General features: G+C 45.2%; 51 protein-coding genes, 1 tRNA gene and 2 pseudogenes (2 of these 54 running past the window's edge). 15 read left to right on the top strand and 39 right to left on the bottom strand.

The window, feature by feature from the left end:
- Both ACHUFW_RS05855 and cutA read right to left on the bottom strand, forming a co-directional pair.
- A protein-coding gene (locus ACHUFW_RS05855; RefSeq protein ID WP_394201384.1) for a protein-disulfide reductase DsbD crosses the window boundary here: on the bottom strand, window positions 1-716 show its beginning. It extends 1084 nt beyond the left edge of the window; only the first 716 of its 1800 coding nucleotides appear in the window; it begins with the start codon at window positions 714-716; the stop codon falls past the left edge of the window.
- Entirely contained in the window at window positions 713-1036 is a 324-nt protein-coding gene (cutA, locus tag ACHUFW_RS05850; RefSeq protein WP_394201382.1) for a divalent-cation tolerance protein CutA, read from the bottom strand. Before cutA ends, ACHUFW_RS05855 begins: the two co-directional genes overlap by 4 nt.
- Before the next feature lie 259 nt (window positions 1037-1295).
- Here cutA and ACHUFW_RS05845 point away from each other — a divergent pair, with 259 nt between their 5' ends.
- Complete coding sequence (locus tag ACHUFW_RS05845; protein WP_394201381.1) at window positions 1296-1847, top strand: FxsA family protein; 552 nt, start codon at window positions 1296-1298, stop codon at window positions 1845-1847.
- On the opposite strand, the gene ACHUFW_RS05840 is transcribed toward ACHUFW_RS05845, so the two are convergent.
- Window positions 1840-3645 carry a serine/threonine protein kinase gene (locus ACHUFW_RS05840; protein WP_394201714.1) on the bottom strand — a complete coding sequence of 602 codons (1806 nt, stop codon included), beginning with the start codon at window positions 3643-3645 and terminating at the stop codon, window positions 1840-1842. The two genes, ACHUFW_RS05845 and ACHUFW_RS05840, sit on opposite strands and share 8 nt — an antisense overlap.
- 256 nt (window positions 3646-3901) lie before the next feature.
- Here ACHUFW_RS05840 and ACHUFW_RS05835 point away from each other — a divergent pair, with 256 nt between their 5' ends.
- On the top strand, window positions 3902-4246 hold the full coding sequence (locus ACHUFW_RS05835; protein ID WP_394201380.1) for a hypothetical protein: 345 nt from the start codon (window positions 3902-3904) through the stop codon (window positions 4244-4246).
- Between the two features lie 125 nt (window positions 4247-4371).
- Window positions 4372-5031 (top strand): thiopurine S-methyltransferase, encoded by a 660-nt coding sequence (locus ACHUFW_RS05830; protein WP_394201378.1) that lies wholly within the window; start codon window positions 4372-4374, stop codon window positions 5029-5031.
- A gap of 58 nt (window positions 5032-5089) precedes the next feature.
- Here the strand turns inward: ACHUFW_RS05830 and ACHUFW_RS05825 are convergent, their stop codons facing one another.
- Together ACHUFW_RS05825 and ACHUFW_RS05820 are read right to left on the bottom strand one after the other, a co-directional pair.
- Entirely contained in the window at window positions 5090-6097 is a 1008-nt protein-coding gene (locus ACHUFW_RS05825; protein ID WP_394201377.1) for a porin, read from the bottom strand.
- 570 nt (window positions 6098-6667) lie between these two features.
- Entirely contained in the window at window positions 6668-7726 is a 1059-nt protein-coding gene (locus tag ACHUFW_RS05820) for a porin (protein ID WP_394201376.1), read from the bottom strand.
- Between the two features lie 411 nt (window positions 7727-8137).
- On the opposite strand from ACHUFW_RS05820, the gene tcdA reads away from it, so the two are divergent.
- Window positions 8138-8944, top strand: a complete 807-nt coding sequence (gene tcdA, locus ACHUFW_RS05815) for a tRNA cyclic N6-threonylcarbamoyladenosine(37) synthase TcdA (RefSeq protein WP_394201713.1) — start codon at window positions 8138-8140, stop codon at window positions 8942-8944.
- A gap of 125 nt (window positions 8945-9069) precedes the next feature.
- Window positions 9070-10302 (top strand): peptidase T, encoded by a 1233-nt coding sequence (gene pepT / locus ACHUFW_RS05810; protein WP_394201374.1) that lies wholly within the window; start codon window positions 9070-9072, stop codon window positions 10300-10302.
- A 43-nt stretch (window positions 10303-10345) separates the two neighbouring features.
- On the opposite strand, the gene ACHUFW_RS05805 is transcribed toward pepT, so the two are convergent.
- Window positions 10346-11971, bottom strand: coding sequence for a sensor histidine kinase (locus ACHUFW_RS05805; protein ID WP_394201372.1), 1626 nt, complete (start codon window positions 11969-11971; stop codon window positions 10346-10348).
- Window positions 11972-12208: 237 nt separating this feature from the next.
- Between ACHUFW_RS05805 and ACHUFW_RS05800 the strand changes: the two genes are divergently transcribed.
- Window positions 12209-12820: a superinfection exclusion B family protein gene (locus tag ACHUFW_RS05800; protein ID WP_394201712.1), complete on the top strand. Its 612-nt coding sequence runs from the start codon at window positions 12209-12211 to the stop codon at window positions 12818-12820.
- Window positions 12821-12903: 83 nt separating this feature from the next.
- On the opposite strand, the gene ACHUFW_RS05795 is transcribed toward ACHUFW_RS05800, so the two are convergent.
- Window positions 12904-13032 carry a DUF3149 domain-containing protein gene (locus ACHUFW_RS05795; protein WP_179023395.1) on the bottom strand — a complete coding sequence of 43 codons (129 nt, stop codon included), beginning with the start codon at window positions 13030-13032 and terminating at the stop codon, window positions 12904-12906.
- Between the two features lie 306 nt (window positions 13033-13338).
- Here ACHUFW_RS05795 and ACHUFW_RS05790 point away from each other — a divergent pair.
- Window positions 13339-13423: transfer RNA gene (locus ACHUFW_RS05790), tRNA-Leu, on the top strand.
- A 155-nt stretch (window positions 13424-13578) separates the two neighbouring features.
- Here ACHUFW_RS05790 and ACHUFW_RS05785 read toward each other — a convergent pair.
- Entirely contained in the window at window positions 13579-14145 is a 567-nt protein-coding gene (locus tag ACHUFW_RS05785; protein WP_394201370.1) for a MarR family winged helix-turn-helix transcriptional regulator, read from the bottom strand.
- Between the two features lie 90 nt (window positions 14146-14235).
- Here ACHUFW_RS05785 and ACHUFW_RS05780 point away from each other — a divergent pair, with 90 nt between their 5' ends.
- The 4 genes and pseudogenes from ACHUFW_RS05780 to ACHUFW_RS05765 form a co-directional block, all read left to right on the top strand.
- Window positions 14236-15687 carry a hypothetical protein gene (locus ACHUFW_RS05780; protein ID WP_394201368.1) on the top strand — a complete coding sequence of 484 codons (1452 nt, stop codon included), beginning with the start codon at window positions 14236-14238 and terminating at the stop codon, window positions 15685-15687.
- A gap of 30 nt (window positions 15688-15717) precedes the next feature.
- Window positions 15718-15951, top strand: a complete 234-nt coding sequence (locus tag ACHUFW_RS05775) for a hexameric tyrosine-coordinated heme protein (RefSeq protein WP_394201366.1) — start codon at window positions 15718-15720, stop codon at window positions 15949-15951.
- Between the two features lie 14 nt (window positions 15952-15965).
- The gene (locus tag ACHUFW_RS05770) at window positions 15966-16220 is read left to right on the top strand and encodes a DUF2024 family protein (protein WP_394201364.1); all 255 of its coding nucleotides are present in this window, start codon (window positions 15966-15968) and stop codon (window positions 16218-16220) included.
- 92 nt (window positions 16221-16312) lie between these two features.
- Window positions 16313-16620, top strand: a pseudogene (locus ACHUFW_RS05765) (alkaline phosphatase PhoX); the annotation flags it as partial.
- 99 nt (window positions 16621-16719) lie between these two features.
- Here the strand turns inward: ACHUFW_RS05765 and ACHUFW_RS05760 are convergent.
- The 9 genes and pseudogenes from ACHUFW_RS05760 to ACHUFW_RS05720 all read right to left on the bottom strand — a co-directional run bounded on the left by ACHUFW_RS05760 (window position 16720) and on the right by ACHUFW_RS05720 (window position 27283).
- On the bottom strand, window positions 16720-17865 hold the full coding sequence (locus tag ACHUFW_RS05760; RefSeq protein ID WP_394201362.1) for a site-2 protease family protein: 1146 nt from the start codon (window positions 17863-17865) through the stop codon (window positions 16720-16722).
- 130 nt (window positions 17866-17995) lie between these two features.
- Window positions 17996-19663 carry a DUF342 domain-containing protein gene (locus ACHUFW_RS05755; protein ID WP_394201361.1) on the bottom strand — a complete coding sequence of 556 codons (1668 nt, stop codon included), beginning with the start codon at window positions 19661-19663 and terminating at the stop codon, window positions 17996-17998.
- Window positions 19664-19875: 212 nt separating this feature from the next.
- The gene (locus ACHUFW_RS05750) at window positions 19876-20907 is read right to left on the bottom strand and encodes a methyltransferase (RefSeq protein ID WP_394201360.1); all 1032 of its coding nucleotides are present in this window, start codon (window positions 20905-20907) and stop codon (window positions 19876-19878) included.
- Window positions 20908-21535: 628 nt separating this feature from the next.
- A pseudogene (locus ACHUFW_RS05745) lies at window positions 21536-22813 on the bottom strand (alkaline phosphatase); the annotation flags it as partial.
- Window positions 22814-22857: 44 nt separating this feature from the next.
- Window positions 22858-23805: a glutathione synthase gene (gshB, locus tag ACHUFW_RS05740; protein WP_394201359.1), complete on the bottom strand. Its 948-nt coding sequence runs from the start codon at window positions 23803-23805 to the stop codon at window positions 22858-22860.
- Between the two features lie 28 nt (window positions 23806-23833).
- Entirely contained in the window at window positions 23834-24565 is a 732-nt protein-coding gene (rsmE, locus tag ACHUFW_RS05735; protein WP_394201357.1) for a 16S rRNA (uracil(1498)-N(3))-methyltransferase, read from the bottom strand.
- A gap of 4 nt (window positions 24566-24569) precedes the next feature.
- Window positions 24570-25313 (bottom strand): endonuclease, encoded by a 744-nt coding sequence (locus ACHUFW_RS05730; RefSeq protein WP_394201355.1) that lies wholly within the window; start codon window positions 25311-25313, stop codon window positions 24570-24572.
- Between the two features lie 197 nt (window positions 25314-25510).
- Entirely contained in the window at window positions 25511-26062 is a 552-nt protein-coding gene (locus tag ACHUFW_RS05725) for a SprT family zinc-dependent metalloprotease (protein WP_394201353.1), read from the bottom strand.
- Between the two features lie 57 nt (window positions 26063-26119).
- On the bottom strand, window positions 26120-27283 hold the full coding sequence (locus ACHUFW_RS05720; RefSeq protein ID WP_394201711.1) for a hypothetical protein: 1164 nt from the start codon (window positions 27281-27283) through the stop codon (window positions 26120-26122).
- Window positions 27284-27447: 164 nt separating this feature from the next.
- Between ACHUFW_RS05720 and blaOXA the strand changes: the two genes are divergently transcribed.
- Window positions 27448-28245 carry a class D beta-lactamase gene (gene blaOXA / locus ACHUFW_RS05715; RefSeq protein ID WP_394201351.1) on the top strand — a complete coding sequence of 266 codons (798 nt, stop codon included), beginning with the start codon at window positions 27448-27450 and terminating at the stop codon, window positions 28243-28245.
- A gap of 9 nt (window positions 28246-28254) precedes the next feature.
- Here the strand turns inward: blaOXA and ACHUFW_RS05710 are convergent, their stop codons facing one another.
- The gene (locus ACHUFW_RS05710; protein ID WP_394201349.1) at window positions 28255-29166 is read right to left on the bottom strand and encodes a LysR family transcriptional regulator; all 912 of its coding nucleotides are present in this window, start codon (window positions 29164-29166) and stop codon (window positions 28255-28257) included.
- Window positions 29167-29287: 121 nt separating this feature from the next.
- Between ACHUFW_RS05710 and ACHUFW_RS05705 the strand changes: the two genes are divergently transcribed.
- A complete protein-coding gene (locus tag ACHUFW_RS05705; RefSeq protein ID WP_394201347.1) occupies window positions 29288-33838 on the top strand; it encodes an ATP-binding protein in 4551 nt (1516 codons plus the stop codon).
- Between the two features lie 103 nt (window positions 33839-33941).
- Here ACHUFW_RS05705 and ACHUFW_RS05700 read toward each other — a convergent pair whose 3' ends face one another.
- The 4 genes from ACHUFW_RS05700 to ACHUFW_RS05685 all read right to left on the bottom strand — a co-directional run bounded on the left by ACHUFW_RS05700 (window position 33942) and on the right by ACHUFW_RS05685 (window position 36426).
- On the bottom strand, window positions 33942-34532 hold the full coding sequence (locus ACHUFW_RS05700) for a hypothetical protein (protein WP_394201346.1): 591 nt from the start codon (window positions 34530-34532) through the stop codon (window positions 33942-33944).
- Between the two features lie 146 nt (window positions 34533-34678).
- A complete protein-coding gene (locus ACHUFW_RS05695; protein ID WP_394201344.1) occupies window positions 34679-34960 on the bottom strand; it encodes a helix-turn-helix transcriptional regulator in 282 nt (93 codons plus the stop codon).
- 193 nt (window positions 34961-35153) lie between these two features.
- Entirely contained in the window at window positions 35154-36071 is a 918-nt protein-coding gene (locus tag ACHUFW_RS05690; protein WP_394201342.1) for a hypothetical protein, read from the bottom strand.
- Between the two features lie 94 nt (window positions 36072-36165).
- Complete coding sequence (locus ACHUFW_RS05685; RefSeq protein ID WP_394201341.1) at window positions 36166-36426, bottom strand: DUF5062 family protein; 261 nt, start codon at window positions 36424-36426, stop codon at window positions 36166-36168.
- Between the two features lie 498 nt (window positions 36427-36924).
- Between ACHUFW_RS05685 and ACHUFW_RS05680 the strand changes: the two genes are divergently transcribed.
- Complete coding sequence (locus ACHUFW_RS05680) at window positions 36925-37230, top strand: hypothetical protein (protein ID WP_394201339.1); 306 nt, start codon at window positions 36925-36927, stop codon at window positions 37228-37230.
- 67 nt (window positions 37231-37297) lie between these two features.
- Here ACHUFW_RS05680 and ACHUFW_RS05675 read toward each other — a convergent pair whose 3' ends face one another.
- The 9 genes from ACHUFW_RS05675 to ygfZ all read right to left on the bottom strand — a co-directional run bounded on the left by ACHUFW_RS05675 (window position 37298) and on the right by ygfZ (window position 48392).
- Window positions 37298-37723: a nitrate reductase cytochrome c-type subunit gene (locus ACHUFW_RS05675; protein ID WP_394201338.1), complete on the bottom strand. Its 426-nt coding sequence runs from the start codon at window positions 37721-37723 to the stop codon at window positions 37298-37300.
- Window positions 37720-38577: a quinol dehydrogenase ferredoxin subunit NapH gene (gene napH / locus ACHUFW_RS05670; RefSeq protein ID WP_394201336.1), complete on the bottom strand. Its 858-nt coding sequence runs from the start codon at window positions 38575-38577 to the stop codon at window positions 37720-37722. Before napH ends, ACHUFW_RS05675 begins: the two co-directional genes overlap by 4 nt.
- Window positions 38574-39302 carry a ferredoxin-type protein NapG gene (gene napG / locus ACHUFW_RS05665; protein ID WP_394201334.1) on the bottom strand — a complete coding sequence of 243 codons (729 nt, stop codon included), beginning with the start codon at window positions 39300-39302 and terminating at the stop codon, window positions 38574-38576. The genes napH and napG overlap by 4 nt, the downstream gene beginning before the upstream one ends.
- A gap of 31 nt (window positions 39303-39333) precedes the next feature.
- On the bottom strand, window positions 39334-41814 hold the full coding sequence (gene napA / locus ACHUFW_RS05660; protein ID WP_394201332.1) for a nitrate reductase catalytic subunit NapA: 2481 nt from the start codon (window positions 41812-41814) through the stop codon (window positions 39334-39336).
- On the bottom strand, window positions 41811-42080 hold the full coding sequence (locus ACHUFW_RS05655) for a chaperone NapD (protein ID WP_394201330.1): 270 nt from the start codon (window positions 42078-42080) through the stop codon (window positions 41811-41813). Before ACHUFW_RS05655 ends, napA begins: the two co-directional genes overlap by 4 nt.
- Before the next feature lie 599 nt (window positions 42081-42679).
- Window positions 42680-43786, bottom strand: a complete 1107-nt coding sequence (locus tag ACHUFW_RS05650) for a lipocalin-like domain-containing protein (protein ID WP_394201328.1) — start codon at window positions 43784-43786, stop codon at window positions 42680-42682.
- Window positions 43783-46275: an ABC transporter permease gene (locus ACHUFW_RS05645; protein WP_394201326.1), complete on the bottom strand. Its 2493-nt coding sequence runs from the start codon at window positions 46273-46275 to the stop codon at window positions 43783-43785. Before ACHUFW_RS05645 ends, ACHUFW_RS05650 begins: the two co-directional genes overlap by 4 nt.
- Window positions 46268-46936, bottom strand: coding sequence for an ABC transporter ATP-binding protein (locus ACHUFW_RS05640; RefSeq protein WP_394201324.1), 669 nt, complete (start codon window positions 46934-46936; stop codon window positions 46268-46270). The genes ACHUFW_RS05645 and ACHUFW_RS05640 overlap by 8 nt, the downstream gene beginning before the upstream one ends.
- A 493-nt stretch (window positions 46937-47429) precedes the next feature.
- A complete protein-coding gene (gene ygfZ / locus ACHUFW_RS05635) occupies window positions 47430-48392 on the bottom strand; it encodes a tRNA-modifying protein YgfZ (RefSeq protein WP_394201322.1) in 963 nt (320 codons plus the stop codon).
- A gap of 144 nt (window positions 48393-48536) precedes the next feature.
- Here ygfZ and ACHUFW_RS05630 point away from each other — a divergent pair, with 144 nt between their 5' ends.
- Window positions 48537-48965 (top strand): GNAT family N-acetyltransferase, encoded by a 429-nt coding sequence (locus ACHUFW_RS05630; protein ID WP_394201320.1) that lies wholly within the window; start codon window positions 48537-48539, stop codon window positions 48963-48965.
- A gap of 41 nt (window positions 48966-49006) precedes the next feature.
- Here ACHUFW_RS05630 and ACHUFW_RS05625 read toward each other — a convergent pair whose 3' ends face one another.
- The 8 genes in view from ACHUFW_RS05625 to ACHUFW_RS05590 are tightly spaced (at most 19 nt apart) and all read right to left on the bottom strand, a layout consistent with a single transcriptional unit that may run on beyond the window.
- Window positions 49007-50170, bottom strand: a complete 1164-nt coding sequence (locus ACHUFW_RS05625) for a methyl-accepting chemotaxis protein (protein WP_394201318.1) — start codon at window positions 50168-50170, stop codon at window positions 49007-49009.
- A 16-nt stretch (window positions 50171-50186) separates the two neighbouring features.
- Window positions 50187-51224, bottom strand: a complete 1038-nt coding sequence (locus tag ACHUFW_RS05620; protein WP_394201316.1) for a protein-glutamate methylesterase/protein-glutamine glutaminase — start codon at window positions 51222-51224, stop codon at window positions 50187-50189.
- 19 nt (window positions 51225-51243) lie between these two features.
- Window positions 51244-51825 carry a chemoreceptor glutamine deamidase CheD gene (locus ACHUFW_RS05615; protein ID WP_394201315.1) on the bottom strand — a complete coding sequence of 194 codons (582 nt, stop codon included), beginning with the start codon at window positions 51823-51825 and terminating at the stop codon, window positions 51244-51246.
- A gap of 3 nt (window positions 51826-51828) precedes the next feature.
- Window positions 51829-52680: a CheR family methyltransferase gene (locus tag ACHUFW_RS05610; protein ID WP_394201313.1), complete on the bottom strand. Its 852-nt coding sequence runs from the start codon at window positions 52678-52680 to the stop codon at window positions 51829-51831.
- A complete protein-coding gene (aer2, locus tag ACHUFW_RS05605) occupies window positions 52665-55046 on the bottom strand; it encodes an aerotaxis transducer Aer2 (protein WP_394201312.1) in 2382 nt (793 codons plus the stop codon). The genes ACHUFW_RS05610 and aer2 overlap by 16 nt, the downstream gene beginning before the upstream one ends.
- Before the next feature lie 9 nt (window positions 55047-55055).
- Window positions 55056-55517, bottom strand: a complete 462-nt coding sequence (locus ACHUFW_RS05600; RefSeq protein ID WP_394201310.1) for a chemotaxis protein CheW — start codon at window positions 55515-55517, stop codon at window positions 55056-55058.
- Window positions 55504-56019: a chemotaxis protein CheW gene (locus ACHUFW_RS05595; protein WP_394201309.1), complete on the bottom strand. Its 516-nt coding sequence runs from the start codon at window positions 56017-56019 to the stop codon at window positions 55504-55506. The genes ACHUFW_RS05600 and ACHUFW_RS05595 overlap by 14 nt, the downstream gene beginning before the upstream one ends.
- A 12-nt stretch (window positions 56020-56031) precedes the next feature.
- Window positions 56032-57671, bottom strand: partial view of a chemotaxis protein CheA gene (locus ACHUFW_RS05590; protein ID WP_394201308.1) — the 3' portion only. 466 nt of this gene lie beyond the right edge of the window; only the last 1640 of its 2106 coding nucleotides appear in the window; its start codon lies off the right edge, out of view; its stop codon occupies window positions 56032-56034.

Below are 57671 nucleotides of genomic sequence, written 5' to 3'. Positions count from 1 at the left end.
TGCACGTATACCATCGAAAGGCTGAAGGCTTTTGCGGTAGACAGTTTCTCACCTTGACCAACAATGATACCCGATAAAATGGGGTACATTGGGAATACACAAGGGGTTAAGGCTAAACCGATACCTAAACCAAAGAAAATCACTAAGGTCCATAGTAGGTTATCACCAGACAACATGGCACTAAGGCTGTCTTGTTGAGTGATAGGCGCACTGCTGGTGGGCTCTGCGACTTCGGCTTGCTGAGGCAGTTTACCCTCGTTGGGGGCGACTTCAGCTAAAATTGCGCTGCGCTTGGTGGGTGGGAAACACAATTTGCCTTCTGCACACCCCATAAAAGTGACATTTAATGTGGCTTCACTGCTGGCTTCTTTAAGTGCGATGGGGATATCAACATAGGTGTAGTACACCTCTTGCTCACCGAAATACTCATCAGTGTGTTCTTTACCGCGAGGAAGCTGGATCTCACCTATTTTGGCACCGTCTGCTTCAAACTCCAGTTTGTCTCGGTACATGTAGTAGCCATCAGCAATGACCCAGCTGACTTTGACTTGATTCCCTTGTTGCTCGAAGTCGAACACAAAGGCTTCATCAACGGGCATGAGCTTAGGTTCATCTTTTAGAAAGCTGAATTTATTACTGCTAAAAATGCCATTGGCATCAGCCGTTGGCGCTAAGAGCAACAAAGCGGAGAGAAAAACAAACAGGATTTTTTTCATGAGAGTGTCGTTTCTTTTATCCAATCTAAATAGGCGGCAGAGCCGTGAGTGATTTCGGTTGCAATTAGCTCAGGTACATCAAAAGGATGCAACTGGGTAATTAAGGCTTCGATATCGGCATAATGGCTTTCGAGGCATTTAATTTGTAATTGAAATTCTTGATCGTTACACATTTCACCTTGCCACATGTACAGCGAAGTGATGGGACCATTGATATGGACACATGCGCCAAGCTTTGCTTGGATTAACGCTGTTGCAATGGTTTCTGCCGTAGCCATATCGGGGCAACTGGTACAGACAACTAAGCAAGTTTGTTTCATGGTGATATGTAGTTTCTCACGGTCATTAAAACTGAGTTAAGCCATAGGGCTTATGCTAGCCTGACTAACGCCAATAAATGGTTTAGTGGGCTCTACTTTACGTGTTTTACGCTATCCTTGCATTAAGGGTTCACTAAAATAGTGAGACAGTCGATATTTCTGTTACGCTTGTTGTGATCTTATCGACTTGAAAATAGACCTATCAACCCCCATTTATGTTACAAGCAGCTAGCGAAAAAATTGAAATTGTGAGGTCAGTGTGTTTTTTATCTTGTTGATAATTTTTGTTTTGGTTCCGGTGTTGGAGCTCAATGTACTGATCCGCGTTGGTGAGTCACTTGGTAGCTGGAATACCGTCGGTTTAGTGATTTTTACTGCTGTGGTGGGCGTTTCTCTGGTACGTAGCCAAGGAATTAGCACACTAATGCAGGTGCAAAAAAAGTTAGCTGAAGGTCAGGCTCCTGGGCAAGAGATTGTTGAAGGAATGATGCTGGCAATGGCGGGCTTGCTGCTGCTAATTCCTGGTTTTGTTACCGATTTCATTGGGTTGCTTCTGTTAACACCGTTTACCCGCAAGCCCATTGCTAAGGTGTTGTATAAGCGCATGCAAATCAAAGTGGCCAATCAAAGTCACTTTCAAGCCGGTCTTGGCCAGGGGCCATTTGGTCAAGGTCCTTTTGGACAAGATCCACGTTCACCCTTTGATCAGAATCAGGGTAACACCTTTGATGGTGATTTTGAGCATAAGCCAGACCCGAGCGATAAACGTCCTGAGTCCCATCAAATCGATGATAAACAAGATCCTAAGTAACCACTTTAGGGTTTTTGGGATAGAAGTTATCCGCTAGCTTGTCGATGACGGTGAATTTTCTGGTGTTTTTATAGGGTAGCTTCATAAAACCTGCGACGCCTTTTCCCTGAATTTTGCCAACATGACTTAAGATGCGGTCTAAACTGCCACGAAAAGCGGCCTGTTTACGCGGGTTGAGCAAACGTAAATAGCTGTGAACTTTCATATGCTGCGGCAAGACTTCGAAAATAATGCAGCCGGTATGGTGTATTTGGTTTATCCACGCAAGCTCAGTCATGATCTCTTCGGGAAGCTCGAGGTTTTCGTCGGGGTCGCGGCCATCTTCAAAATAACTGTGTAACCGAGATCTATCCTCTAGCGATGGTACATCGCCAACCTCAAACGGCAGTTGTTGGTCGGCTGCTATTTCAAATGGCTCATTGGTGTCTTTGCGCTCTAAATGTAAGGTATCGCGTGCGTTAAAGAAGCAGGCCTTAAAAACCCCGATTCGGCGAATTCCCCGAGCCAGTGTCACCATATTATTAACAGCTAATATCAATGCCGATTTCTGCTCACGGTTATACAGCGCCAGATTCGAGTCGATGTAAACACCTGACTCTCGCCAGTGGATAGCTAAGCCGCCAACGATCGCATATTGGCCGAGTCGGCTGACGGCAGCTATAAAGCCTTTTTCAGTGTCTCCCATGCCTGCCATAAAGTTACGGTAGTACTTTTCTAATTGCAGATCGTCCATTTTAGCAATGGGATCGTCGGGGTTATTTTCCCGTAAAAAAGATTTACGTGAGCTGTAGGTAACCGTTTCAACTTCGGCCTTATCAGACAGTTCCCACACGGGAATAATGGCTTGTCTGGGTGCTTGAGGTAAAGCGGGTAAGTGCATGCGATGAGTGTGGAGCATGCTTTTTAAAAAGTAATCACCGGCGCGGTTGCGGATATCAGCATCATCACTGAGCATGCCATCTAGTGTGCGGGCTAACTCCACCGGCAGGCCGATACTGGTTGCGGGAATCACTTTGCTACCAAAACGGCTTGCTTGACCCGAAGCGAGTGCATAAAGGGTGGCAGCAACGCCTTGCTCATCAAATCGTGGGCTCGATAGCGCGCCGTTAAGCTGCTCTTCACCAATAAAATACACATCTCCCATGCGAGCATTGGTATGTTGTTGATCGTTGGACATGACATCCATGACATTACCATTAACCGGATTACCATGGGCATCGCGCTGGGCAAATACCGCCGAGCCCCAATCAATCAGTGATAAATGGCCAGTTTCGCTATCATACACTAGGTTAGAGGGTTTAATATCGCCATGGACTAAGGGGCGGCCATGATGCAGGTATTGCAATATATTGGCTAACTGTCTCGCGATACTCATCACAGTGGCGACGGGCAAGGCGCCAACGCGTAGGCACAGTTGCTCTAGATCTTCGCCTGGGGCTCTGGCCATGACCAAGATCCCCTGCTTGCCGACATGTTCAAATTTGATAACAGGTGGCACGTTAGGGTGTTTGACTTGTGACAGCATGAACGCTTCTTCTTCCAGCCTATCTTGCACATGCTGCGGCAATGTCATGCGTGAAAATTTAAATACATGCGATTGCTGGTGGTTATCGATGCCTGCGAAAACAAAACCGTAGGCTCCTTTACCGATTAACTCGATCTGTTGGTAGCCCAACTTAGTTAATTGCTGCTTACAAAGGCGCATCCACGCTTTATGCTTGCGGGCGTCATCAGCCTTAAGCAGGTAGATAGACTGTTCTTCAGAGATATAAAAGTGCTGCAGCTGTGGGGCATTGATAGCGGCGGTTGTCATGCTGACCTTAACCTGAAAACGTTAGTTAATTTCTACCTTAAAGTGCATGGTTGAGCAAGCAGATTTAATTGAGTTTGCCTGAGTTTCAAACTTGGGCGATGAGCGATGATATCTGTGAGCCCTAGCGGATATTTTCGGAACAGATGTTGACCTACATCAATTCTGTTACAGACACATGCAGGTAGTCTGATACTTAGTAAATCAGTATTCAATAATGGAATTAAATAGGGTAGGAGGGCATATGACATCACTAGATAAAGCCCAGTTAATTGAATTATTAGCATATCCAAGAAAACGTATTGTACAGTCGATGGAGTTGAAGTTTTGCCCCCATGCTGGTTTTTTTAATACCAGTGATGAGCAATGCTTAAACTGTCATCAAGGGATGGAATGCATCTGGATGAATCATAACGATGAACTGGTTGCCGTTGAGAAAAAGTCAGTACAGGAGCTCAAGCAGCAATTGTTGATAGCCGTTGATTTTATTGATTCTAGCCTGACACCTCACCATCTATCACGGCGCAATTGTGAATGTGAAAATTGTGTTTGGCTGCGCCGAGTGCAAAAAGTATTGGATGTACAATAACCGCTTACCTTCCTGTTTATAGCGACGCTAATCAGATAGCAGCCTTTGCACTTTAACGTGCTTGCCTTTAAAGTGGGCTGCTTTACCACAGTTTTATGGTTGGATTATTTGTTAGGAGTCGCTTCATGCAACCCAGTTTTTGGCATGAGAAATGGGCCGCTGCTCAAATTGGTTTTCATCTTGATGCAGTCAATCCCTTATTAATTACATACTGGCCTAAATTGGGCCTTTCTCCATCGAGTCAGGTGTTCGTGCCCCTGTGTGGTAAAACCAAAGACATGTGCTTTTTAGCTGAAAAAGGCCATGAGGTGGTTGGTTGTGAGCTAAATGAGCAGGCGGTGAGCCAGTTTTTTAGTGACAATCAGTTAGCGGTTAGTCAAGTTGCGAGTGGTGAGCATCAGAGTTTTTCAGCGCCGCAAATCACCCTATATCAAGGAGATATTTTTACCTTGCCCACTGAGGCAACAGCCAGTGTGAATGGGTTTTATGATCGAGCAGCGTTAATCGCTTGGCCTGAATCTATGCGTGTAGATTATGCCAAAAAGTTGGCTGAACTGATCCCTCCTAAAAGTATCGGCTTATTGATTACTTTAGATTACCCGCAAGAAACCATTAAAGGCCCACCTTTCGCGGTATCCGATGATTGGGTGAAGACTCATTTAGCGGCTGACTTTACTATTGAGTTATTGCACAGTGAAGATGTACTGGATGACAATCCAAGGTTTGTCAACAAAGGCGTGCCTTGGTTAACTGAATCGGTATATCGATTGGTGAAAAAAGCTTAGCCAATAAAAAAGGCGACCTTAGGTCGCCTTTTTTGTTTATGCCCTAGGCATAAACAGATTAGAAGTTGTAACGAACACCAACAGTGAATACGTTGTCATCTTCTAGGTCAACTTTGTTGCCAAGCACTTTATGGCTACCTTCGTACATTGCATAGTGACCGTAAATCATAGTTGATTTAGCCACTTTGTAGTCAGCACCAACAGTGATAACTTGTACGTCAACATCAGTGCCTTCTACGTCAGTGATGTTTTTGTAGTACTTACCGAAACCGCCTTCGTCTTTACCGTATTCAGCTTTTAGGTTAACGCCGCCTAGGTTATAAGCGATGTTTACGAAGTAAGAATCACCTTCTTGATCAGTAGTTTGGCTTTCAGTGCTTTGGTATAGACCACCTAGCTTGAAGTTACCTAGTTTAACTTGTGCAACACCACGGTATGCATCGATACCACCAATAGTGTTGTATGCAGCAGCAACGTAGAAGTTTTGTGCTTTGAACTTCTTGTCACCGATAGTTGCGCTTACTGCGTACTGATCTTCAGTAGAGTTCTCGTAGTTATCATCCATTAGGTAGGTAGCGTTAATTGTGACTAGGTCAGCAATTTTTGGTGAGTAGTACCAGATACCGTCACCAGAACGAGTTTGACCACCAACTAAACGGTCGATATCAGCGTTAGTGTTACCAAATAAATCGATGCCACCTTCTGATTGCTTGAACACAGTGTCGTTACGACCAACTAATACAGTACCTGCATTAGTTTTTAGACCTAGGTATGTGTTACGCGCTTTGAAAGTATCACCAGAGTTCGTTGTGTTTTCAACTTGGAACTCCATTTGGTAGATAACATCGATGTTCTTAGATAGGCTTTCGCTACCTTTAACACCAATGTGTGAGAAGTTGTTTTCAAAAACAGTACCGTCTTTACCGTTTTGAGTGGTTGCGCCATTGTCTGAGTTAGTTACAGCTAGATCTAGGCGACCGTAGAAGCTTGGACCTTCAGCTAGCGCGCTGAAAGAAGTCATAGCAATTACTGAAGCCACTGAGGCAGAGATTAGTGTCTTTTTCATGTGTTGTGCTCCCAAGAACCGAGGTTCTTCTCCATTTTTTTAATGGTTATTTAGATAGTTTCCATTTTTTGTTGCAAGCGTCCGTTCTTGTAACAAACATAGGGCCGAATTTTACAGTTTTGTGGGTTAAAGAGTGTGGGCTAGATCAAAGTTCTGCTTTCCCATCACGGTTTTGGTTCATTTTTGTGACAAGTTTGTCCTTATTGAGTGTTATTTGCTCAAGTCTTGTAAAAATCTAGCTTTTTTCTATTCCAAAAGGGGTATAAATCATGAACTTTTTCAATATTGCTCTCGCCTTTATAAGGGATTGCTAAAATTGTAGTCTAATTGCTAAAATTTGCTCATTGATGTTGAATCAGGATTGCTGGTTTTTACCGCAGTTTGTTAGTTGAGGGGCCATTTAGCCACTATATGGACGAGCAATTGACAGAGTAGGGGCAAGACGATTTAAAGCTCATTTGCAAGGTTGTTTGTTGGATTAGCCGTAAGTCATCAGGGCATAAAAAAGCACCCATGTGGGTGCATTTTTGTCGCAGTTGAGCCTCAGGTTTAGCGGCTCATTAACGGCGATTAGAAGTCGAAACGCATACCTAGGGTAAAGATATCGTCACTTAAATCTGTGGTAACACCGCCTAGTTTCATGTCGCCATCGTACTTAGTATAGTGGCCATAGAATAGGGTGTTTTTGCTAACACGGTAGTCAGCACCGATGCTGAACTGCTGTAGGTCTACATCAGTAACAGTTTCCATGCCAGTACCTTCAGTGTTACCCACAAAACGGCTTACATATTTGCCTAGACCTGAGTCATCGCTACCGTACATGGCTTTTAGCTTCACATTGCCCATCACGTAGGCGGCGTTGACGAAATAAGTATCACCTTCTAGGTTGGCGTACTTGTCGTCTTTGTGCTCAGTATTTTGATAGAAACCACCAACAATGACGTTGCCAAGTTTAACCTGAGCGACACCGCGATACGCTTTAACATCATCAATACCGTCATTGTATGCAGCGGCAATATAGTAGTTTTGTGCTTTAAGGGCTTTATCACCTAACGTCGCACTTAGAGCATACATGTTACCGGCGTCAATGCGCTCGTCACCGCTGTAATCAACGTAGTTATCTTCGATAAGATAAGTTGCGTTTAGGGTGACTAGATCAGCAATCTTTGGCGAGTAGTAGCTAATGCCATCAGCGGTACGAGATTGACCGGCAGCGAGTAGATCAATATCTGAGTTGGTGTTACCAAATAGGTCAAATCCACCTTCTGATGCTTTGAATACGGTATCGTTACGACCAACTAGTGCAGTACCAGCAACGGTTTTTAAACCTAGGTAGGTGTTACGTGCTGAGAATGTGTCACCAGAGTTATCAAAGTTAGAAACACCGAACTCCATTTGGTAGATCACTTCTAGATCATCATTGATCTTTTCAGTGCCTTTAACACCTAACCAAGAGAAGTTGTTCTCAATGATAGTGCCATCTTTTTGATTTTGTGTGGCAACACCCAGATCTGAGTTGGTGAATGCAAGATCTGCGCGGCCATAGAAGTTTGGACCATCAGCCAAAGCGGTAAAAGAGGTTGCTGCTAAAGCTGAGATAATTGTTGCGGACAGAACAGTTTTTTTCATTTTCATCTTCCTGTAGCGATAAGCATGCACAACTGCACTATGCAGCGGCACGACATTGCTGGACTAAATCGAATCTGGATATGGCTTGTTATTGCCATATTCCTTATGTGTGAGAGCCTGTGTTTGTCGCCTCGCAGTCTGCATAAAACCGCCAATAATTTTTGTGACGATGATCATAAAAACTACTTATAGTGTGATGGTTTTCATGCTTTTTTACATTATGATTCAATAAGTTGCGGGTATTATTAACATGCTTTTTTGATGCGGTTTATTCTGGCTACTTTTGCTAACCTCTATTAACAAATGTCGATGGCTTGCCGGGGATTGTGAAGATTAGCTGTGGGGTTTAGCGGTTGTTTGCGATAAAATTACTCGATAGCGAAATTTGTTGGAGCGTGTTAGTTGAGTGCACTGAGTGAGTCTTATTTAAATCGTTTTGCCGGTATTGGCCGTCTATATGGTCAGGCAGCTTTGCAACAGTTTTCCCAATCACATGTTGCGGTGGTGGGGATCGGTGGTGTAGGCACCTGGGTTGCTGAAGCCCTAGCAAGAAGCGGTATTGCTGAGATTACATTAATTGATTTAGATGACATTTGTGTGACCAATACCAACCGACAACTTCATGCGCTGAAGGACACCATTGGTGACTCAAAGGTTGCCGTAATGGCTGAGCGCATCAAAGCGATTAATCCTGAATGTATTGTCCATGAGGTTGAGGATTTTATTACTACGACCAATTTGAATGAGTATTTTGTCGGTCGTAAACAGCAAGGAACATTGGATTATGTGGTTGATTGCATTGATGCAGTTAAGCCTAAAGCAGCGTTAATTGCTTGGTGTAAGCGACAAAAGTTGCCTATTGTGACTGTGGGTGGCGCTGGCGGTCAGGTTGATCCTACTCAGGTGCAGGTAGCTGATCTTGCCAAAACCCACCAAGATCCACTACTGGCAAAAGTTCGTAACCTGCTTAGGCGTGAGTACAATTTTTCTAAGAACCTGTCTCGACGTTTTAGCATTGAAGCTGTGTATTCCACGGAGCAACTTGTCTATCCTCAAGCCGATGGCAGTGTATGTCACGCTAAAGCAACGGCAGAGGGCAGTATGCGCATGGACTGTGCTTCGGGTTTTGGCGCAGTCACAGTAGTAACGGGTACCTTTGGCTTTGTTGCTGTGAGTCGGGTATTAACCAAACTTGCTCAGCGAGCGAATAAAGCTTGATAGGTCTTTGTTCATCAGTTCGTTAGCACTGAGTTAATCAATCGCAGCAAAATTGATCGATATCTAAGTTTTCTAGTGAGTGGTCTTGATAGACTCGGGCCACTTTTAGCTATCGGTACTCAGTTATGAGCAAACCACTTTTACAACGATTTTTACGTTACGTCACCTTTAATACCCAGTCTGATGCGAGTGTTTCAACCTGCCCAAGTACAAGCGGACAAACTGAATTTGTCCAAGCTTTGGCGGCAGAGCTTAATGAACTTGGGTTTAGTGATGTCAGTTTAAATGAGCACGCTTACCTAACTGCACGGGTTCCTGCGACTGTTGAGAATGTGCCTGCCATTGGCTTTATTGCCCACTTAGACACAGCCCCTGATTATAGCGGTGAGCACGTTAAGCCCCAGATCGTAGAGAACTATGCTGGAGGCGATATCGCGTTGACTGATGGCGTGAGTTTGTCTGTTAGCCAGTACCCAAGTTTAAATCAGTATCTTGGCCAAACCTTGATTACTACCGATGGTCAAACCTTGCTTGGCGGCGATGACAAAGCCGGCATCGCAGAAATCATTACCGCCTTAAAACACCTTATTGATAATCCGCAATTAGCCCACGGAGAGATATTATTGTGTTTTACACCGGATGAGGAGATAGGTCGCGGTGCAGATCGTTTTGATGTAGACGCCTTTGGCGCCGAGTGGGCGTACACGGTAGATGGTGGCGAACTGGGTGAGCTGGAGTATGAGAATTTTAACGCCGCGACGGCAGTGGTTACCGCGACAGGTAACAATTGCCATCCAGGCACAGCCTATGGGGTGATGATCAATGCGCAAACTATGGCGGCACGTTTTCATGCCACCATGCCAATGGCCGACACACCAGAAGGCAGCCAAGGTTACGACGGCTTTTTCCATTTAATTGGCATGCAAGGCGTAACGGAGTCAGCGCAGCTAACTTATTTGATTCGCGACTTTGATCGCGACCAGTTTGAGCAACGTAAGCAGTGGTTACAATCACGGGTAGAGAAGTATGATGCGCAGTTAACTGTTGGCCAGTTGTCGATAACGATGACTGATAGCTACTACAACATGCGAGAGCAAGTAGAGTGCCATCCGCATATTATTGATATCGCAAAATCTGCTATGCACGCTTGTGGTGTTGAGCCCATTGTCAAACCCATTCGTGGTGGCACCGACGGCAGTCGTCTGTCGTTTATGGGCTTACCTTGTCCGAATATTTTTACCGGTGGTCATAATTTCCATGGCAAACATGAATATATCTGTCTTGAATCAATGGAAAAGGCAGTTGAAGTCATTATTGCCATCAGTTGTTTGACCGCCGAGCAGTGCCAAAAGCCCTAATCGCTGATAGCGCTAGAAGCGAGTTAGCAGTATTGCCACTCGCTTAGGGCAGGGGAATAGTGGGCACCTCAATGGGCTCACTACTGGCTGGAAAGCTAATGATAAAGCAAGCACCACCTAGGATAGCTGCCTTGTCTAATTTGATGCTGCCTTTCAGTAACGTTGCGGCATTAAATGCTGCTGATAACCCTAAGCCAGTACCGCCTTTATTGCGGGTTGTGGTGTAAAAAGGCTCGAAAATGTGGGTGGCAGCCTCATCGGATATACCACACCCGTTATCTTGAATTGATATGTTGATAAGCTCATCGTCGAATTCACTTTCTATATAGATGCGTGGCTGTGTTTGCTGGTTAAACGCATGGGCATAGGCATTGGATAATATGTTGGTGACGATCTGTTTGAGTAATTTCTGGTTGGTGGAGATCACTAACTCAGGGTCGACATTAATATCGATATCAACATGTTGATCCGGGTAGATCAGCTTCATGGAATCACAATGGTCTTGTAATGTCTGTTTTAGGTTTAATTGACGTTTCTCTTCTAAACTTTGCTCGGCGGCGACGGTTTTAAACTTTTGAATTAGGCTACTGGCGCGGGTGATGTTACTAATGATCAACTCGCAGCTTTGTTGGTACTCTTCCAAGATGCTGTTGATCTCTTCCAGTGTGGCATTTTCGCTATGAATTAATTCAATTAGCTCTTTAATGTGGACTAATTGCGTGCTGGCAGCCGTCAAACAGATACCTATAGGCGTGTTGATTTCATGGGCCACACCGGACACTAAGCCTCCTAATGCCGCCATTTTTTCTTGCTCTACTAACACCTCTTGGGCTTTTTTCAGCACCAATAAAGATTGCTCCAGTTCTTGGGTACGCTCTTTAACTTGTCTGGCGAGCTCTTCTTTATAGCTGCGCTCTAACTCTAGTAGGCGCTCACGATCGGCCAGGGCATCCTGGAGTTCCTGTTTGGACTTTTTAATGTCATCAAATGATATTCGCAGTTGCTGTTGCATGGTGTTAATGGCGTGGGCAACCTGAGTAAACTCATCCTCTCGATGGTGTTTATCAGTGAAGGTGAGTGGTTCATAGTCGGTATCAATACGGATGTTTTGGCTGTATAGGCTGAGTTTTAATAGGTGGCGGGTAATTTGAAACCACACTAAAAACAGAATAAATCCGGCGACAATAAAGGTTTTAACGGCATTAGATATTAGGATAACAATCGCGCGGTCCAGTAGCTTTTCATAAACCGCACGTAGGTCGGCTTGTACCAACAGTGTACCTACGGGTATCACGTCGTTACCTGAGTTGTATGTTAACGGAAATGACTGCTCGATGGTGTTTTCTGGCATGGGGGTGCCCGCTTCCCATTCTTGGCCACTGTCATCGTTGATGGCGATAAAAGTAATATCCGGCAGTTGGATCAAGCCATCAATTTGAGTGTTGATTAGGCGTTCATCTATGACCCAAATACTTGCTGCTAACACTTCGAGATTGACTTTCTCAATACTCTCAAACTGTTCGGCAATTCGATTTACGTCGCTGTTGTAATCTTTAAACAGCTGAAAGCCGGTCGTCAAAATGGTGATCAACGAGCTAAACAAAATGATCGACAGGGTGAGCTTTCGCCCTATCGGACTTTTGATTAGTTGGCTATTCAATATATGCATGGTGTATTCAGCTTTTCCCTTTGTTAACTGGAATATACCTAGTCTTGGCCAGGTCACCGATTGATATAGTGTTAAGCATAGACGGCTTATGATTTTCTGCTTACCTATCGCGGCAATTTTAACCCCTAGCGGGGTGATGAATGTGTTTGTATTCCTATGGAGACTGTCAAAAATATTTTGGCACTTATTTTGCATTTATCTGACTCAGTACAGATCTTTGACACTGGGTATTTAACGATGGAAAAAGTGGACATCAAAAAGATAAAACAGATCACCCCTAAACAAGTGGTGTTTAATGCCATGTTATGGCTTGCTCTCGTTAGCGCAACCTTGTTGTTTGCTCCCCGCGCTGTGATGGAAACCCTACAACTTGATGGTGTTGTACAAAGTTATGCGCACTATCTGGGATTGGGACTGATTATTGGCGTGGCGTATTTGTTGACCCAAGTTGCTAGCTATTTTTTGGATGAAGCCATTCAATACTTGAAAGCGAAGCGTAATATCGAAGTGATTGAGAAAAAGGTACGTTTACTTGATCCAACTGAACGTGCGCTATTACGTGAGTTCTTTTTGCAAGGCGAAACTATTTTGACCTTGCCAGAAGCAGAACCTGCGGTAATGAGTTTAGTTGAGACCAATATCCTACAATTTATGGGCAATCAACGTCACTACGCTATTCAGGGTTCAACAGCAGATTTTAAGATTTCAATGCAAGCAAGAAGCTATCTAAACCGCCAAGTGTTGCGTTTGCCGGCCGGCGAGCCGAGCCAAGAAGAGATGCAGTTATTGATAAAGGCGCGACCAACATTTGCCAATAGCATCGTGCCACAACGTAAACATGCGGCATAATTAACAGGCAAAAAAATGGGGGCTTATCGAGCCCCCTGCATTAGAACATTATTATTGTTAAATGCGCGCTTTATGATTGCGGCTTATTGTGGTTTGGATTTGCTAATGAACATCCACATGATGTAAGACATGATCCCTATTGTGGCGAAAATCACAATCATCGACAGTAAACCAATGGCGTTACCAAACATTAAATCTAACCAAAATGCCATAGTGAAATCCTCTTTCGCAGATGTGTCAAAATTTGATATCCCTAAATTACCGCGATTGTTATCAAGTTTTGCTGATCTTGATCAATGATTGCTACGCAAATGGAGATTTTTGTGATTTTTGCCTTGTGAAGCAGCCGATACACTGGCAGGTTGGCGCGATCTAAACGTATTAGTTAATGATATGTCGCTGGAAAAATGCACGTTTGACACTAAAGCTAAGGTAAAAGGCTTGCGATATAAAAATCCAAAGGTATAATTCCGTTCACTTACTTAGCAGCGCATGCAAGTAAGGTCTATATGATTAAAGCCGGTGTGGTGGAATTGGTAGACACGACGGATTCAAAATCCGTTGCTTTCGAGCGTGACGGTTCAAGTCCGTCCACCGGTACCAATCAAAAAATACTCTTGATTAAGAGATGCGTTCAGAGTGAAACTCATCAAGAGATAATAACCTGCCTTTGAGCAGGTTTTTTTATGCCTTAATTTTGTCAACAAGGCTTCCGTTGTGCTAATACCCGCTAGATAGCCGTTGAGCGTTATACAGAGTTATGAGCCGTTAACAGTATGCTCTTTGCAGATCTTGTTTGTCTCATCTTCAGCCAGATCAATATTAAGTAAGCGACAAAAATAGCTATCGGTACGTTTTTGGTTATAAATACATGTCCGACATACGCCAAACGTATCCATGTTATTGGTTTTCAGCAGCGCACTGTTCAATGTGCTTAACGACTTTGATAGCGAAGATTGACTGTCTTTATCTAAACTCTCCAAAGCAGCAGTGAATGGTATTCCTGGTAACTCTTGTTTTATGAGTTTCTTGCCTTTTTGCGTCACCCATAATCTGACCGTACGTTTGTCGTTCTTGTCGGGAATTTTCTCAATAAAGCCTTTTGCTTCCAGCGATTTAATCGTTTGCGACACAGTACCTTTTGTTTGACCAAGGTAATCCACTACTGACATCAAGGTGTTAGAAAACTGGTTGCATGAAACAAGGTAATGAAGCACTTCAACCTGAACCGGTTGAAGACCGCATTTAGTCGCCACTTTTCTCAGGTGGGCTCGGGTAATTTCGCCCAATCTTTCGATGAGTTTGTATGTTTCGTATATATCCATAACAGAATGGTATCGACTAAAAACAATATTGACAAGGAAAATGTTTTGATCAAATATTTGTTTCGATTCGAAACTAAATGGTGATTTTAAATGATTAATTCAAGAAAACTTGTCATTCCTTGTTGGGTGACTGCGACATTCCTAGTTGGATGTGGCTCAGATAGTACAAAACAAACCGAGGTTGAAGTCCCTAACTCCGCTGATACAGTGTTGCCTGGAGAGGCATACGATGTGGGGGCATTTGAAATTAGCAATGCGCAGGTGAAATACGAAGCGGTTTTAGATGCCTATGTTTTTACCATTGAAACTAGCGAAGATGCCGGTTCAGTTGCACCAACTCCTGCAGGTCAAGTTGATGGTGCGCCAGTACTAGGGTACGTATTTGTCACTGATCTGCAGCCCGAAGATATTGGTTATGTTGGTGTTGAAGGGACTGTGGCCCTTGGTATAACAAGCCATCCTGACTTTGATGATACGCCGTTATGGGATGAAGATAATAACAGCGCCTATGATGACGATGGCATCGTGTATCACTCTCATTGGGTGGTACTTGAAGAAAATTCCTTAGCAGGTGAGGGGCTGGCTGTGGTGCAGGCTGGCGTTGATGATGTTTTGACGCCAACTTCCCCTATGGCAATGTATCTCGATTCACCGGGGTTCACCATTGTAGAGAAGGGGCGTGAAATCAGTGTGGTTGTGCCTGCCAATGCCGTCAAACGCAAGGCCAGTTTTATCTCAAGCGCCGTTACCGCATACCTTGAGGTGGCGATCATCGATCAAGCGCCGTTACTCAAAGTTGAACGTTTTTACAGTGAGCTAGACGCTCAGCTTGTGGTACAAAATAGCACCTTAGTACCGCCATCAAATTGGCCAAGTTTATCCACTGAAATGACAGCTGAGTCATTTCAACTTATGAATACTAGCGTTGATTATGTTGAAGAAATTGATTCCTTAGTGTTTTCAATGCAAACACTGGCACCTGCGGCCACCAGTACCGCTAAAGCAATTGGTGAAGTTAATGGTGCGCCAGTACTCGGTTATGTTTTCCCGACAAGTCTGGCACCGAGTGCAGTCGGGTTTAAAAACATTGATGACGGCATTCTAGCGCTTGCCGTGACTACCCATCCAGATTTTGATGACACCCCGCTATGGGATGAAAATGCTAATGGCGATTTCTTGGATGACGGCATGGTATACCACACTCACTGGGTTGCTTTAGTGCCTGATGCAGCATCAAAAGCCGGTCTATCCGTACCTTATATGTTGGATAAGGCCAACTTACCGCCAACCGCACCGATGCCAATGTACCTTGACTCGCCCAATTTCCATGCGTATGCAGCGGACAATACGCTGAGAGTCATTGTACCTACACAACGGGTAAACAATATCACTGCGTTTAACTTTGATGGTGTCACCGCTACGATGAATGTCGATGCCACAGGTGAAGGGCCGGTACTGAGAGTCAATGGTGTCATTGATGTACAGTCTGGCGATCTGAGTCTGCCATACACAGTGACTGATAAATTACTTGTCGACTTTTAATCATTGGTGTCAGTAACAGGAGAGCAAGATATGTCAGGGTTTAACGAAGTTATGCCGAGTTTAATCACCGCAACACCAGCGCAAGGTCGCGAGCTTGCAATTGTGATTGCACGAAAAACCATTGCAACGATGCAGCCTGATAGTGATGTCAGGCAACGCCTGAGACCCGCATATGCGGAGAATGTGGAAATACTCATTCATGCCGGACAAGTGGTTGCTACAGAATTTCAAACCATCGCACTGGCCAATAACTTTTGGAAATAACGAGGAGTGACACCATGCAAATTCATGTATACGACACCCATGTGAAAACAGCAGAGGGAAAGTACCTCCACTTTGATGTACTCGTGGATGACAAAAATGTATCCGATGTGGGCCACTTTGTTGAGCGCTATTTGCAAACCAAAGGGATCGTGGCGGCCAGCGTGGCTTCAGCTTCCTGTCAGTTTTGTCATAGCGAAGCGGCCAACTCGGAAGTTCAACAGTCTATTCAAACTCATGGTCATTATATTTTGCCCATAAGCGGATGCTAAAGAGGGAAGAATAATGAACATTTTAACCAAATCAAGGTTAGTCGCGGCGTATGCGCTAAGCGTATCGCTAATTCTTAACTTGGCTGTCGCACATGACGGCACATTGGGGGGAGCCAATGCTGGCGATTGTGCCGTCACCGATGACAATGGTCAGCAGCAGGTTGTTAGCGCTGACAATCAAGCAGAATTAAAGCGCTTCTTTGTTGGCCCTAATGGTTGTGAGGTGACAGGCTTTGCCATTACACCGGACTACACGACGGTATTTGCTAACATTCAACATCCTAAAAACTGGCCTTATTCTGCACTAGCGACAGAGCAGACTCCTGAGGGGATGTCAGTGCGCCCTCGTGCAGCGACGGTGGTGATTCGTAAAGATGATGGTGCCGAAGTCGGAGTTTAACTTACTGTTGTAAGCATGTATTAACAATCCCCTTGCTCTGTTGAGCAAGGGGATTTTTTATAACCATTAATCATGCTGTTGTATGGCAGTGCTTTACCCTTAACTTTGCAATATTTTTAACGGTAAGCCCAACATGTCGTCACCGGTGCCGGCAAAGTACCAGATGATCCCCACAAGTGCGCCAACTGTCAGTAGATACCATACAGCAGAAAATAGCTGGCCATAGCGATCCAGTGGTAACAGGTGGCTTTGGTGGCGAGTCTTCCATTCGAACATGATCTCTAAGCTACCGATAAGTAATAGGAAGCCCAGCAGCGCAAGACCAAGAGTGTAGCTAATGAACACCCCAATTGCGGCACCCGCTATACAAGCGACGAGTCCGAGCATGCTGTTCATCGAAAAGCTAATGCTCTTTAAGATATGGCCACCGTCTAATGGCAAAATAGGTAGCAGGTTAAACAGGTTGAGCAGTGCGTTAAACGTCGCTAATCCTGCGAAAAAGATATTGCCAGTGAACCAATAGGCAAATAGGGCGGCGATTGACATGAACAAGCCAAATGTTGGCCCCATGATGGAAATAACCACATCTTGCCAACGTGTATTAATTTTCTCATCGCTGAGCGCTAGGCCGCCCATAAATGGAATAAGATAAATGCCTTTGGTTTTCATGCCGAAGTACTTCATGGCTCGAATATGGCCATACTCGTGAAAAACCAGACAAGCGATCAACGCCAATGCAAATTGAAAAGAAAACAACCATGAATACGCTGCAACGCTGGCTCCAGCTAACACGACTTTAATGACTTTCGCACTTTTGAATAGTTTAAGCCCTAATGAGGCTAAACCAATGAGGCTAAATTGACGCTTAGCTTCAACTGGTTTTACCGGGATTTGGCGTTCAATGTCCTTAGTGTCACGTTGACCTTGAGTCAGCAGATTATCGTTTTGCAGCAATTGATATTTCAGTAAGAAGGGTTGCCATTGCAAATCTATCTCTAAACGTATGGTGATGGATTGAGGCTGCATAGCGGGGATTGGTGAGTCCGCGAGCTGGTTTGCTGCTTGCTCGTGATCCACTTGGGGTTGGACGCTGAGAGTAAACTCATGCATGCGCTGTCCTTGATAGTCGGCAGAAGCGGGGATAACTGAGACTAAATCATCTCCCCAAAAAAGTTGTTGCCAACCAGCCATCGAGCCCTCTAGACGCAACGGCTTACCTAAACAGTTGATATGTAATAATTCCACTAAAAATTCTCAAATTGACCACAGGGATATAGGGGCAGATTATGCCGATTGGTATTATGCCCGTTATGTGCAGATAAAGAAAAGGGCAGCGATATTGCTGCCCCAAGCTCTTGCTGAAAACGCGCAGTGTTTAGCGTGAACTATAATCAAACTTAATCTCTTGCCCTTCATTAAATGCGATGCAGGGACCATGTTCGCGCTGAGTTTTCACAAATGCTTGGCCAATATGTAATTCAACGTTGGCAAAGATGTGCTTTTTGGCTTCGATGCGGTAGTTTTGATAGTAGGCTTTAACTTCCTTTTCAAGCTCATTGAACTCAGCTTCTTCGCGGGCGCGCTCTTCGGTAATGCGACGCTTTTGATCTAGCATGGCTTTGACTTGTTCTACCATCATCTCATCGTTTTGCCATTCAGCTTTTGGCGGCAGCTTTTTCAATTGCGCTTCTATATTGAGCTTGGCGACAACCATGGATTTGACACTTTCATCGAGCTGTTTGAGTTGTTGTTTCAAGCCACTTTGCTTCATGGCACAAAATATCTCAGTTTTAGTGCCCGCTGTTGCGCCAATAATCACCGCGCTCACGCCTTTATCTGTGTTGGCTACGCCGCCAACAAGATCGCCGCGACGACCATTGGCATCACTGACAATGAGTTTCTCTTGGGTAGTTGTGTTGCTATGCAAGAGCTGCTTAGTGACGACAATGTCTCGCACAGCAGTTAGGTTAGAATACTGCACAAACTGCGCCGCTATCTGACCTTTCGCTTCTAGTGTAGTTGAGAGAGTGTTATCTTTTTGCTGACGACCGATTACCCCTTTACTGACAGTAATATCGCCAGCTGCGTGAAGCTTCGCTGAGTCGACAAATCCCATCACGGTAATATCGCCAGTGCTTTTGACCACCATGCCCTCATGGACATCGCCAGTGATCATGATGCTGCCCTTAAAATCGACGTTGCCATAACCGACATCTACATCTTTAATCTGCAATACGTCATCAACCTGCATGCCGGTTTTGGTTTCTACAGGCTGACCTGCAACCGTTGCGATTAATACATTCTCATCAGATTCTAATAGTGCGCAGCCATCGCCAGCGCTCATCTTTAAATCTTTACCTGCCGTCGGTTGTAGCGTTGTCCCATGGACATCATAACCAGGCGTTCCTGGGGTCGCAGGGGTTTTAACCATCAGCACATCATTGGGCTTGACCATAATGATGTCACCTAGGTTACGCATATCGACCGTACCATCTTCTCGTTGCTGAGGCTGAAGTAGACGTTCACGTGCAAGTGAGACTTTGCGGGTTAATTCGGCATTGGTGCCATTGATAGCGGGTTTGCCATTGGCAATGGTTTCAGTGCAGCTTTGGCCTGGTTCCAAATTTGGAATTTGCCCAAGCAGCGCTTGAATTTTAAGTTTGCTAAGCCCCATTGAGATGTTAGCGGCTTTCAATGCTTTAAGCACCGCTGGCAAGGTCACTTGCTCACCACCCCATGCGGCTGAAACGGTCATTTGAGCATGCATTTTATCATCATCGACGTTGAGGGTAATTTCACCGTCGCGGCGTTCGGCAATTTCAAAAAACAGTTCAAACTGGCCATCATCTTGGCCAACGAGTTGGTTCACTTTGATGACCGCTTGATCGATAACATTTTTGCGTGGAAAAAATTGCTCAAAACCGGGTAGCTGCAATAGTTCCTCTATTGCGGTGACTGTTAACGGGCCATGGGAATTTGGGGTAACTTTAAATTCCACTAGGCTGCTGTCAGCACTTAATTCAATTAACTCTGGATCCAGCATAGTCGCTTCCGAAAAAGGTAAATTATCGTTATTAGTTATTATTTTGTCAGTTCGAGTATAACAGCATAAACTTTGACCTATGAAGTGATTTTTGACGCCAATTTGTAAGCAACTTCAAGCTTTGCATTGCTATTGGCATATAATAATAAGGCGGACACTCGGTCCGCTTTATTGGTTAGTTATTTTATTGTGTAGCAAAAGGTTAGCTGCAACTAGCCACTGTTTTTATTTGCATAGACTTTGTATTTGTTATTTTCTGCAGTCACATTCACCTGGCCGAAATGACTGGCAATGGCGTCGCTGTAGGGTAAATGGCGGTTGGCGACAAGATGTAGCTCTCCGCCCGTACGCAGTTGTTGCTTGCTATCACTGACAAACTGAGTCGCAATATTGGTGGTGCTAACAAGCCCGTCGTGAAAAGGTGGATTTGAAATAATGGCGTCAAATTTACCTTGGCATTGGCTTAATCCATCTGAAGCATAGACCTTGGCGCTAAGACCGTTTTCGGCCAACGTGATTTGGCACGACGCTAACGCCATGGCATTGATATCAACGCACTCTAAGCTTAACTGCGGTTGTGCTTTAAGTAGTGCTGCTGCAAGCACGCCAGCGCCGCAGCCGAAATCTAACACTCTGCCATTGAGTGTCGGCAGGTTAGCGAGTAATAATGCTGTGCCCGCATCTAAGCGTTTCTCGCTAAATACGCCAACTAAGTTGCAAATCGTTAGCGGCCCTTGTGGCGTGTCCAATTGATATCGCGTTAGCCAGTCTTGTAGGTCTATCTCAGGCGCTGCTGCAATCAGCTCTGCAGTAAATAAAATACAATGTCGTGCATTATCTTGTTTAAATGCCGGCGAAAAATAGCTCGGTAACTGCTTGGGGATAGAGCGCACGCCGCCTTTGTTTTCACCAACAATAAGCAGTTGACCACCCGCTTTTAAGTGACGCGCTGCTAAGTTAACTAAGTAACCTGTTAACGGTTTTGCTTTTGGGTAGTAAATGATCACCGTATCAAATAGCTGTTGTTGTGCTAATTGATGGCCAAAGTGACATGTTAGTTGAGCACAACGATGGGGCTCTAGTTGCAGATAGTGGTGATAGTCTAATGCCAAAGTGGTGACTTGGCTCGCCTCACTAAGTATTGATTTTGCAAAAGTATCGGACTCATGATTGAGAATAAGTACCGTTTGCCCTTCAAGCAAATGGCTATTTTTTTCCAGTAATAAAGAGGGATTAGAAAGCACGGAAGATCACTATTGAGTCAGAATTTAGGGCGATTATAGCGTAAATCGAATACTTGGCTGAAGCATTTTTCTGCTACAGATAACAGCCATCAAGCAATGATGGCTGTGTGGGCTAAAACGGTTTTTTATGGTGAAAGACGCTTGAATTCGCCTTGTCTTGCATCTGTTGTCACTCACCTTGCAGTAGCTAGCTTTAGTTAGAAGACTGTGTCGTTGCAGCCTGTTCGTCAGCGTTTGCCGAGCTGTTTTTAGGCGCTTTTTGTGGCGCTTTTTGTTGCATAGCACTCGCCTGCTGAGCCGTTTGTTCAAGTTGGTTGCTTCCTGCTTTTGGCTGCTTTGCTGCGGATGCTAGCCCATGCTCTGCAGCGCCATCGGCTGGCAAGGGCGTGGGTGTTTGCTCTTGTGGCTGCTTAATTTGATCATTCAATGCTTCGGTATCAGGTTGACTTGGTGAGTCTTGCTCTGATGGGCTCTTATTTTCTGACTCTGCTGCTGAGTCGTCACTCATTGGCGCCTCATTTGTTGAGTCAGAGCTTGCAGAGTCAGTCGTTAAGCTTTCATCTTGGTGGATGGCTCGAATGATTTGGTCGGCGGCTGACACTTCTGCTTTGGGTTTCGCATCGGCTTTTTTACCAGGTTTAGGTAAAAGGCTGATAATTTTGTTGGCGATGTCGGTATTGTCTTGGTAACCAGAAAACAGCTTAGCTGCAGGGCCATTGGCAAATACTTGTACATCAACGCCAGTATGCCCGCCAGTCGTCCAGCCAGTATTAGTTCGAATATCGATGAGCTGCTTGATTGCGGTTTCTAGCACCGCTTCTCCTTGCATACGCGCGCGGTCAAGTTGCTGCATCTCTTGCTGATTAATGTCAAATCCCAGCTGTGCGGTTAGTTCTGTCTGCCACTGATTTGAGGCTAAGCTATTGGCTGCAATATCCTGAGGCGATGCAGTGATATTTTTAAGGTATTTGGGGTGCCATTCATAACTATCGTTGGCGGCAATCGTCATCCCGCCCGTGCTATGGTCGGCTGTCACCACCATCAAGGTATCAGAATGTTGGCGGACATATTGCTCGACAACTTCGATGGCGTTGGCAAACTCATGCATCTCCATCATTGCAGTGGCAATGTCATTGTTGTGGCCAGCCCAGTCGATCAGGCTGCCTTCGACTAACAGCACAAATCCTTGAGGATGCTGTGATAACTGTTGCAGGGCAACTTGAGTTAACTTGCTGAGGTGATTGCTGTCTGGTTCATTAATTGCCCATGGCAGTTGTACGTCTGCAAATAGCCCTAACACTTTACCGGGTTGAATCGTTTCTAATTGGTCAAATTCGGTCAAGTATTGGTAACCGCGTTGCTGAAACTGTTCAACCAGAGATGCTGGAAAGTAGCGTTGACCACCGCCTAAAATGACATCGGCATCGGTGGTTAAATAGTCTTGAGCGATCGCTTCATAATTACGGCGACTTTCGTTGTGTACCAAAAATGCAGCGGGTGTGGCGTGGTTAACTTGAGAGGTCACCGCCACGCCAATTGCCATTCCCGCTTTTTTGGCTTGCTGCATTAATGTCGGGATAGGCTGTTTTTCTAAATCAACGGATATCGCGCCATTATAAGTTTTAACACCGGTAGCCAGCGCGGTGGCCGCTGCTGCCGAATCGGTAACATAGCCACTTTCTCTTGCTGGATAAGTGCTTGCATTGCCTACCAATAAACGATCAAAAACCGTTTGCTCAATCTCTTGCGTATCAGGATTGTCCCGATAGTAGCGATAAGCACTGGTGTAAGCTGGCCCCATTCCGTCGCCGACCATGATAATAATATTTTTCGGTACAGCTGGGGTTTTGCTTGTTGGCTCATTGGCAAAACTGCTGCTGGTAAAGCAACAAAGCAAAACGGTCATTAATGTGGTTGGCAGCTTAGCAAGCATTAAAAAGCTCCTGTTTATTATTGTTTGATTCGCGTTTCAATCGCATCCATCAGCATGCCAGTAATATCGACATCATAGGCCGCTTCAATCTCTTTAATACATGTTGGGCTGGTGACATTAATTTCGGTGAGTTTGTCACCGATAACATCTAAGCCGACAAATATTAATCCGCGTTTTTTCAATTCAGGTCCAATAGCGCGAGCGATTGCCCAGTCTGAATCTGATAATGGTTGCGCAACGCCTCTGCCGCCGGCCGCTAAATTACCGCGGGTTTCACCTTTTTGAGGGATTCTAGCTAAGGAGTAGGGGACAGGCTCGCCATCGACCACTAATATGCGTTTATCACCGGCTGTGATATCAGGGATAAAGGCTTGTGCCATGGCATATTGTTGGCCGTGCTGGGTCAATGTTTCGATTATCACCCCTAAGTTAGGGTCTTTAGCTTTAACACGGAAAATAGAGCTACCGCCCATGCCATCTAAAGGCTTAAGAATGATATCTCCTTTGGCTTGGTAAAAATCGCGGATGCGTTTTTCATCGCGTGTCACGATAGTTTCTGGAGTGAACTCAGCAAACCACGCGGTAAACAGTTTCTCGTTAGCGTCGCGTAGGCTCTGTGGTTTGTTGACGATTAAGGTACCGGCTTCTTCTGCGCGTTCTAACATGTAGGTTGCGTAGACAAACTCAGTGTCAAATGGCGGGTCCTTACGCATTAAAATGACATCGAGGTCACTCAATGGCGTATCAACGCTTTCCCCAAGCTGGTACCAGTTGTCAGCGTTATCGATGACGCTGAGCGGACGCATGGTTGCCTTTGCTTGGCCATTGACCATGGCTAGGTCGCCCATCTCCATGTAAAATAGTTGATAACCGCGTGACTGTGCTGCTAGCAACATAGCGAAACTTGAATCTTTTTTGATATTGATGTCACTGATGGGGTCCATCACGATGCCAAGTTTGATCATAATCTAATCCTTTTCCAATCGCCTTGGATCACCCAAGGTCGCCAAATTTGAGTTGCAAGGCACTGATCGTAGTAAGTGCTGCTGTTTCGGTTCGCAATACACGAGGGCCGAGTTGAATTTCTGTAAATTGGTGTTGCTCTGTCATGGTGATTTCATCGGCAGATAATCCACCTTCTGGACCGATCAATAAGCGCGCTTTACCATTGGGTAAACTCAGTCCGTTGACGCCATAACTGGCTCTAGGGTGAAGGTTGAGTTTCACTGCGTCGGTCGGTTCTTCACACCATTGCTGAAGTTGCATGGCCGGTCTAACAGTCGGTATCACGCTGCGGCCCGATTGCTCACAAGCACTGATGACAATCTTTTGCCATTGCTGAATCTTTTTTTCTAAACGTTCGCCAGATAGCTTTACGCCACAACGTTCTGAAAATAAAGGAGTTATAGTGTTAACTCCAAGCTCAACTGATTTTTGAATGGTAAAATCCATTCTATCGCCTCGGGAGATCACTTGGCCTAAATGTAAGTTCAGCGGTGATTCACTGTCGTTGGCGGTTGCAGATAAGACCTGGACTTCAACATTTTTCTTACTGGCACTGATGATATCGCAAAGGTAATCATGACCATCACCGTTAAATAATCGCAGTTGCTCACCGGGTGACATTCTTAGCACGCGGCCAACATGGCCTGCCGCTTCAGCGTCTAACATCAGCGATGTACCTATGCTAATGGTACTTTGTTGATAAATTCTAGGCACTCTCATGGTGTTAATCCGCTATTTGATTATTCAATGTTGCCGTGCGACATTGCTGCTGCACAAATGGGTTGTGGTTGCCCTGTTTGGCGGCAATCTTGTTGTCGCGCTGACACTCAATAGTATCAACAGGATAGCTCTTGTCCCAAGCTTTAAACAGTTTTAATTGGCTATTTGATATGGCAAGACCATAGGTTTGCTGCATATACAAATAGGTGCGGGCGATTTGGCCGCGACTGGCAGCAGGAGGTTGCACTTTGCGGCCTTTAAAATCTACCGTCATCTGACACGCGCCATATTGTTCAGGCTTGGCGTTCCATTGGCTAAAGCGATAGTTACTGCGGTCGCCATTTACCTCGCCGATGGCTGGAACCAGGTTATGTAAATCTGCTTCCATTTTTTTGAACTGACTATCGGTCTTAGCGCAATGCTTCCGCCCACCTTGCTGCCAACATTGACGTTGATGACCGAGTTCCCATGCTGGGACGACATGCTCCCACTCAATACGCTGTGCGCGCTTTTGTTGTTTGCGTACTTGATAGCCACAGCTGGCTAAATCAGGTATCCACTTTTTACCTTGGATATCAATGTAGCATCCACAGTAAAAACTTTGGTGAGGTAAGCTGTCAGCATAGATCGACTTCGCGATCCGCTTGGCTTGATTAAAGCTTGTTGGATGGTGAGCATCACTTGCCCATGAAAGGCTGCCCACAAATAGCCCAAGGCCAGCGATTATGGCCCATACCGCAGATTTCAAACTGATATTCCTACAGACAAAAATTCAATAAGTACTGGTCGATTGCCAGCTTTGGCAGGGATTCTACGTGATAGCCGATGTTGCTGGCAATAGCTTACGTGCAGGCGCTTTGCAAAGCAGGACTTATCGGTGCGTCTAGTGCAAATGCTTTGCTCTGATGACGGTTGATAGGTGAGTTTTCTCGGCTTTATAAGATACTAAAGCCGGTTATGCTGTGGCGGTGTGGGCATAGCTTTTAGCTGTGTTTTACATCGGCGGCATTGGTATTGTGTTTGGCCACGCACTATTTTGTTATGGCGTCTTACGCTTAACAGTACTGGGCCGCACAGGCACTGGTAGGGATATTGTTTACCCACCACGGAGTCGATATTAAGTTGATGGGTGGTACTCGGCGTTAGCCCAAATATATTGATCATCAGACTTTGCCACTCTTTTCCGTGGGGTTTGACGCGACCATAGAGGCGATAAGCGATGAGGTGACAAACTTCATGGGCAACGACATGGTTGAGGAACTCTTGTAGATTCTCTTTTAACAATATCGGATTAAAGCGCAGTTTGTTTTCTTGTAGATGGGCTGTGCCTGCACTCTTGCCTCTGAGAGTAAACATCACCTTTGGTCTTGGTAGTGAGCGACCCAGTGCAGTTTCTGCAATTTGGTAGCATGAGGCTACCTGGGCGAGAACTTGCTGCTGCGGCGCGGATAGCTGTTGGCTATCCGCTTGTGGTTGGGCTTGAGTCGCCTGTGTCATTGGCTTAAATATGTTGAGCAAATCGTCAATTAACCGCTAAACGTCTGGGTGTGGTGATTATAAGGTGGTTGCTGCAGCTTCTACCATGGCTTTTACCTGATTGACGATATTCATCTCAGTTTCTGCCTCATAAGCGCTCACTCTCGGTGTGTGGATGTGCCCCACCGGAATTTGGCTATTGAATTGCTGTTGTAATAGCACTGCGCGGTAGGATATTTCGTTAGAAAGGTATCCGCCACCAGAGCCTTCAACTGAGGTTTCGTTGTTTAACTCTACTAGTGAGTTAGGCTGAATCTCACCGCGGGCGAGCGTGGTGACTTTATGATTATCAATGACTTGCCATGGCCCTTTAGCCGACTGCATTGCAGCAACAGGTAAAGAAAACTCCACAAATTCAGGCCCGTTGAGGGTGCCACCATTAAAGCTAGGTGGATGGGGCTGGTTTTTCGTCGCGCCAGTGTAATGATTGAGATTGTCGGGAGCATCGGCACTGCGGTTACGCCCAGGAAAACGCTCTAGGTCGAAATCATCTCGTCCCATACTCACAGTCACAATCATATCCACGCTATTGTCGCGATAGACCGGCGTTAACAGTGATTCAATCATGCCTTGGTCAAAGTCGGCAAAGCGCACAGGGATCATCACAGTTTCAATTTGTGCTTTACGGCCGTTAACAGTAAAAGTGTGGCCATCGAGCGCTAGTGCCGTTAAGCCTGAAGGATTGCTTTGGTCTATGTTGCGGTCGAGGAAAAATGGATCAAATCCAGTGAGTAAAATTTTAATCTCGCTGTCGTCAGCAAAATGGATATTGCTAAACCCACGGGAGGCTTTTTCGACGGCATTGACGGCAACTTGGGTTTGCCAGTCAGCCATACTGAATTGTGGGCTTTGTTGCTTCAGTTGCTGGCGCATCATTAAGCGCCCCCAATAAAGCGGTCGATCATCCTGTCCGCCGGATTGCACATCCCTTACCGCTTGCTGCCATAAACGCTCACCTTGGCGAGCGACCATTTTAGTGAGTTTAAGCTCATCGGTCTGTTGCTGATATTGTTCAGTCAATGATGCAACCAATGCTTCGTAGCGGTTAACCACCTGAGGCATTTTGGCGACAGCGGTGTCTATTCGACGTTCTTCCACATCGAGGGTATTGGGCGTCGCCATTGCAGACATGGCAATGCCTTGTGCCATGATAGCGGTAATAGTCAGCGGCAATTTGGCCATTTTAGCCATAACATGATCCCTTGTAATGAGCAGGATGGTTCATGAATATTGCCTTTTTTCTGACAGATTTGCACCCCATTTTATCAGTTTGTCTTAAAAGGGCTTTGCTACAATAGTCAGGTCTTATCGGTACGGTTTTAAGCTGAAAATAGGAGAGTTTTTAGGTGAAGGTAGCAGCTTGGTTATCAGGATTATTAGTGGCGTTTTCTGCTGTATTTGGCTTAGGAGCTGCAGAGCTTAATTATAGCAGCGAGCTTGAAAAGGTATTTACTGATCGCCAAGCGAGCGGTGTCGTGGTGTTGTTTGATGAGCAGCAATCAGCTTGGCTAACAAATGATCTACAACGGGCGTTAAAGCCCTATATCCCAGCATCAACCTTTAAAGTGCCTCATAGTTTGCTGCTATTGGAAAATGAGGTGGTCAAAGACCATCACAGCCAGTTTGCTTGGGATGGGGTTAAACATGGGTATAGCAGCTGGAATCAAGATCATAGTTTTGCTTCTGCGCTGCGCTATTCCGTGGTGCCAATTTATCAGCAATTAGCGAGAGAATTAGGCCCAGAGCGTATGGCTGCCGGCGTTAACCTGTTGAATTACGGCAATCGTGACATTTCTGGCGAAATTGACAGCTTTTGGTTGCAAGGTGAGCTGGCTATTACTGCTGTGGAGCAAATAGACTTTCTGCGCGCGCTATATCATCAAACATTACCACTAAGCCTGCGTAGCCAAGCGATTGTAAAACAGATGATGCTGCTACCAGGTGAAGGCAATGGCACTTGGTTTGGTAAAACGGGTTACGCCACTAGGCCGCAGCAAAAGGTTGGTTGGTTTGTCGGTTGGTATCAGCTGCCAAACCGGGTGATCTTTTTTGCTTTGAATATGGATGTTGATGACCCGCATCTATTACCGCTGCGGCAAAAGTTAGTTAAACAAGCGCTGCAACAGCGAATATCAGCGTTGTAAATACACAGGTTACATCATCAGTGATTGTAATGATTCTTGACTGCTAAAGCGTTTAGTAAAGAAGTCGAGAAATACACTGATGTTAGTTGCTAGTTGGCGCCGGCTGGAATATACCCCATAGACTTTAAATGCTTCAATCGGCCACTCCTGCAGTAAGGGGACTAATGCGCCACTAGCTAACTCATTCTTGCAAACTGAGTGGGATAGCATGGCAATGCCAAAATCGTCTAACACGAGTTGTTTAACCATCACTGCACTATTCACCCGCACCTTACGCTTAAAGCTGGCCATGGTTTTATGGGAGCCTTTACCCACTGGCCAAATAGGTGCAGAGCGCGAGGTGCCAAGTAAAATACCGCTGTGCTCTGCAAGATCTTGTGGTGTGGCAGGCGTGCCATGGGTTTTCAAGTAACTTGGGCTAGCGACTAATATGGGCTGGCGTTCAAATAGCAGACGGGCAACCAGATCCGAAGATTGCAAAGGACCGTATTTAATTGCGATGTCATAACCTTCTCCCACAAGGCCAACATCGCTGTCGGTAAACTGCACATCTAATTCGACTTTAGGGTAGAGACGCATAAAGCTGCTGCAGAGGTTCGCAATAAGCTCCTGGCTAAATGACACCGGAATGGCAATACGCAATGAGCCTGATACGTCATTGTGGGTATTTTCAATGGTGGCTTTGGCGGCTTCTATTTCATCACTAATACTGTTGCAATGCTGATAAAACAATGCGCCCACTTGAGTGAGACTCAGGTTGCGAGTATCACGCTGTAATAGGCGTACGCCAAGCTGCTCTTCTAGCTGAGCAACTTTACGACTTATTGTTGATTTTGGCATGCCAGTTTCGCGGGCGGCTTGAGAGAAACCTTTAGCTCTTACCACTGCTGCAAATAGCATCATACCGTTTAAATCAGGCATCTTTACTGTACTGTCTCAAAAATGGAACAAAGCGTCTACAGCAGTTTAATAGCATTTGACCGCAATACAAAGTTATATTTATTGGCTAAAAATTTTAGAGGCTAAGCAGAGGATCAATTTAATGACCAGCACAAATCAGCCCGCTGACACGACTCAGGCTCAAACTGCCGATCCGCTTTTCTTACAAGCTGAACATCTGGCACAGGATTTTTCTCTGTTTCCTGAACACAGTAAACAGAGTCTTTCAGAAGAAATTAAAGGTCTTCTTAGTGACGATGCTATTCAAGCGAATCTAAAAGAGCTTGAGCAGTTAGATGTCGACGGATACGTTGCCAAAGTTATCCAACCTACCCAAGATAAAAATCGCGCTGGCGCTAAACGCGTTATCGCAGACCTCAAAGGCAAGCTTATTGCCGAAAACCACATGGGGCCGTTTTATAGTGCCGAGATTGAACTGAATTTTGGATCTCGCACCCGCCGCATTGGTTTTGTTGCTCAAGAGCGTTCAACCAATAATGGTGCGTGGATGCCTGAGCATCATTTAGCAGCTTGTACCGCGATTCGTCATTTTGCCGAATTGTCTATGCCAATTGTTTACCTTATCGATACTCCAGGTGCGGACGCTGGCGAACTTGCTAATAGCCAAAACCAAGCACACTCGATTTCGAAAGCGATTGCAGAAAGTGCTAACGTTGATGTGCCAACTGTGGGTATCGTCATCGGTGCTGGTTATTCTGGTGGTGCGATTCCATTAGCTGCGGCGAACATTTTGTTATCGCTACGCGATGGTATTTTCAACACCATTCAACCGCAAGGTCTGCAAAGCATTGCTCGCAAGTACAATCTATCTTGGCAAGAGTGTGCGAAGTCGGTTGGGGTTTCGCCTGAAGAGCTATATACCTCTGGCTGTATCGACGGTATTATCGATTTCTCGCCGTCAGACAGGGATGAGCGCCAGCATAACTTACGCCGCGCTATCATCAGCAGTATTGAAGCGGTAGAGCAAGCTGCTGTGCAGTTTGTGCGTGAGTCTAAAGATTTGCGTGAGCACTATGACCGCAGTCTTAATCGCTTTTTAGAGCCGTCTAAAAACCTAGCAGCGCTTGAGCATCACGCCGAGCTATCGGTTGCCAATAACCCAACAATGCACTTGAACCTGTTTGGTAGCTCATATCGCTATTTGCGTTACCTAACATTACGAAGCCGCATTCATTCTATCTCGCAAGATCAGTATGGTCGTTTGTCGAAAGTCAGTGTGCCAGAGGGGGACTTGCTTGCGCGTATCCAACAAGAGCAAGACAAGGTATTCCAGTCTTGGTTATCGACGCCTGATAAGTTGGTTTACGATGAGGAACTGAACAAGCTTTGGGGTAACTTTACCTCTAAGCGTGATGATATCTCTACCGAACGTAATATGCTGACTCGTTTGATTTTGGGTGAGCCAAAAGAGAACTATAAGAAAGCACGCAAGGCGTTACTGTTTAACATCGGTTGGTCGTTGTATCACCGCTGGAAAGGCAATGCAGAGAATAACTTTAAAGGTTTGATTCAATATCTTGAAACCTTGCCAGCAGAAGTGACTCAAGCAGATTGGCCTGAGCTAAACAAGCTGACAGTGTTAGATGTGATTGTTCACGATGAACTACGTGAAGACTTTATCTGGCAATGTTACAACATTCTGATTTTCAACGCCCTGTATGACAATGTTGTAGGTAATCTAGCATCGATTGCAAAAGAAGCCATGATGTCAAAGAGCTTGTCTCGTGCATCAGTTGATAACCTGTTACATGACTCGATTGACCGTGCGATTTCTAAGCAAGATACTGCAAACGATAAGAGTAAGTTCTACAAGTGGCTGAAGTATTTCATGGATCAGTCAAACCGTGCAGAACTACTGACCAAAACAGAGCAGTGGAAGAGTGTCGGTTTCCCACAGTTGAATGATAGTTTGTTCGTAATTCTTACTTACTTCTTTGAGCGTCTACTTCCTGAGTACTTCGCGAGTGAAGAAGAGAAAGGCGAGTATACTGGAGCCATTAACCCTGTGCGTATTGGTCGTCGTAAAGACTTCTGGAACCGCCTGACAATGGGTTACCAAGATCTGCTTATTCAGAAAGTGCTGCGTGATGAAAAGCGCGCTGGCAAAATGGGCTGGGAAAATGTTATCGCCAAATTCTTCACTGAATTTGACGAAATCAATGGCGACAAGATGTCAGCTAACTTGCTTAATTTCCCAGGTTTCCGTTTATCAATAGAAGATGCATTAGACAAAGGCATTCGCCCTTGTGGTCTTATTACTGGTACCGCAGACTTTGACCACAATGGTCAGAAAATTAAGGTGGGTGTTGCTGTTTCAAATACCGCGTTCCAAGCCGGTGCATTTGACATGGCCAGTGCCGAGAAATTCAGTGCGCTATTAATTGAGTGTGCTAAGCGTAAGCTACCGGTGATCTGTTTTATCAGCTCCGGTGGTATGCAGACTAAAGAAGGTGCGGCTGCACTGTTCTCTATGGCTGTGGTAAATGACCGTATTACACGCTTTATCCGTGATAACGAGCTACCAGTACTGATGTTTGGTTACGGCGATTGTACCGGTGGTGCGCAAGCGAGTTTTGTGACTCACCCACTAGTACAAACCTATTACCTGTCGGGTACTAACATGCCATTTGCTGGCCAAATGGTGGTACCTGCATATCTGCCATCGACATCGACATTGTCGAACTACCTATCAAAAGTGCCAGGTGCGATGAATGCACTGGTGACTAACCCGTTTAGTACCACGATTGATGACCAGCTAAGCAGCATAGATCCATTGATGCCTAAACCAACAGCGCAGATTGAAGATGTGATTGGTAATGCGCTATCTACTTTGGTGCCAGAAATGATGGTTGCTGAAGAAGAGCTGGTACAGGACGATCCTCGTGCCTTGATGAAGCCAATTAACAAGGTGCTAGTCCATGCTCGTGGTTGTACTGCAGTTAAGCTTATCCGTAAGGCTCACGACAACAACATTAATGTTGTATTAGTGGCATCAGATCCAGATATGACTTCTGTGCCAGCGGATATGCTTAAAGACGACGACAAGCTAGTTTGTATTGGTGGTAACACTTCGGATGAAAGTTACCTCAATGCATACTCAGTGTTGAAAGTTGCTGAGTATGAGCAAGTTGATGCATTGCACCCCGGTATCGGCTTCTTATCTGAAAGCCCACAGTTTGCGGCATTGTGTGTCAACAATGGCGTTAACTTTGTTGGCCCAAGTGTCCACAGTATGACTACTATGGGTAACAAGTCGAACGCGATTAAGACATCACAGGCACAAAATGTACCTGTGGTACCAGGTAGCCACGGTATCTTAAGCAATGCTGAGCAGGCGGTTAACGTTGCGAATGAAATTGGCTACCCAGTGCTGCTTAAAGCCGTACAAGGTGGTGGCGGTAAAGGTATTCAGGTAGTAGAGCGTCCAGAAGATATGATCGCGCTATTCCAGAAAACCTCTACAGAAGCAGCTGCTGCATTTGGTAATGGTGACTTATACCTAGAGAAGTATGTGACCTCTCTGCGTCATATCGAAGTTCAACTACTTCGCGATAAGTTTGGCAATACTAAGGTACTAGGCCTACGTGACTGCTCAGTACAGCGTAACAACCAAAAAGTGGTTGAAGAGTCTGGTTCGACTATGTTGCCAGATGAGCTGAAACAGCAGGTGATGGAATATACCCGTGCATTGGGTGATGCGACCGATTATATGGGCGCAGGTACTGTCGAGTTCATCTATAACTTAGATGCCAATGAAGTTTACTTCATGGAAATGAATACTCGACTACAGGTAGAGCACCCAGTAACGGAAGCCACTTCAGGTATTGATATTGTCAGCGCAGGCTTTGATATTGCGGCAGGTCGTTCGATTGAAGATCTAGAGCCTCAAGAGATTGGTTACGCTATCGAAGTGCGTGTTACCGCTGAGAAAGCAGCGCTTGATAGCAATGGTGTGCTACAACTATTGCCACATCCAGGCAAGATCACTGAATGTGTGATGCCTGAGCGTGATGATATTGAGATTATCTCGATTGCTGGCCAAGACAAAGAAGTATCGCCTTACTATGATAGCTTGATTGCGCAGATCATCTGCCGCGGTGAAAGCCGTGAAGATGTCATCAATAAACTGCATGACTACTTAGCGAATAGCGTCGTCATTAAAGGTATTGCAACTAACATTCCGTTGCTGACTCGTATCTTGAAAGATGGCACCTTCAACGAAGGTGTGTACGACACTAACTATTTACCACGCTTTATGGCAGAACTTGATATCCCTGAGTTGATTGCTGAAATGGAAGCGGCGGCAGAAACCGAAGGCGTTGATACTGAATCATTACGTGTAGGTGAAAGTAATGAACTGAAAGTTCTAGCTCAAGGCGCAGGTATCTTCTATACCTCTCCAGCACCTGGTGAAGCGGACTTTGTCAAAGAAGGTGACATTGTTACTGTAGATCAGACTTTAGCGCTTACAGAAGCGATGAAGATGTTCTCGCAGGTCACGCTTGCAGGCTTCAACCGTAAGGATGCAGTGCTTTATCCTGAAGACAAGCAATACCGTATTGAGCGAATTCTTAATGGTAACGGTCAACAGGTTTCACAAGGTGAGTTATTGTTTGTAGTATCGCCAGTGTAACCTCAGTTCATTAAGCTAAATCAAACAAAAACACCCATCATTTGATGGGTGTTTTTTTATGCTTAATACGCTTTGGCAACATAATAAATCGAATTTAAGAAAGTTACTTATTACAACTTAGTCTGTTTGTTCTATCTTGATATAGATTCCTAGTACCATTAATCACAACAGCGCACAAAACAAGTAAAATCATCATTGCCATAGCAAATTTGGATGGTGAGTAAATATTATAAATATACATAGGATTATACTCAGTCCACTTTCTAATAAGCCTTTCTATGATTGAAGCTATATTGAGTAATATAGAGGCGCTATAAATGAGCACTATAGCTATTTCGTTACTCGTCAGTTTATAGAACTTTGCCGATTTCTTTGCAAATCTACTCACTATTGGAATGTTGAGCTTGGCTATCACCTCTGCGGATTCTTGTCGTTTCAATATAAGCAATATTGTCAGCAAGTCATAAAAGCTAATGAAAACATAAAAAAATGTGCCCCATGTAATAATGTTATTAATGAGTAGCACATCTAGGGTTTTCAGTAGAATTAAAGTCCCCGTTAGCCATCGAATATTTGGTGACTGGACACTAACGGCAAAAGCGATAAACATCGCTATCCATTCGAGGCGATCAAACAGTAATTGATACTCTTGCATGTTCTGCAACGTTGCTCTTATTTTCTCCATTGCTTTCATGGCTATTCGCTAGGAGCGTTTGACGGGAATATACATGGGAGCTTTGGCTATTTATGGTAGGTGGTGGCTGATGAAGCCCCCCAGCAGGTCGAGCGTTAACTTCGACTATTTCTTCTTCACTTTTTGTTTCTACGGCAGCACTAGTATTACTTTGAACTAGGGGCAACGGACTCGTTATGTTCATCTTGGACCTCCTTGTTTAGTGACTCTACATTATGCTGGCCGATAGCTTTTCTAGGCAGCAGGTTATTTGGGTTAAGGCCAACAACAACACATAATTTGATAAACTGTGACAGTTTTGGCTCTGAAATCCCGTCTTCCCAGTTATAGATAGTTTGTCGACTACAACCCATTTTCTGGGCTAATTCACTGACACTGTATCCCTGTGTTAGGCGAAGTGATTTAACAATTTCGGGTGTATTAAGCATCAAAGTTCCTTTTTAACTGCTATTTAATAGCATTACGAGAAACATCCTTATTCTCAATGAGTGAGCTCTTTATTTTTATCACTTGTTGATAAATTAGTCTAATTTTTTTGACAGGGAATAAGTTAATGTAACTGACGGCTTAACTTGTGCGTATAGATAAATAACAAGCCAGACTAACTGGCATTCACTATCATTAGTGACCACAAGTTTCGTTTATTGGTGAGCGCAGGGTACTGACTAATAGACATTGAAATTTGCCCATAGAGCAAGTGTTGTAAAAGCCCAAGTAACGTCGAGCAGGCCAGGGTTCCGGTGTTTCATTAACCGCAGCAGGGTGATATTCAAATGCGGTAACATACGCAACTTCATCATTACTCGATATCTCCACTAAAGGTATCGAGTAATGATGGTATTTTATTGGGTTTGAGACGACTTCTCCTCGCCTATTTATCTCTCTTATTCTTTTATTCACCTCACTTGTGTTATTTAAGTCACAGGGTTTATCTTTACCTGTTTTTGCCGTTGCTGACATGCAGGTATGCCCCAAGCTATCTTGTCCCCATTGAGTGAGTACACCGCTGACTTCGGCAATGCTGTAGTTCGCTATCTGGACGTTATGTCTTGGTACCATTTTCACGGGGCCGCTGAATCCACTAGGCGCATTAGGTAGCAAAATCGTGCAAAACTTATCAGTTTCTTCTATGACGTAAACCCATTGCAAACTATCATCAAGATTAGTAAAAAGCCCGGCTGTGTAACTGGCGGTAGATTTATCACCCAGCAAGCCGCGACCAATTGCTTTAATGGCTTGATAAAGCGGTATTTTGGCCAGCGTGGCTTGTTCAGTGTTGCTCAATAATTCACGTATGATGCGGTTATGCATTAGTAGCCCAATAATAGCGGCTGCTAGCAATAACGCTATACATGCAAGCGCTAGTGGTGCTTGGGCAATGATCTCGCCATGACTTGGCACTAAGCTAGTCAATGGTGTCGATAGGGTGATCATCAGATCTGCTATCTCTTGTGCGACGAGATAGAATAATAAAAGTGGCATTAGAACCAGTAGGCCACTGGAGAGTTGGTTTTTAAGCTTTACAAATAACGTCGTCATAGCGGTATTACTGTGAAAATCAATACCGCTATTGTATTTGTTATTAACCGATAACTAAGTTAATACCTATTTGATTAATTAATAGGTTATAGGGTTAATTTCGTAAAGGGTGGTCATCTGGTAGCTGGCGGGAGATCCATAAAATCAATTTATGCTTCATGTTGGGCCCATCTTCTTTGTCGACGGCAAGCGGCTGAATTAACTTGTCTTGCACTAACAGGCGGTAGATACACTCGATCTTATCTTTAGGCGAAATGCCTTTATCGAAATCGGCAAAGCCTCTTTTTTTTGCGTACCCAACACCGATTTCCATTGCGAGCTTTAATAGTTGCGGATCATGCTTACCTTGCTTCATAACGTTTCCTCAATAAGTCGGAATTAGGCTGCGTCTCTGGAAGTAACATAGCAAATAACCTCAGTAAAACGCACCTTATGGCTCACAATAAAATGAATCGATAGCACTTTATGGTGGATACAGATGTTGATGTAAATCCTTAGACTGAAATTATACCAATCGGCATAAGAAAGTGATCTACTCAGAGCTATTTTTGGCAAACTAGTTCGAGACGAATAACTTAAGCAATAGTGGTTCTATTGGGAAGTTATTCAACGAAGAAGTAGACAGCCAAAAAAGCGCCCAAAGGGCGAGTTTTAGCGCTTCTGATACTGTGTAAACGAACTTGAACGTAGAGTAACTATGCCCTTCATTCGTTGTCTTGTCTCAGAAGCCCTAAACTCTCGCTGAGCGATCACATCTTTATGCCGATTGGTATTGCTAACCGAGCTAGATGGTTGCGATTATTCTGGGTGTTTGTAGACTGGCTATACCACTTTTTGCAAGGATGCTTTGGTTATGACTTCTCCACACTGGGCAATAATTGTTGCCACGGTTATTTTTCTGATGATTTGGTTTGGCGCAACTTTGACGTCACCGATGATGTTCGCAGGACCTGGTGCTCTGTACCATAAAGGCTTGAACATCACCGTGTTATCAGTTGTCCACTCGCCTCTAGTGGTATTTGGTTTATATTGGTTAATGCAATGGACGTTTCTTGGGGTGCACCCAGCGTGGGTGTTGGGTTTTTTTACCTGCTTGATTGTGGGTGGCTGTTATAAAATCGGCTATTACGATTTTACTTGGCTGACTAAAAACGGTTAACGGCATAAAATAAAAAGCCCCAACATGCAGCATGTTGGGGCTTTTGTTCTACAAGGTGTAGCAAGATTTATTGGGCTGAGAATTCGTTGCCAACAAGTTCCTGCTTGTTCTCTGCTTGCGGAGTATGACATTGAGTACAGCTGTAGTACTCATTGTTTAACTTACCGTTGGCGAGCAGATGCGAAGGGTCGACTGCAGTTGCTTTCATGCGCTTGGCTTTCTCTGGGCTATGACAAGTAATACAGCCATTACGCTTCAAGGTGATGGGGTAATCCGCTTTGTGTGGGATCAATGGCGGTTGGTGGGCAAAGCCTCGCTCGATTGATTTACCACGCTTAGGATAAGTTGGCATTGCGTCTGCTGCACGCACGTCGGTGATTTCAGATTTACCTAACGAGCTGATATTAACAGGTTCGGCATTTTGACTAGCTTGTTGGCCAGAACAAGCGCTAAGCGCCATGACCAGCGCGGCTAAGGTGAGTACTTTTTTCATTGGTTGTTCTCCGCCTTTATGGCAATTCGGTTTTGATACTGGAAAACGCGTTGGGCACAGACATCGATACATCGTCCACATTGAGTACAGTCGCTATCGACTATGACAGGGTTATTTCCCTTCAAAGCAGGTTTTAATACCTGTCTTTCAGGGCAAACCTCAAAGCAATCCATACAGTTATCACAAGCACTGGCGCGAGTTGCTGCTACTTTTACCGGGCTAACTTTACCCAGTAGGGCAAACATTGCACCGGTTGGGCATAAGTGACTACACCATGCTCGTTCACTGATAAACAGATCAAGCAGGAAAATCACTACTAATACCCATAAGCCAGTGATAGCGCCAAATAACACTGCTCGATACAGCACGGGTACTGGGTTGACCCATTCCCAAGCTGTAATACCGGTTAGCACAGGTAAAATTAATACCATGGCAAGTAGGTAGTATCGCAGGTTACGCGGCATTTCAGCGAGGCGAGGTAGCGCCAGCTTTCTACGTAACCAACTGGCAGCATCAGTAATCATGTTGACAGGGCAGACCCAGCTGCAAAATACCCGTCCCCCAGCTAATGCGTAAAACAGTGCGATGATTGCCGCACCAAGCAAAAGGCTGATTTCAGGAATATGGCCTGCCATGATGACCTGAAGTGTCGTGAGCGGATCCGCTAACGGCACTAGCGCTAATAACTCACTGGCTGAGAGATTGCCTTTCAGTATCCATAACCCCATCCAAGGGCCGATGGCAAAAAGGCCGAGGACGAGCAATTGAGTGAGGCGGCGCAGCAATAAGAAGCGGTGAGCTTTAAACCAGCCCAGCTCATCAATTGCTGCTTGTGCAAACTTTGCCTTACTCATAGCTCAAACCCTTTGTTCAGCATCTCTAGCGTTGTGCTTTCTGTATCGATATACGTATCATGGTCAGCTGTTTTACCCAGTGCTATGGCGGTCGGCAACACCCTAATTGCAGCTTCTTCGAGCACACAAACATGTTCACATTTGCCACAGCCAGTACAGCTATCGCTGTTGACTGTGGGGAGGAACATTGCATGGTGGCCACTGCGTTCATTGTGTTGGCGTTCAAGGGTAATTGCGTCATCTATCAGAGGGCAAACTCGATAGCATACATCACACCTTAGGCCTTTAAAGTTGAGGCAGTTCTTTTCATCTATTAGCACCGCAACTCCCATTTTGGCTTGGTCGATATCCTCCAATTGCTGATCTAATGATCCTGAAGGACACACCTTAACGCAGGGAATGTCATCGCACATTTCACAAGGAATGTTGCGAGCAGTGAAATAGGGAGTACCTGTTGCTGCGCCTTCAAACCAGCGGGCTAGTTTGAGGGTGTCGTAAGGGCAAGCCTCGACACACAATCCACAACGAACACAGGCTGAAAGAAACTCCTCTTCTGCTAATGCACCGGGTGGGCGAATGGCAAGCGGATCTAGGTGCGATGACTTTGCCACACCTGTTACGCCTAATCCGACTAACCCCACAGCGCAACCCGCTTTAGCGGAGGCCGCTAAAAACTGGCGGCGATTAACGCCTTTGGCTGTGGATGTTGGTTTCGCCCGACTCATGATTATCTCCGTCTATGCTTCAATTAGGCTGTTAGGCCTTCATTACTTTCACAGGACACTTCTTAAAGTCTGTCTCTTTAGACAGTGGGTCAGTTGCATCAAGTAGTAACTTGTTAACCAGCTGACGCGCATCAAAGAACGGCATAAACACGACACCTTTTGGTGGCTTGTTACGGCCTTTGGTTTCTACACGGGTTTTCACTTCGCCACGTGGAGAGGCAACGATGACCTCATCACCACGTTTAAGACCACGAGTTTTCGCATCTTCTGGGTGCATGAAAATTTGTGCATCTGGGTAAGCACGGTAAAGCTCAGGTACACGTGCTGTCATAGAAGCTGTGTGCCAATGTTCAAGTACACGACCTGTAGACATCCACAGGTCATATTCAGCATTTGGCTCTTCTGCAGCTGGCTCAAATGGTAGAGCGAAAATCAATGCTTTACCGTCTGGCTTACCGTAGAAGTCAAACTCTTTTCCATCTTTCACATATGGGTCGCCAGCAGAGAAACGACGTAGCGTTTCTTTACCGTTAACCACAGGCCAACGTAGACCGCGAGTTTCATGGTAAGTATCAAAGTCCGCTAAATCATGGGCATGGCCACGACCAAACTGGGCGTACTCTTCGAAAATACCTTTCTGTAGATAGAAGCCAAAGTGCTCTGACTCTTCGTTCATATCACCTTTACAGTCTGAAACTGGGTATTTATCGATAGTGCCGTTAGCAAATAACACGTCATATAACGTCTTATCAGCATTTTCTGGTTGCTTAGCGATTAGTTCTGCAGGCCATACTTCAGACACTTTAAAGCGTTTTGAGAACTCAACTAGCTGCCACAAGTCAGATTTCGCGCCTTTTGGTGCTTTGACTTGTTGATGCCACATGTGTGTACGACGCTCTGCGTTACCGTAAGCACCTTCTTTTTCTACCCACATTGCTGTTGGAAGAATCAAGTCAGCCGCCATTGCTGTCACTGTTGGGTATGGATCTGATACCACAATGAAGTTTTCTGGGTTACGGAAACCAGGATAGATCTCATCGTTGATGTTCGGACCGGCTTGCATGTTATTGGTACACATAGTCCAGTAACAATTTAGCTTGCCATCTTTCAACATACGGCTTTGCAATACTGCGTGGAAGCCAGGTTTTGGCGGAATCGTACCTTCTGGTACTTGCCACAGTTTTTCTGTCATTGCACGGTGCTTAGGATTTGCTACGACCATATCAGCAGGTAGACGGTGCGCGAACGTACCCACTTCACGGGCAGTACCACAAGCAGAAGGCTGACCGGTTAATGAGAATGGGCTGTTACCTGGAGTAGCAATTTTACCGGTAAGTAGGTGCAAGTTATAAAGCATGTTGTTTGCCCAAACACCACGAACGTGCTGGTTAATACCCATGGTCCATAAGCTCATTACTTTCACTTTTGGATCGGCATAGGCTTTAGCAAGCTCAACAAGCTTTTCTGGCTCAACACCACTCATTTCAGCGGCATACTCTAAGGTATAGCTGCTTACAAACTTAGCGTATTCATCAAAGCTAATCGGTGTTGATTTACCATTACCTGGATTCTTGGCTTTCTTTTCGAGTGGATGATCTGGACGCAGACCGTAGCCGATATCTGTGGTACCTAAAACAAACTTAGTATGTTTGCTGACGAAGTCTTTGTTGACCGCATCATTTTGGATAATGTAGTTGGCTACATAGTTAAGAATCACTAAATCAGTTTGCGGCTTGAACACCATAGGGTTGTCAGCCAAGTCAAAACTGCGGTTTTCAAACGTAGACAATACATGTACGCGACCATCTGGGTTGCCTAAGCGGCGATCTGATAAACGCGCCCATAGAATTGGGTGCATTTCTGCCATGTTCGCGCCCCAAAGCACGAAGTGATCTGCAGCTTCTAAATCATCGTAGCAGCCCATAGGCTCATCGATACCGAAGGTACGCATGAAGCCACCTACCGCAGATGCCATACAGTGACGAGCATTAGGATCGATGTTGTTGGTAAGGAAACCAGCTTTATGTAGCTTAGAAGCGGCATAGCCTTCCCAAATAGTCCATTGGCCTGAACCAAACATACCAACACTGGTAGGGCCTTTGTCTTTTAGGCTTTTTTTCCATTTCTCAGCCATGGTGTCGAGCGCGACATCCCAGCTAACAGGGGTAAATTCACCTTCTTTGTCGTACTTACCATCTTTCATACGTAGTAAAGGCGAATCGAGTCTGTCTTTACCGTACATGATTTTAGATAGGAAGTAGCCTTTAATACAGTTAAGGCCTTTATTGACTGGGCTTTCTGGGTCGCCTTTAGTCGCAACAACTTTACCGTTGTTGGTACCGACTAAAACACTACAACCTACACCGCAAAAGCGGCATGGCGCTTTATCCCACTTGATGTTGTCATTCTGCTCAGCGGCTTCAACTACCTTTACTGGCAAAGTGACACCAACTGTGGTTGCAGCGGCAACGGCAGCGTTGGCTTTTAGAAACTCGCGACGGCTAATGCTCATGGTGTTTCCTCACTCTTTTCTTCTAATGGTTCAACTTGATGATATACAAGACTGCTTGATAGTACGCCCGAGAGGGCATTAATTGCTTCGACGTTATCCAGTATAGATGCTTGTGTCTCACCCTCTAGTGTGACGACCAATTTTCCTTCCTCGGTAACGGCGTGGATATCGGTGCCGGCTAAGGCATCGATTTGATGTTTGACCTGTATTAGCTCGGTTGGCGCTGCGTGCACCACTAAGCTAGTTACGTGATATTCCTGACTCATCTTTGGATGATCCTCAATGGCTATGATCATTTTGTTGCAGCGATTTGCCACAATAAAATAATCGTCAAGCTATAAATTGAGTCTAAACCTCATACAAAGTGTGGGTATACCCCACAAGAGGTATTGCTCGGTATTGTGGATCTAGATCAAACTTTTGAGCGTGATATTTATCACAGATTGAAATTTATACAAATAGCTTGTATGAAAGCTTATTTAGGGGCAGATTAATTAATGGGCCCTGCCGCTATCATTTTGATAAATAAGCTATTGAGAGTGGTTATCATTTAGGTTTTTAGCTATTTATAAAGAGGTATAATACCAATCGGCATAAAGATGTGTTCGCTCAGCGAGAGTTTAGCGCTTCTGAGACAAGGCAACGAATGAAGGGCATAGTTACGCTACGTTCAAGTTCGTTTACACAGTATCAGAAGTGCTAAAACTCGCCCTTTGGGAGTTTTTTGGGCTGCCTACTTCTTCGTTGAATAACTTCCCAATAGAACCACTATTACTTAAGTTATTCGTCTCGAACTAGTTTGCCAAAAATAGCTCTGAGTAGAGCACTTTCTTATGCCGATTGGTATTAAATAGCTAGATTTGGCCTAATAACCGGTTAACTCCATGTATCCTTTGGCTTGATGACTGCCCGTTGCGTTGATTGGGCCTTCCCAGTAGTTGACTGATAACGGCTGCAGCGCATTGGGATTCAATGGTGTGATGTTCAGATCTATTTGCTCTTGAGCAATACTGACTTGCCATTGTACGGGGTAGCGACGGTTATCGATTGTTTGCCATGCTGTGGGTTGCATCTTAATGGCATCGTTGGCAATGCTTCTGCCACTGCCATCTTTAAACATACGCCTTGCAGTGTAAAAGTTAGGTTCACCCCTGAGTTGAAACATCATCAATGCTGATCCGTCATCGAGGCGTAATGCAAACCAATCCCAGCCTTGCTGATTATTTTTGAGAAATTGCGAGCTCCATTCACGATCTAGCCAGGCTTGTCCACTGACAGCAAGGTTTTTACCTTGCACTTCGACCCAACCAGTGACATCGATAAAGGGTTGGCTGTAATAGTGGGAAGCCACTTCTCCAGTTGGATCTTTAATGCTGTAGCCTTGTTCTCCCTGAAGTTGATAGGGAGATTGTGTCGTTAAATTAAGTTGGTAGTTAAACTGTTTATCGGAAACTGATAATTGGGCTGGAAATAGCTCTTGGCTGCTCGACTGCCATCGCCAGTTATCAAGGGTGACACTAAAGGGGCTTGGGGTGACATTGGCTAATTTGGGATGTGCTCTGGACCAGCGCTCACTGGCTGAGTGGGTATCTTGGCTTGTTAGGGCACTGTGCGCCATAAATAATTGGCGCGTATTCCATGTGGATTGCGTGAGTGGATTTTTCTGTGCCGATGGCATTGTCTCCAAAGGAGGTGCAAGGGCTATACGAAACTGCGTCCATTGCACACCAATATCTCGGCCATTTTCAGTGGTGAGATTCGCCGTGAGATACCACCATTCCAGCCTAAAATCATCATGGGATTGATGATCTGCTGGAAAGTTCAGACGAGTAGTCGGTAGTACTTCGGCATAACCACTTTGTGTCACCCCCATGAGGTTTCCCATCGATGGGGCGGCCTCATTGGGTGCCTCAGAGCAACCTTGTAACCAGGTTAGTATGATTATCATTGCCAACATCAAATAGGGCTTCATAAAACCTCGCTTTGCAAACTGCTAACCAAAGGTCGACGAGTTTGTTGATAAAGTGGTAAAGCAACGGCTAACGTGCTGGCAATCAATGCCAATATAATAACTTGCCAGTATGCAGACCAATCCCACACCATCGCGATAGTCCAGCCAAATGCTTGATAAGTTATTTTATGGATCAATAGGTAACCCAGTATGGCCCCTGTTGGTAACGCGACTAAGCATGTCAGTAGAACAATAAGCCACATCTGCATAAACACCATGACTCGTAGCTGCGCTCGATTGACGCCAATACAATACAGTTTCGCTATCGCGGCTAATCGAGATTGGGTAAGCATAAAGCAGGCGCTAAACAGTCCAACTGCGGCCACTAATAACGTTAAACTGTTAAGTACTTGAGTGATGGCAAAGGTTCGCTTAAACATGGTTACAGCGAGCTGTTTTATACCTTGCTGGCTATAAATTTGTGCATCAGAAAGTTCAAATGTTTGCTGGATACGTAAGATGAGCGAATGTTCATCACCGTCGACGGCAACGGCCAGGCTGGTGGGAGTCGCGGGTAACTGATGTTGTTGCCATGTTTGCGGTGAAATGAGTAACTCGCCGTAGGGGTTACCATAGTCGAAATAGATACCTGCGAGCACAAAGGGTTGTTCGCCAAGTGCGGTAATGGGCATTTGGTCGCCAACACTTAGCCCAAGCTTGAGCGCCAATGGTTCACTGAGTAGCACATAGCGGCCGCTAAAAAACTGTTGCCATATATTATCTATTGCGGTTTTTAGCACGGTGGTTTGCTCTATCGAATCGGCATCGCGGGTCAGAATAAAGCTTGGATAACCTTGATAATTGGTTTTTAAATACCATTGCTGGTAAACATTTGTGGCATCGGGTTGTTGTTGCAGGTATTGATTTATCGGTTCAATTTTATCCCGAGGTGGGCGCATATAAAGGTCTGCATGCAATCTGGCATCGAGCCATTGTTTAAGGGTAATTTCAAAGCTACCAACTAAGGTGTTCATGGAAATGTTGGCCGTTAAGGCAAGTAATATTGCCATCATGGCTAGAGACAAGGGCGGCACTAACTCTTTGGTTTCGGCAATTTGATAGCCCCATAATCCAGTTTTATACAGTCGGCTAATCAGCTTAACCAGTTGCATTAAAATCCATGGCAGTGCCAACGGAATTGCCATGACCACTAAGCCCAGTAGTAACATGGTCAAGCGATAATCTTGGCTCATGGGAATCGCTATCGCGGCAATTAAGCCAAGGACTATTGCAATATACAGCATGGTTTTATGGGTTTTATTAGCATTATTTTCATTGGCAATATTGTTGCTGTTACGGGCCAATGGTTGCCGGTACAAATCAATAAAAAGCGATGCACAGGCAAGCAACGCGGCAACAAAGGTCAGTAATAGGGCTTGAAGTAACCAGCTCCAATGCCATTTACCGGGTAATATATTGGCGCCATAGAGCTGCTCTAAGGTGATGGAAACCATAGGTTGAAGCCAGTAGCTCAATTGCAGCCCTAAAAAGAAACCGATCCCTGCACCGATAACTACCAGTACCAATAGCTCACTGACAATTGCTGCCAGTAGGCTAATTTTTAAAATACCATGTTGCTGTAACTGAGTGAGTAAATGTTGGCGTTTAAGTAAGCTGTAGCGCACGCCGTTATAGGCGATAAATAGTCCGACAATAAAAGCTAGCAGGCTCATGGCCGTCAAGTTCAAGTGGAAGCTATCAGTCAGTGCAGCCATACTGGCACCGTTATCACTTTCGACCAGTACCGCTTGATGATTAATTATTTCTTCTATTTGGGGCAGTGCTAGGTCTAGCTCTCCAAACAGAGCGATATAACTGAGTTGGCCATGCTGCCCCAACAGTTGTTGGGCTAAAGAGATGTCCATAAGCAGTCGCTGGCCCAAATTTAGGTCATCGCTGACAGCAACCACGTCCAATAGGGTTCCTGCTAACTTAATTTTGCTTTGGCTCGCATACTTGTCGGCGAGTGTTTGTGACATGAGTACAATCGGCTTGCCTGCTAATAGGTCTGCCAACGGCAGTTCTGCGTTAAATGGACTGGCTGTGTCAGTGCTACTGTTGGTACTCTGGTGGGCGAATGCACTCACTGCGGCGATTAAATCACTGCCTTGTACTCGCCAAGCGCGAGCTTGCTCGTTGTTAAGTACACCTTCTATCACCGCCAGAGATTGACTAAACCCCGCTTGCCTAAGGTCGAAATAAATAGACTCATTGATATAGGATTGAGCAAATTTTGGTGAGATGGTGTAGCTAGCTTGCTGGCTTAATAGTTCGGTGACCGAGGAGTAACTTGCAATAGCATTCTCGTTGGTGGCTCTGACACCGGTAAGCAGTGTGACGGCGAGGATAATCCCCACTAAAATCGCACTGGCCGGCAACGGAGATTGACGATAGTGGGCTGCAAATATGATTAAGCTTTGCCAGTAACCTCGCGCTGTAAAGTTACTCATGTATCTTGCCTTGTTTTACATGGCAGCGGCGCTGCATGTAGTTGGCACACTCTTCACTGTGGGTCACCATGAGCACGGTGGTTTGCAATTCCGTAGTCAGTTTGGTCATCAGATCCATGACTTCGATACTTGCTTGTTGGTCTAAATTACCGGTAGGTTCATCCGCAAGTAATAATGCTGGTTGGTGTGCTAATGCCCTTGCAATGGCAACTCGTTGCTGCTGACCACCAGATAAAGATTGCACATGGCGAGACAGTAATTCCTTTAACCCCAGTACATTGACTAGATGGTCACACCAATCATTCCATTTTTTGCCATTTAAACTTAACGGAAACACGATATTGTGCCTAACATCAATCGGCGTGAGTAGATTAAATTGTTGAAATACGACGCCAAGTTGTTGATGGCGGAATTGACTCCAATCTTTATCAGTCCATTGCTGTGTTGAGTGATCGAGTAATTTGATTTCGCCGGTTGTGGCAGACTCAAAGCCAGCAATTAAGTTAAGCAGGGTGCTTTTACCGCAGCCACTTGCGCCCGTCAGCGCCACACTGTCGGCCTTATTGAGTGTAAAATCTAAATCATCTAGCACTTGATGGTGTTGGTCACCATCCATAAAAGCTTTAGCAAGCTTGTTTAGCTCAACGATTGCATGACTCATTATCACTCCATTGCTAACTGCTGCAATTTAACTTGGGGCTAGGTTGTTTAGCTTAAACTCAACCACCACATCATACCCGAATCTATATTGCTTACCATATAGATACATTGTAAATGAACAAACAGATCATAGTGTTAATGTTTGATGTTAACCGACGTTGTGCGTATAGCGACTAGGATTTGTTGATTCAGACTTACTGCTAGTGTTTGGAAGCGTGCTTGGGAAAGGGCAGTGTGGCGCATTGAGAGAGAACGTTTTAGTGCGACTTAATGTGGGCGGATATACAAGGTTTGGCTAAGCTAATATCGCCCAATGTTGATGACATTGGGCGATAATCTCGCTGTTATACCAAGTAAAAATACTGTTTGATCATTTAGTTTGATCACTCAGCGAGAAATAACAGGTTTACAGCATAGGCATTGAATGCCGAGAGTGATGACTCCCTCTCTTTTGACAGTGCTATGAGTTGACAACCTAGTTATTTCAATCGGTATTACTCTTCTTCTAAAGAATAAGGTAATGGTTGAACCGTCAATGACGAATCACTGCAGCCTGCGATACGCAGCTGGCTGCCAATTTCAGTATCGTTGGGCAGTACCGCAGTAAGCAATACTTGCTGTTGGTATTGAGCGACTTCAATGATGGTGCCAATCTTCTTAAAGCCATCTTCAATGGCGATTTCTAATTGGGATTCGGTGTTGATAGCGTCTGCAGAGGTGCCAGCAACAATATACAGTGCCCGCTTATTGCCGCCGCGATACTTCATTCGTGCGACAGTTTCTTGTCCCATGTAGCAGCCTTTCTCAAAGCTAATGCCATTGATGGCTTGCAAGTTACACATTTGCGGGACAAATTGCCCTTGATGACTGGCGCGAATGTTGGGGTAGCCCGCACTGATTTCTAATGCTTGCCATGCTTCGGCACGATACAGAGGCTCGTTGATAGACCCAAGCAGCGGCGTCGCCGCGCTTTGTTCAATGATGATAATGAAGCGGTCCGCATCTTTGAGTAATAAACCACCTGGAATATCGTTAACTTCATGGGTCAGTTCGCCAAAGTGATCATGTATCCAAGTTGCAGCATCATTACCAGCGACCCCTATAATACGGTAGTCATCACTTGCATCGGTCAGTTCCGCTTTGCTAAACACGGCGTATTTAGCCAACTGTGGCAAGTCTGCTTGCAAAGTATCTTTTGGCATCATCAGCATTAAGGCATCATCTAAGGCAAAGGTTCTAAATGCCGCCAGCATTTTACCTTTGGGATCGCAGTGCGCGCCCCAACGCCATTGTTGCTTTTCAAGGGAGCTAATGTCCGTTGTGACCTGACCATGAATAAAACTTCGACCCTGTTCACCGGTTACACGCATTAGGCCTAAGTGATCGAGTACAGATATCATTACAGCAGGAGTTTCGTCCGTATTGAGCCATTGTGGCTGTGAAAGACTTAAATTCATGGTATTTATCCTAAGCTAAGGCTGATTAAATATTAAAACAGTGTAACGCTGTCGTTTACTTAGCTAAAGATATATGGGCGATTATAAAAATTAAAAGGCTGCGGGTGTGATCCGTTATGCAAAACAGCAAAGGCAGAGGAAAAGATGGGTAATACAGTATGGCCAATGACGGTGATTGAGCAACAAGATGACGCGATTTTTGAACAACTTGTCGCGGGAGTAAGGCGTTTTAATGTTGCCAATATGGGCGAAGAGCGATCTCAGCCATTGATGGTGGTTGTTCATAATGATGAAGGTGAACTCATCGGCGGTGTGGCAGGCAGAACCATTTATCGCAACTTCTTAATTGAGGTTGTTTGGGTCGATAAGAGCTATCGCGGTACCGGGTTAGGGAGGCAGCTTATGCAGCGTGCTGAAACATTAGCAAAGTCGCGGCACTGTGTGATTGCCCAGCTCGATACGTTAGGCTTTCAAGCATTGGATTTTTACCAAAAGCTGGGTTTTGAAGTGATAGGCGAGGTGCCTGAACTAAGTAGCAGTCCGGCACGCTATTTTATGCTTAAGTATTACTAATCCTTACTTAGGGTCGCAGGCCCATATGGCTTATTTCAGCGCTAAAATAGCTCGACCTCACCTTCTTCAATACTGGATTGATTTGCCGCGGATTGACCACGGTTTTGCTCTGTTTCTAATAGGGTCATTAAGGCTTGTGTCAGTGCAGTATCAGACAGTTTGTTTGCTTGATGCTCTGCAAGCAACTGCTGACAAGCTCGCCAAGTGTCGAGGGTTCCTTTGGCATAATCGCCTTGCTGAGAAATAATATCGGCAAATTGCAGGGCACGAATACCATCATTAACGTTTTGGTTTAACGTACCTGCCATTTCATGGATGCTTTGCACGTCGCCTTTTACCTGATCCTGATTGCGATGGACGCCCAACAACATATCATCAACTTGTTGTTTAGACTCGGTTGCAAGTGACATGTCTATGGCGGCCATTTCTCCAACGGTGGCATTGGCTGATTTTACCGTTTGCTGGGCTTTACCAATCTCTTGTTCGATTTGGTTGTTCAGCTCTTCGGCCTTGACCGAAAGCTCGCGTACTTCTTGGGCGACAACTGCAAAGCCTCTTCCTGCTGTTCCTGCTCTAGCAGCTTCAATAGCGGCGTTGAGTGCAAGCAAGTTAGTTTGCTCAGACAAACCACGGACCTTAGTGAGTAGCGCAAACACATCGTCTAATTGAGATGACATTTCATGGATACTTTCAACAGCAGAACGGCTTTTTTCGGCGACTGAGTCCAGTGTGGCAATATACTGATTAATGATGGCTTCTGTTTTGGGCATGACATTGGACAAACAATAGGGGTTGTCTTTGTTTTCTAGAAGTAAATCAACCAGCTTTTCAGAAATGTGCACTTGCTCTTCACAGACTTGCTGTAAACCAAAGAAGCTATCATTTAGGGTTTCAACAGAGCTGCTGAGTACCTGAGTTTGCTTATCTAGTGGCTCAGATAACTTTGGTAAGCTCTCTTGTAATAGTTGATGAATATGTTTGGGGATTTCTGGCTCATCTTCGCATGTCGTCTCAATAGCTAGGGCAGCGATTTGCGCTTGTGCATTGATAGAAAAAGCTATCCAAGGTACGGCGGCAATGACCAGAACCAAACCGATATTCCAAGCCGATGCAAAGAGGGTGGTAATGACACCAAAAATGATGACTTGCAGCACGATTGCAACGGTAAAGTAGCGTTTCGAGACTGATTGCGAAATTGTGTCCATATGATCACCTAATCGTTTAGTTAAGCAGTTGGTTTAGAAACTGTGGGATCTGCTCTAAGTGTTTGGTGTATTTAACCGCACCGAGCTCTGTTGCCACTCGAGGCATGCCCCAAACAACACAGGTTTGCTCACTTTGTACAAGGGTTGTTGCGCCCGTTTTTTTCAGGGCGAGCATGCCGTTTGCGCCGTCTCGTCCCATTCCTGTGAGTAACACGGCAATGGCCTTGTTACCGCAGCTTTCAACGATGGAATTGAACATCACATCCACTGAAGGTTTGTGACGATTTTGTGGTGCAGTATCACTGACCTCTGCAAACAATTTTCCTTGTTGTCTACTGACTACTAAGTGCATATTTCCAGGCGCAACATAAGCACAGTTTGGCTCTAACACCGCACCTGATTCAGCTAGTTGCTGTACATGTAGTTGGCTTGACTCATTCAATCTTTGGGCAAAAGGTGCTGAAAATAACGCACTAATATGTTGGGTGATGACTATCGGTGGGGTGTCAGCAGGCAGGGCTGATAGCACGCGTTTTACCGCTTCGGTTCCTCCTGTTGAGGCACCAATAGCGATAAGCTCAATATTGGGGTTGCGAGGGCTGTCTCGTGGGATAACGATATCGCTTTTGCTAGGTTGAGACTTTGACACACAGGCCCCTGCGGCAGTGAGTATTTTTTCATTAACCAAACTGCGATAGCTCAACATGTTAGCGGTATGTTCAGCTGAGGGTTTTGGAAAGTAGTCAACGGCACCGATTTCTAGGGCTTGTAATGTTGCGCTGGCACCATGTTGAGTAAGGGTGGAGATCATCACCACTGGCATAGGTCTTAAGCGCATAATATTCTTAAGAAATTGAACGCCGTTCATTTTCGGCATTTCTATATCTAAGGTGAGTACATCAGGATTTAAGCGCTTTATAAGCTCTCTTGCCTCGAAGGGGTCTTCTGCGCTACCAACCACTTCAAGTAGCGGGTCTGATTGAATGATTTCAGTGAGCAGTGCGCGATAAACTGGAGAGTCATCAACCACCAGAACTTTGACTTTATTGATCATCGTGATTTCCATTTGTGAGTTAAAAACAGTGGTTGAAAATAGAATCGTGTTTAAAAACCGCCGGATACTGACTCGGTGATTGGATGGCAATGCGCTTCATCCATACTTGCCCGGTTTGTGGAGAAAATATTATTCTTCGAGAGCTGGCAGCGCCAATATCTTTGGCTAACACTTCTAACCCCTGCCGCGCACAGTAATCTAAAACGAAGCGGCTATTTTGTTCACCGATATTGTTGTGACTATTTTTTATGACAGCGCCACCAAATATTTTCACTTTTAAATTAGTACGCTGTGCACCAAGCTCCAGTAGTTCATGCACCAGTAGTTCCATGGCGTTGTCGCCATACCTTCCTGGCACCGACAGTAAGGCTTCTTCGTGACTTGTTTGGCTTGTTGGTAACAAGAAGTGGTTCATTCCGCCAATTGCTTGTACTGGATCCCAAATGCAGGCTGCGATGCAGGATCCCAAACCTGTACTGATAAATTCATGATGCTTGGTTGAGTACAGATCGCCAGCCACTACCCTGATGAGTGGGGTGCTATTTATTTGCTCCATCAGGCTATTGTATGTTTTAGGTGTTGCGGCTTGGGCGATACTCATGACTTATACCTTGATATAAATGGTCTTGCCAAGATGCTTTAAGCGTTGGCAATGGCTCGGAACACTCTCTGAATGGCCGATGAATAAGGTGCCGTGATCTTTCAGGTGATCGCAAAAATGCTCGATAAGTTGCTGCTGGGTTTCTCGGGTAAAGTAGATCATGACATTGCGGCAAGATATCAGATCAAATTGTTTATCAAACGGCCATTTATCTAATAAATTTAGTTGCTTAAAGTTGATGTGTTCACATAAGCAGGGTTTAGCTTTTATTTGATTAACATGGCCATTCTTGCCTTTAAGAAAGTTAGATTTGAGGTAATTTGCCGGGATACTTTCTAGCGAAGCAATATCGTAAACCCCCTGTTTAGCTTGCGCTAACACATTGGTATCTAAGTCGGTTGCCAGTAAATTGATGTTTTCTATGTGCTCAAAAGCACCACACTTATTCAAGCTGGCGGCAATACTGTAGGGCTCCTCTCCTGTAGAGCAGCCAGCAGACCATATTGCCACTTCTTGTTGGCGGCGCTTGATCCATTGAGGGACCAATTGCTGCTCCAAATATTCAAAGTGGTGATACTCACGAAAAAAGTGGGTTTTATTGGTTGTTAGGGCATTAATAAACTCCATTTTTATTTTGGGGTCAGTTTCGATAAGTTGTTGGTATTCATTAAAGTTGAATACATCAAGTTCACGCATTTTGCGACTCAACCGGCCGTACACCATGGCTTGCTTACAATCCGCAATAAAGATGCCGACCTGAGAGTGCATAAATTTTTGAATATACTTAAAGTCGGCATGTGTAATGCAAAACTCTGGGCTATCTAATTGCATATTTGCGTTTAGAACTCTTCCCATTCTTCACCACCTTCCGTTGCGGTAATACCTGAATTGACCACTTTGGCGCTTGGAATCTTACTCACGTTACTGGTGGTAGTTGGATTGCTCGATAGCGCGGCGACAGGCGCTTTAGGTTGATGTTCCTCTAACGTTGCCACTTGACTGTCAGTGACAAAGAAGTTCATTAGATTGAGCAGCTCTTTACCTTCAACCTTCATTGATTGGCTCGCTGCTGATGTTTCTTCTACCAGCGAAGCATTTTGCTGGGTCATTTCATCCATGGTTGCAACCGCACGATTAATCTCATCGATGCCCGTAGACTGTTCTTGGCATGACGCGGCAATTTGGCTGACAAGTTCGGTGACGCTTTCTACCGCTGAGACAATTTCATTGAGTGTGGCGCCTGATTCATCAACTAAACGGGAGCCTTCATCAACTTTCTCGACACTGTCTTTAATTAACCCTTTAATCTCCTTAGCTGCCGCGGCACTGCGTTGTGCTAAGTTACGTACTTCTCCTGCCACCACGGCAAAGCCTCGACCCTGTTCACCTGCTCGTGCCGCTTCAACCGCGGCATTAAGTGCTAATAGGTTGGTTTGAAAGGCAATCTCATCAATCACACCGATAATATCGGCAATTTTTTTGCTGGCAGTATTGATTTCTGCCATTGCTGAGACGGCATGGCCGACAACGGTGCCGCCTTTACCGGCTTTGAGTGCGGCATCTTTTGACAGCTCATTAGCGCCGTTGGCGTTATCTGCATTTTGTCTGACCGTTGCCGTCATTTGTTCCATGCTGGCGGCGGTTTCTTCAAGATTCGATGCTTGCGCTTCAACACGTTGGCTTAAATCGTTGTTGCCGTCAGCGATTTCACTGGACGCATTAGCGACCCTCGCAGAGGAAACAGTAATTTTGTCCACCATGTTACGTAGGTTGATGATTGAGGTATTGACCGCATTGGCAAGGCGTCCAAACTCACCAGCATGGTCATCACTCATCTGCAGCTTTAAATCGCCTTCGGCAACTTTACTCATGACATCGATACATTGTCCTAGGGGCTCGACTAGGGTGTCGAGCAGGTTGTTGACCCCATCTCCTAACTCTTTCATGAAGCCGCTATATCGGGAGGTGTCGATGCGTTCGTTCAGCTCACCGGCTATTGCCTTTTGGATGAGGCTTTCGACTTGGCGTTGGCCGTCTTGTTGCTCGGTAATGTCCACCCATTGAAGTGCCGGTCCCATAAAGTTGCCTTTAGCATCATGCATAGCAATACAGGTCAGGTTGAATTCCAATCCTGCTACTTTGATGTTTGAACTGAAAGGTAAACGATCGGGATTGGCGATAATGGCTTGCTGGTGGCTAGGATTTTTATGAAAAATATCAATCGATTTACCCACTAGGTTTTCTACATCAAACCCTGGAAAAACGTTCCTTAACTCTGCAGAACGTGAACCTAAAAGTTGCTTTAGTGAAGGATTAAGATACTGAATAATACCTTTAGTGTCTGCCATCATCAGGTTGGTTGTCATGCCCTCTACCGCTGAGGCTAGTCGGCCAATTTCAGCTTCTTTTGCCCGCTCTTCGGTGACATCACGCCATTCGAGTGAGCAACCAATATAGTGATTATTAGCATCTCTTACTGCAGCAACATTTAGCTCAATTTTGATATCTTTAATGGTGATATCAGTGCTATAGGGTAAGTTATTAGGGTCACTTAATAGCTGCCTTTGATGGGCGGGATCACGGTGAAATTCATCGATGCAGCGTCCCATTAACCACTCTTCAGTGGCACTAAACCCAGACCATACAGAGCGCATTGTCGACTCATGTTTTTTAAATAGCTCTAGGGTTTCTTGATTTAAATAGGTGATGAGTAGATCTCTATCGATCATCACCATGGCTGTTTGAGCTTGATTTATCGCTGCTTGTAGCCTGGCAATGCTATCTTCTTGGGCTCGGCTGTCAGTCACATCTCGCCATTCCAAGGTGTTGCCGACATAGTCTCCATTGCTATCGATAATGGCACCGACATTTAGTTCAAGTAAGGTACCTTTTATGTTGATTGTGGTGGTGTAAGGGAGGTTGCTGACAGAGGAGAGCAGTTGACGTTGATGGGATGGATCTTTATGGAAGTTATCAATGCAGTAACCCAACATATGGTCTTTGTTGGCTTTAAAGTTGGGCCATATAGACTGGAATGTGGTTTCGTGTTCTTTAAGCAGCTTGACCGATTGCTCATTGATGTAAGTGATTTTAAAGTCACGATCGACCATCATTAATGCAGTTTTTGCGGCGTTGAGGGCGGATAACAATTGGTCGTTTGTTAGGCCATCTTCAGTCGCTTCTGTAGGTTGAGATGAGATAAATCTTTGCCAAAATGCCATAATGACCTCTTAGTTTGTTGCTTGAAGTTGGGTATTGTTTAATGCTTCAAAATCAAAAAGTGCTGACATCATCATGACAATGAGTTCTCGGCCTTCTATGGAAGCAAGCGATTGAACATATTTAACTTTGTGTTCCAGTGTTGACGGCGGGGGCTTAAGTTCCTCGGGCGTGAGCTGATATACCTCTGCTACGGCATCGACGATGATACCAAGCGGATTGCGGGCGGAATCACTTAGTACCACCACCACGGTTGTTGGCGACAGGTTAGCGGGGTCAAACCCGAGTCGAGCACGTAAGTCCACTATCGGAACATATTCGCCGCGAATATTTAGCACGCCACGAACAAATTCTGGGGCATTAGGAATATCTCGAACATCTGTCCAGCCACGCACTTCTCTTACATCAAGAATTGGCACCCCGTATTCTTCACCTGCCACCATAAAGCTGAGAAACTCTTTAATATCGGCCATTTGCTGCCTCCACTTCCAAAAGCTTGTCAAGGTTCATTAGCTCGTCAGTATCTAGTAATGCCATGACTTGTTGGTCGAGGTTAAGCATGCCAACAACGAATGCGGCGATGGCTGATTCACCCATTGCAGGGTGCAATTCGTTGCTGCCTTGGGTGACGACGTCTGCAACTGAGTCGACAACAATGCCCATTAGTTGCTCCTTGTCTTTCAGTGCCCGGCGCATGACTAATACGACAGTGGTTGGGTGATAGGATGCTTTGCCGATGCCAAACCGCAGTCGAAGGTCGATGACAGGCACAATCATTCCGCGTAAGTTGATCACGCCTTTTACAAAAACTGGCGATCTTGGCAGAGGGGTAGGTTGCTCCCAAACCCGGATTTCTTCGACGCTATGAATTGCGATACCGTAGAGCTCAGCCCCAAGACGGAAGCTAAGAAAGTCGGCTTGTTGACGGTTTTCGTCCTCGGCATAGCTGAGTGCTTGCTGTAAATCTACGTCCATGTATAGCGATCCTTAAGCTGCGATATTGTTGCTTATCTTGTCACCTTGTCTGTTATTAAAGTCGGCAAGAATACCCTGTATATCTAAAATTAATGACACTGAACCATCCCCCAAAATAGTGGCACCAGAAGCACCTTTTACTTTGGTGTAGTTGGACTCTAGGCTTTTGATCACCACTTGTTGTTGGTCTAAAAGCTCATCAAGTAGTAATCCAACCCTTTGCCCTGCGGCTTCTACAAAGCAAATTATGTTATGTTCGGTGTTGCTTGTTTGTTGTAGCTCAAACTCTTGTTTGAGCCTCAATATGGGAATGTTTTCCTCTCTGAGCCGGTAAAGTTCAACACCTCCTGCGGCGGTGATGACACTGGATGGGTCAACTTGAATCGACTCGATGATGGTAAGCAGTGGAATCACATAAGTTTGATCTGCGACTCTGACCAATTGTCCGTCTAAAATGGCCAAGGTGAGTGGCAGAGAAATCGTGAACTGGCTGCCAACACCTTGCGTTGATACCACTTGAATATGGCCGCCGAGCGCTTCAATGTTACGTTTTACCACATCCATACCGACCCCCCGGCCTGAGATATCTGACACCTGTTCTGCGGTTGAAAAGCCGGGTTCAAAAATTAAATTAAGTACCTGCTGTTGAGGTATTTCAGAATAAAGCGTATCGGGCGGTAATACGCCCTTGTCGAGTGCTTTATCAAACAGTGCTTGTGGGTCGATGCCTGCTCCATCATCTTTAATTTCGATAATAATGGCGCCACCTTGATGATAAGCATTGAGGTTGAGTGTGCCTGTGGGGTGTTTGCCCATGGCTTGACGGATTTCTGGGGTTTCTATGCCATGGTCAATGCCATTTCTAACTAGATGCACTAATGGGTCGACGATGCGCTCAAGTACGGTTTTATCCAACTCAGTGTGTTCACCACTGACGATGAGATCTACCTGTTTTTCTAGTCGATTGGATAGGTCTCGTACAAGACGGGGAAAACGGCTAAAAGCAAAACTGACGGGGAGCATGCGTATATTGAGCACGTTCTCTTGGAGATCTTTACTGTTTTGCAGTAATTGATTGAGCCCAGCTTGAAGCTTTTCCAGTTTGTCGACACTAAAGTTATTGCCGATTTCAGTTAACATTGATTGGGTGATAACAAGTTCGCCGACCAGATTTATCAGCGCATCCACTTTATCGATATCAACACGGATTGAGGATACCGCAGTATCTGATTTTGAGGTTGATTTTGCAGCGGCTTTTACTTGTTCGCTGGGTGACGGAGTATTTGAGGGGGTGTCAGTTGCTGCTGGCTGACTATCTATAGACGCTACAGATGTTGCATCAGCTTTGCCATCCATGCTGTCATCACTATTGGGGCAAGTGATTTGTGTGATGGTTAAATCACACTCATCTTCAACCCATTCAAATACCTCTTTGATATCTTCAATCTTAATGTCAGAGGAGACGGTGATTTTCCATGCGCTATAGCAAAGCTCTTCATCAATTTCTGCAAGTTCAGGTAGCGAGTCTATCTGCAAATCTATGTGGATTTGCTCGTCGAGTTCAGTGAGCTCTCTAATAATCCTAAGAGGGTCATTACCACTATAAAATAGCGAGGGCAAAGGTTTAAATTCGATACTCCAACCACCGTTTG

Origin of the sequence: Shewanella waksmanii (assembly GCF_043643685.1) — a bacterium.
Lineage (GTDB): Bacteria > Pseudomonadota > Gammaproteobacteria > Enterobacterales > Shewanellaceae > Shewanella > Shewanella waksmanii_A.
The sequence above is the reverse complement of the archived record's forward strand: the minus strand, read 5'-3'. Positions and strand labels throughout refer to the sequence as shown.

Bases quoted from the DNA above. Each gene is read 5' to 3' on its own strand.
- cutA (WP_394201382.1), bottom strand. From the start codon at position 1,036: ATGAAACAAACTTGCTTAGTTGTCTGTACCAGTTGCCCCGATATGGCT.
- ACHUFW_RS05835 (WP_394201380.1), top strand. From the start codon at position 3,902: ATGACATCACTAGATAAAGCCCAGTTAATTGAATTATTAGCATATCCA.
- ACHUFW_RS05830 (WP_394201378.1), top strand. From the start codon at position 4,372: ATGCAACCCAGTTTTTGGCATGAGAAATGGGCCGCTGCTCAAATTGGT.
- ACHUFW_RS05825 (WP_394201377.1), bottom strand. From the start codon at position 6,097: ATGAAAAAGACACTAATCTCTGCCTCAGTGGCTTCAGTAATTGCTATG.
- ACHUFW_RS05820 (WP_394201376.1), bottom strand. From the start codon at position 7,726: ATGAAAAAAACTGTTCTGTCCGCAACAATTATCTCAGCTTTAGCAGCA.
- pepT (WP_394201374.1), top strand. From the start codon at position 9,070: ATGAGCAAACCACTTTTACAACGATTTTTACGTTACGTCACCTTTAAT.
- ACHUFW_RS05805 (WP_394201372.1), bottom strand. From the start codon at position 11,971: ATGCATATATTGAATAGCCAACTAATCAAAAGTCCGATAGGGCGAAAG.
- ACHUFW_RS05800 (WP_394201712.1), top strand. From the start codon at position 12,209: ATGGAAAAAGTGGACATCAAAAAGATAAAACAGATCACCCCTAAACAA.
- ACHUFW_RS05795 (WP_179023395.1), bottom strand. From the start codon at position 13,032: ATGGCATTTTGGTTAGATTTAATGTTTGGTAACGCCATTGGTTTACTG.
- ACHUFW_RS05785 (WP_394201370.1), bottom strand. From the start codon at position 14,145: ATGGATATATACGAAACATACAAACTCATCGAAAGATTGGGCGAAATT.
- ACHUFW_RS05780 (WP_394201368.1), top strand. From the start codon at position 14,236: ATGATTAATTCAAGAAAACTTGTCATTCCTTGTTGGGTGACTGCGACA.
- ACHUFW_RS05775 (WP_394201366.1), top strand. From the start codon at position 15,718: ATGTCAGGGTTTAACGAAGTTATGCCGAGTTTAATCACCGCAACACCA.
- ACHUFW_RS05770 (WP_394201364.1), top strand. From the start codon at position 15,966: ATGCAAATTCATGTATACGACACCCATGTGAAAACAGCAGAGGGAAAG.
- ACHUFW_RS05755 (WP_394201361.1), bottom strand. From the start codon at position 19,663: ATGCTGGATCCAGAGTTAATTGAATTAAGTGCTGACAGCAGCCTAGTG.
- gshB (WP_394201359.1), bottom strand. From the start codon at position 23,805: ATGATCAAACTTGGCATCGTGATGGACCCCATCAGTGACATCAATATC.
- rsmE (WP_394201357.1), bottom strand. From the start codon at position 24,565: ATGAGAGTGCCTAGAATTTATCAACAAAGTACCATTAGCATAGGTACA.
- ACHUFW_RS05725 (WP_394201353.1), bottom strand. From the start codon at position 26,062: ATGACACAGGCGACTCAAGCCCAACCACAAGCGGATAGCCAACAGCTA.
- ACHUFW_RS05720 (WP_394201711.1), bottom strand. From the start codon at position 27,283: ATGGCCAAATTGCCGCTGACTATTACCGCTATCATGGCACAAGGCATT.
- ACHUFW_RS05710 (WP_394201349.1), bottom strand. From the start codon at position 29,166: ATGCCTGATTTAAACGGTATGATGCTATTTGCAGCAGTGGTAAGAGCT.
- ACHUFW_RS05705 (WP_394201347.1), top strand. From the start codon at position 29,288: ATGACCAGCACAAATCAGCCCGCTGACACGACTCAGGCTCAAACTGCC.
- ACHUFW_RS05700 (WP_394201346.1), bottom strand. From the start codon at position 34,532: ATGAAAGCAATGGAGAAAATAAGAGCAACGTTGCAGAACATGCAAGAG.
- ACHUFW_RS05695 (WP_394201344.1), bottom strand. From the start codon at position 34,960: ATGCTTAATACACCCGAAATTGTTAAATCACTTCGCCTAACACAGGGA.
- ACHUFW_RS05690 (WP_394201342.1), bottom strand. From the start codon at position 36,071: ATGACGACGTTATTTGTAAAGCTTAAAAACCAACTCTCCAGTGGCCTA.
- ACHUFW_RS05685 (WP_394201341.1), bottom strand. From the start codon at position 36,426: ATGAAGCAAGGTAAGCATGATCCGCAACTATTAAAGCTCGCAATGGAA.
- ACHUFW_RS05680 (WP_394201339.1), top strand. From the start codon at position 36,925: ATGACTTCTCCACACTGGGCAATAATTGTTGCCACGGTTATTTTTCTG.
- ACHUFW_RS05675 (WP_394201338.1), bottom strand. From the start codon at position 37,723: ATGAAAAAAGTACTCACCTTAGCCGCGCTGGTCATGGCGCTTAGCGCT.
- napH (WP_394201336.1), bottom strand. From the start codon at position 38,577: ATGAGTAAGGCAAAGTTTGCACAAGCAGCAATTGATGAGCTGGGCTGG.
- napG (WP_394201334.1), bottom strand. From the start codon at position 39,302: ATGAGTCGGGCGAAACCAACATCCACAGCCAAAGGCGTTAATCGCCGC.
- napA (WP_394201332.1), bottom strand. From the start codon at position 41,814: ATGAGCATTAGCCGTCGCGAGTTTCTAAAAGCCAACGCTGCCGTTGCC.
- ACHUFW_RS05655 (WP_394201330.1), bottom strand. From the start codon at position 42,080: ATGAGTCAGGAATATCACGTAACTAGCTTAGTGGTGCACGCAGCGCCA.
- ACHUFW_RS05650 (WP_394201328.1), bottom strand. From the start codon at position 43,786: ATGAAGCCCTATTTGATGTTGGCAATGATAATCATACTAACCTGGTTA.
- ACHUFW_RS05645 (WP_394201326.1), bottom strand. From the start codon at position 46,275: ATGAGTAACTTTACAGCGCGAGGTTACTGGCAAAGCTTAATCATATTT.
- ACHUFW_RS05640 (WP_394201324.1), bottom strand. From the start codon at position 46,936: ATGAGTCATGCAATCGTTGAGCTAAACAAGCTTGCTAAAGCTTTTATG.
- ygfZ (WP_394201322.1), bottom strand. From the start codon at position 48,392: ATGAATTTAAGTCTTTCACAGCCACAATGGCTCAATACGGACGAAACT.
- ACHUFW_RS05630 (WP_394201320.1), top strand. From the start codon at position 48,537: ATGGGTAATACAGTATGGCCAATGACGGTGATTGAGCAACAAGATGAC.
- ACHUFW_RS05625 (WP_394201318.1), bottom strand. From the start codon at position 50,170: ATGGACACAATTTCGCAATCAGTCTCGAAACGCTACTTTACCGTTGCA.
- ACHUFW_RS05620 (WP_394201316.1), bottom strand. From the start codon at position 51,224: ATGATCAATAAAGTCAAAGTTCTGGTGGTTGATGACTCTCCAGTTTAT.
- ACHUFW_RS05615 (WP_394201315.1), bottom strand. From the start codon at position 51,825: ATGAGTATCGCCCAAGCCGCAACACCTAAAACATACAATAGCCTGATG.
- ACHUFW_RS05610 (WP_394201313.1), bottom strand. From the start codon at position 52,680: ATGGGAAGAGTTCTAAACGCAAATATGCAATTAGATAGCCCAGAGTTT.
- aer2 (WP_394201312.1), bottom strand. From the start codon at position 55,046: ATGGCATTTTGGCAAAGATTTATCTCATCTCAACCTACAGAAGCGACT.
- ACHUFW_RS05600 (WP_394201310.1), bottom strand. From the start codon at position 55,517: ATGGCCGATATTAAAGAGTTTCTCAGCTTTATGGTGGCAGGTGAAGAA.
- ACHUFW_RS05595 (WP_394201309.1), bottom strand. From the start codon at position 56,019: ATGGACGTAGATTTACAGCAAGCACTCAGCTATGCCGAGGACGAAAAC.